The organism is uncultured Cohaesibacter sp. (assembly GCF_963556055.3).
Classification (GTDB): Bacteria; Pseudomonadota; Alphaproteobacteria; order Rhizobiales; family Cohaesibacteraceae; genus Cohaesibacter.
The window spans coordinates 1-57,671 of the sequence record NZ_CAUVYE020000029.1 but is presented as its reverse complement, the minus strand read 5'-3'; the positions used below and the strand labels follow the sequence as shown (position 1 = coordinate 57,671).

Annotated in this window: 51 protein-coding genes and 1 pseudogene (1 of these 52 running past the window's edge); 16 read left to right on the top strand and 36 right to left on the bottom strand. The window is 53.9% G+C overall.

The features are described from left to right. A protein-coding gene (locus ACHZB8_RS17835; RefSeq protein WP_316862301.1) for a TVP38/TMEM64 family protein crosses the window boundary here: on the bottom strand, positions 1-790 show its 5' portion. The gene continues 8 nt to the left of window position 1, outside the view; only the first 790 of its 798 coding nucleotides appear in the window; the start codon lies at positions 788-790; its stop codon lies off the left edge, out of view. Between the two features lie 373 nt (positions 791-1,163). Between ACHZB8_RS17835 and rpmH the strand changes: the two genes are divergently transcribed. From rpmH to argB, 6 genes are all read left to right on the top strand, one after another. Then, complete coding sequence (gene rpmH, locus ACHZB8_RS17830) at positions 1,164-1,298, top strand: 50S ribosomal protein L34 (protein WP_316862300.1); 135 nt, start codon at positions 1,164-1,166, stop codon at positions 1,296-1,298. 130 nt (positions 1,299-1,428) lie between these two features. Further along, on the top strand, positions 1,429-1,872 hold the full coding sequence (rnpA, locus tag ACHZB8_RS17825) for a ribonuclease P protein component (RefSeq protein WP_316862299.1): 444 nt from the start codon (positions 1,429-1,431) through the stop codon (positions 1,870-1,872). Between the two features lie 228 nt (positions 1,873-2,100). Beyond that, positions 2,101-3,915 carry a membrane protein insertase YidC gene (gene yidC / locus ACHZB8_RS17820; protein WP_316862298.1) on the top strand — a complete coding sequence of 605 codons (1,815 nt, stop codon included), beginning with the start codon at positions 2,101-2,103 and terminating at the stop codon, positions 3,913-3,915. A gap of 320 nt (positions 3,916-4,235) precedes the next feature. Further along, positions 4,236-4,913 carry a CatB-related O-acetyltransferase gene (locus ACHZB8_RS17815; RefSeq protein ID WP_316862297.1) on the top strand — a complete coding sequence of 226 codons (678 nt, stop codon included), beginning with the start codon at positions 4,236-4,238 and terminating at the stop codon, positions 4,911-4,913. A gap of 79 nt (positions 4,914-4,992) precedes the next feature. Continuing rightward, on the top strand, positions 4,993-5,712 hold the full coding sequence (yihA, locus tag ACHZB8_RS17810) for a ribosome biogenesis GTP-binding protein YihA/YsxC (RefSeq protein WP_316862296.1): 720 nt from the start codon (positions 4,993-4,995) through the stop codon (positions 5,710-5,712). 131 nt (positions 5,713-5,843) lie between these two features. Next, the gene (gene argB / locus ACHZB8_RS17805; protein WP_316862294.1) at positions 5,844-6,746 is read left to right on the top strand and encodes an acetylglutamate kinase; all 903 of its coding nucleotides are present in this window, start codon (positions 5,844-5,846) and stop codon (positions 6,744-6,746) included. Positions 6,747-7,043: 297 nt separating this feature from the next. On the opposite strand, the gene ACHZB8_RS17800 is transcribed toward argB, so the two are convergent. From ACHZB8_RS17800 to ACHZB8_RS17790, 3 genes are read right to left on the bottom strand one after another with little or no spacing between them, the layout of a single operon-like run. After that, complete coding sequence (locus ACHZB8_RS17800) at positions 7,044-7,556, bottom strand: GNAT family N-acetyltransferase (RefSeq protein WP_316862293.1); 513 nt, start codon at positions 7,554-7,556, stop codon at positions 7,044-7,046. 10 nt (positions 7,557-7,566) lie between these two features. Further along, positions 7,567-8,454, bottom strand: coding sequence for a bifunctional DNA-formamidopyrimidine glycosylase/DNA-(apurinic or apyrimidinic site) lyase (gene mutM / locus ACHZB8_RS17795; protein ID WP_316862292.1), 888 nt, complete (start codon positions 8,452-8,454; stop codon positions 7,567-7,569). Positions 8,455-8,462: 8 nt separating this feature from the next. Beyond that, a complete protein-coding gene (locus ACHZB8_RS17790) occupies positions 8,463-9,635 on the bottom strand; it encodes an aminotransferase class V-fold PLP-dependent enzyme (RefSeq protein WP_316862332.1) in 1,173 nt (390 codons plus the stop codon). A 165-nt stretch (positions 9,636-9,800) separates the two neighbouring features. Here ACHZB8_RS17790 and ubiE point away from each other — a divergent pair, with 165 nt between their 5' ends. The 7 genes from ubiE (at position 9,801) to moeB (ending at position 17,016) form a co-directional block, all read left to right on the top strand. Further along, a complete protein-coding gene (gene ubiE / locus ACHZB8_RS17785) occupies positions 9,801-10,592 on the top strand; it encodes a bifunctional demethylmenaquinone methyltransferase/2-methoxy-6-polyprenyl-1,4-benzoquinol methylase UbiE (protein WP_316862290.1) in 792 nt (263 codons plus the stop codon). 28 nt (positions 10,593-10,620) lie between these two features. After that, positions 10,621-12,210 carry a 2-polyprenylphenol 6-hydroxylase gene (gene ubiB, locus ACHZB8_RS17780; RefSeq protein WP_316862288.1) on the top strand — a complete coding sequence of 530 codons (1,590 nt, stop codon included), beginning with the start codon at positions 10,621-10,623 and terminating at the stop codon, positions 12,208-12,210. A 1-nt stretch (position 12,211) separates the two neighbouring features. Next, positions 12,212-13,429, top strand: coding sequence for a bifunctional phosphopantothenoylcysteine decarboxylase/phosphopantothenate--cysteine ligase CoaBC (gene coaBC / locus ACHZB8_RS17775; protein ID WP_316862287.1), 1,218 nt, complete (start codon positions 12,212-12,214; stop codon positions 13,427-13,429). 30 nt (positions 13,430-13,459) lie between these two features. Continuing rightward, positions 13,460-13,924, top strand: a complete 465-nt coding sequence (gene dut, locus ACHZB8_RS17770; RefSeq protein WP_316862286.1) for a dUTP diphosphatase — start codon at positions 13,460-13,462, stop codon at positions 13,922-13,924. 252 nt (positions 13,925-14,176) lie between these two features. Further along, entirely contained in the window at positions 14,177-15,145 is a 969-nt protein-coding gene (gene cysK / locus ACHZB8_RS17765; RefSeq protein ID WP_316862284.1) for a cysteine synthase A, read from the top strand. Between the two features lie 321 nt (positions 15,146-15,466). Continuing rightward, on the top strand, positions 15,467-16,240 hold the full coding sequence (locus ACHZB8_RS17760; RefSeq protein WP_316862282.1) for a DUF2259 domain-containing protein: 774 nt from the start codon (positions 15,467-15,469) through the stop codon (positions 16,238-16,240). 26 nt (positions 16,241-16,266) lie between these two features. Next, positions 16,267-17,016 (top strand): molybdopterin-synthase adenylyltransferase MoeB, encoded by a 750-nt coding sequence (gene moeB, locus ACHZB8_RS17755; protein ID WP_316862281.1) that lies wholly within the window; start codon positions 16,267-16,269, stop codon positions 17,014-17,016. A 19-nt stretch (positions 17,017-17,035) separates the two neighbouring features. Here moeB and ACHZB8_RS17750 read toward each other — a convergent pair whose 3' ends face one another. Next, positions 17,036-18,025: a D-glycerate dehydrogenase gene (locus ACHZB8_RS17750; RefSeq protein WP_316862280.1), complete on the bottom strand. Its 990-nt coding sequence runs from the start codon at positions 18,023-18,025 to the stop codon at positions 17,036-17,038. Between the two features lie 379 nt (positions 18,026-18,404). Here ACHZB8_RS17750 and ACHZB8_RS17745 point away from each other — a divergent pair, with 379 nt between their 5' ends. Next, complete coding sequence (locus ACHZB8_RS17745) at positions 18,405-18,911, top strand: SH3 domain-containing protein (RefSeq protein ID WP_316862279.1); 507 nt, start codon at positions 18,405-18,407, stop codon at positions 18,909-18,911. After that, on the top strand, positions 18,908-19,372 hold the full coding sequence (locus tag ACHZB8_RS17740; protein WP_316862278.1) for a GNAT family N-acetyltransferase: 465 nt from the start codon (positions 18,908-18,910) through the stop codon (positions 19,370-19,372). The genes ACHZB8_RS17745 and ACHZB8_RS17740 overlap by 4 nt, the downstream gene beginning before the upstream one ends. 98 nt (positions 19,373-19,470) lie before the next feature. On the opposite strand, the pseudogene pnp reads toward ACHZB8_RS17740, so the two are convergent. From pnp to fabA, 17 genes and pseudogenes are all read right to left on the bottom strand, one after another. Continuing rightward, a pseudogene (pnp, locus tag ACHZB8_RS17735) lies at positions 19,471-21,599 on the bottom strand (polyribonucleotide nucleotidyltransferase). Positions 21,600-21,983: 384 nt separating this feature from the next. Continuing rightward, positions 21,984-22,253: a 30S ribosomal protein S15 gene (rpsO, locus tag ACHZB8_RS17730; protein ID WP_316862277.1), complete on the bottom strand. Its 270-nt coding sequence runs from the start codon at positions 22,251-22,253 to the stop codon at positions 21,984-21,986. Between the two features lie 11 nt (positions 22,254-22,264). Further along, complete coding sequence (truB, locus tag ACHZB8_RS17725) at positions 22,265-23,302, bottom strand: tRNA pseudouridine(55) synthase TruB (RefSeq protein ID WP_316862276.1); 1,038 nt, start codon at positions 23,300-23,302, stop codon at positions 22,265-22,267. 12 nt (positions 23,303-23,314) lie between these two features. Further along, a complete protein-coding gene (gene rbfA, locus ACHZB8_RS17720; RefSeq protein ID WP_316862274.1) occupies positions 23,315-23,740 on the bottom strand; it encodes a 30S ribosome-binding factor RbfA in 426 nt (141 codons plus the stop codon). A gap of 158 nt (positions 23,741-23,898) precedes the next feature. Continuing rightward, positions 23,899-26,856 carry a translation initiation factor IF-2 gene (gene infB / locus ACHZB8_RS17715; RefSeq protein ID WP_316862273.1) on the bottom strand — a complete coding sequence of 986 codons (2,958 nt, stop codon included), beginning with the start codon at positions 26,854-26,856 and terminating at the stop codon, positions 23,899-23,901. A gap of 41 nt (positions 26,857-26,897) precedes the next feature. Then, entirely contained in the window at positions 26,898-27,542 is a 645-nt protein-coding gene (locus tag ACHZB8_RS17710; protein ID WP_316862272.1) for an RNA-binding protein, read from the bottom strand. Positions 27,543-27,615: 73 nt separating this feature from the next. Next, positions 27,616-29,286, bottom strand: coding sequence for a transcription termination factor NusA (gene nusA / locus ACHZB8_RS17705; protein ID WP_316862271.1), 1,671 nt, complete (start codon positions 29,284-29,286; stop codon positions 27,616-27,618). Positions 29,287-29,298: 12 nt separating this feature from the next. Then, positions 29,299-29,904 carry a ribosome maturation factor RimP gene (gene rimP, locus ACHZB8_RS17700; protein ID WP_316862270.1) on the bottom strand — a complete coding sequence of 202 codons (606 nt, stop codon included), beginning with the start codon at positions 29,902-29,904 and terminating at the stop codon, positions 29,299-29,301. Between the two features lie 338 nt (positions 29,905-30,242). Then, on the bottom strand, positions 30,243-30,839 hold the full coding sequence (gene trmB / locus ACHZB8_RS17695) for a tRNA (guanosine(46)-N7)-methyltransferase TrmB (protein ID WP_394706217.1): 597 nt from the start codon (positions 30,837-30,839) through the stop codon (positions 30,243-30,245). A gap of 328 nt (positions 30,840-31,167) precedes the next feature. After that, a complete protein-coding gene (gene metK, locus ACHZB8_RS17690; protein ID WP_316862268.1) occupies positions 31,168-32,340 on the bottom strand; it encodes a methionine adenosyltransferase in 1,173 nt (390 codons plus the stop codon). Positions 32,341-32,657: 317 nt separating this feature from the next. Further along, positions 32,658-33,071: a helix-turn-helix transcriptional regulator gene (locus ACHZB8_RS17685; protein ID WP_316862266.1), complete on the bottom strand. Its 414-nt coding sequence runs from the start codon at positions 33,069-33,071 to the stop codon at positions 32,658-32,660. Between the two features lie 173 nt (positions 33,072-33,244). After that, on the bottom strand, positions 33,245-34,840 hold the full coding sequence (gene lnt / locus ACHZB8_RS17680) for an apolipoprotein N-acyltransferase (protein WP_316862264.1): 1,596 nt from the start codon (positions 34,838-34,840) through the stop codon (positions 33,245-33,247). 193 nt (positions 34,841-35,033) lie between these two features. Then, entirely contained in the window at positions 35,034-36,608 is a 1,575-nt protein-coding gene (locus ACHZB8_RS17675) for a bifunctional diguanylate cyclase/phosphodiesterase (protein ID WP_316862262.1), read from the bottom strand. A 248-nt stretch (positions 36,609-36,856) separates the two neighbouring features. Further along, positions 36,857-38,395: a bifunctional diguanylate cyclase/phosphodiesterase gene (locus tag ACHZB8_RS17670; RefSeq protein WP_316862260.1), complete on the bottom strand. Its 1,539-nt coding sequence runs from the start codon at positions 38,393-38,395 to the stop codon at positions 36,857-36,859. 223 nt (positions 38,396-38,618) lie between these two features. Continuing rightward, positions 38,619-39,425, bottom strand: coding sequence for an enoyl-ACP reductase FabI (gene fabI, locus ACHZB8_RS17665; RefSeq protein WP_316862258.1), 807 nt, complete (start codon positions 39,423-39,425; stop codon positions 38,619-38,621). A 14-nt stretch (positions 39,426-39,439) separates the two neighbouring features. Next, on the bottom strand, positions 39,440-40,657 hold the full coding sequence (fabB, locus tag ACHZB8_RS17660; RefSeq protein WP_316862256.1) for a beta-ketoacyl-ACP synthase I: 1,218 nt from the start codon (positions 40,655-40,657) through the stop codon (positions 39,440-39,442). Between the two features lie 273 nt (positions 40,658-40,930). Further along, positions 40,931-41,440: a 3-hydroxyacyl-[acyl-carrier-protein] dehydratase FabA gene (gene fabA / locus ACHZB8_RS17655; RefSeq protein ID WP_316862255.1), complete on the bottom strand. Its 510-nt coding sequence runs from the start codon at positions 41,438-41,440 to the stop codon at positions 40,931-40,933. A gap of 564 nt (positions 41,441-42,004) precedes the next feature. On the opposite strand from fabA, the gene irrA reads away from it, so the two are divergent. Continuing rightward, positions 42,005-42,433, top strand: a complete 429-nt coding sequence (irrA, locus tag ACHZB8_RS17650) for an iron response transcriptional regulator IrrA (protein ID WP_316862254.1) — start codon at positions 42,005-42,007, stop codon at positions 42,431-42,433. A 201-nt stretch (positions 42,434-42,634) separates the two neighbouring features. Here the strand turns inward: irrA and ACHZB8_RS17645 are convergent, their stop codons facing one another. From ACHZB8_RS17645 to ACHZB8_RS17580, 14 genes are all read right to left on the bottom strand, one after another. Continuing rightward, complete coding sequence (locus tag ACHZB8_RS17645) at positions 42,635-43,798, bottom strand: hemolysin family protein (RefSeq protein ID WP_316862253.1); 1,164 nt, start codon at positions 43,796-43,798, stop codon at positions 42,635-42,637. 75 nt (positions 43,799-43,873) lie between these two features. Then, a complete protein-coding gene (gene ybeY, locus ACHZB8_RS17640) occupies positions 43,874-44,404 on the bottom strand; it encodes an rRNA maturation RNase YbeY (RefSeq protein WP_316862251.1) in 531 nt (176 codons plus the stop codon). Continuing rightward, positions 44,401-45,531, bottom strand: coding sequence for a PhoH family protein (locus tag ACHZB8_RS17635; protein ID WP_316862328.1), 1,131 nt, complete (start codon positions 45,529-45,531; stop codon positions 44,401-44,403). Before ACHZB8_RS17635 ends, ybeY begins: the two co-directional genes overlap by 4 nt. A gap of 172 nt (positions 45,532-45,703) precedes the next feature. Further along, positions 45,704-47,107 (bottom strand): tRNA (N6-isopentenyl adenosine(37)-C2)-methylthiotransferase MiaB, encoded by a 1,404-nt coding sequence (miaB, locus tag ACHZB8_RS17630; protein WP_394706216.1) that lies wholly within the window; start codon positions 47,105-47,107, stop codon positions 45,704-45,706. 128 nt (positions 47,108-47,235) lie between these two features. Beyond that, positions 47,236-48,111 carry a lysophospholipid acyltransferase family protein gene (locus tag ACHZB8_RS17625; RefSeq protein WP_316862249.1) on the bottom strand — a complete coding sequence of 292 codons (876 nt, stop codon included), beginning with the start codon at positions 48,109-48,111 and terminating at the stop codon, positions 47,236-47,238. 146 nt (positions 48,112-48,257) lie between these two features. Beyond that, positions 48,258-48,689: a Fur family transcriptional regulator gene (locus ACHZB8_RS17620; RefSeq protein ID WP_316862247.1), complete on the bottom strand. Its 432-nt coding sequence runs from the start codon at positions 48,687-48,689 to the stop codon at positions 48,258-48,260. Between the two features lie 14 nt (positions 48,690-48,703). Next, positions 48,704-49,225, bottom strand: coding sequence for a ribosomal protein S18-alanine N-acetyltransferase (gene rimI / locus ACHZB8_RS17615; RefSeq protein ID WP_316862246.1), 522 nt, complete (start codon positions 49,223-49,225; stop codon positions 48,704-48,706). A 130-nt stretch (positions 49,226-49,355) separates the two neighbouring features. Continuing rightward, positions 49,356-50,075: a tRNA (adenosine(37)-N6)-threonylcarbamoyltransferase complex dimerization subunit type 1 TsaB gene (gene tsaB / locus ACHZB8_RS17610; RefSeq protein ID WP_316862244.1), complete on the bottom strand. Its 720-nt coding sequence runs from the start codon at positions 50,073-50,075 to the stop codon at positions 49,356-49,358. Then, the gene (locus ACHZB8_RS17605; RefSeq protein WP_316862243.1) at positions 50,072-50,401 is read right to left on the bottom strand and encodes a MazG-like family protein; all 330 of its coding nucleotides are present in this window, start codon (positions 50,399-50,401) and stop codon (positions 50,072-50,074) included. Before ACHZB8_RS17605 ends, tsaB begins: the two co-directional genes overlap by 4 nt. Positions 50,402-50,431: 30 nt before the next feature. Continuing rightward, a complete protein-coding gene (locus ACHZB8_RS17600) occupies positions 50,432-50,986 on the bottom strand; it encodes a NifU family protein (RefSeq protein ID WP_316862242.1) in 555 nt (184 codons plus the stop codon). Positions 50,987-51,194: 208 nt separating this feature from the next. After that, complete coding sequence (locus ACHZB8_RS17595) at positions 51,195-51,692, bottom strand: universal stress protein (RefSeq protein ID WP_316862241.1); 498 nt, start codon at positions 51,690-51,692, stop codon at positions 51,195-51,197. A 176-nt stretch (positions 51,693-51,868) separates the two neighbouring features. Further along, complete coding sequence (gene trpS, locus ACHZB8_RS17590) at positions 51,869-52,948, bottom strand: tryptophan--tRNA ligase (RefSeq protein ID WP_316862239.1); 1,080 nt, start codon at positions 52,946-52,948, stop codon at positions 51,869-51,871. Between the two features lie 183 nt (positions 52,949-53,131). Next, a complete protein-coding gene (gene murJ / locus ACHZB8_RS17585) occupies positions 53,132-54,685 on the bottom strand; it encodes a murein biosynthesis integral membrane protein MurJ (RefSeq protein WP_316862238.1) in 1,554 nt (517 codons plus the stop codon). A 171-nt stretch (positions 54,686-54,856) separates the two neighbouring features. Further along, complete coding sequence (locus ACHZB8_RS17580) at positions 54,857-57,649, bottom strand: [protein-PII] uridylyltransferase (RefSeq protein ID WP_316862237.1); 2,793 nt, start codon at positions 57,647-57,649, stop codon at positions 54,857-54,859. Positions 57,650-57,671: the final 22 nt, after the last annotated feature.

Below are 57,671 nucleotides of genomic sequence, written 5' to 3'. Positions count from 1 at the left end.
ATTCTCGTTCTTTGCGAGAATTTCTGATGGCCTTCAGAATCGGTGGAATAAGTGCGAAAACACCCATCGCGACAAAGGCCAGGATCAACTCTCCGGTTATCAGGGATCCGGTATCGATCGCCAACTGGCAATCGGGTTGGGTCACGCAGCCCGGATTGTGCCTGATCTGTGCTTCAATGACACTGTCCAGACCCGAGCCGACGAGCGCAAAGGCAAAGGTTCCGGGCAGAATTCCGATAAGGGTTGCCAGCAGATAGACAGGGAGGCGAACCTTGAACAGGGCAGGGACTATATTGATCAGCCAAAAGGGAAAAACCGGCACCAGTCGCAAAAACAGCAAATAGTGGAAAGCATCTTGCCGGAAACCTTCGGTGAAACGGTCTGCAAAGCTGCCCGCGCTCGCGCGCAAGGCACCCCCCAAGGCAGACCGTGCCGCAAGAAAGACCAGACCCGCGCCCAATGTTGCCGCAAGGACAGTCAGAACACCACCGATCATCCAGCCGAAAAGCAGCCCGCCAGCGATGGTCAGAAAGGATGCGCCCGGAAAGGACAAGGCAACGGCAACGGCATAGACAAGGCCATAGGTCGACAAGGCCAGCCAAAAGTGTTCCGACACGTGAGACATCAATAGCTCGCGGTTTTTCACAAGTTCATCAAGGCTGAAATAATTGTGCCAGCCTTGCGAGAATCCTGTGGCCATGAGCAGGCCAAGCAGGAGCAGCCCGCCCCACCTCTTGAGCATCACAAGCAGCCGGTTTGGTTGGCCGCATGCACGTGTCTGGTCTGTCATCTGGCGTGATCCTGACGGAAAGATAGAGAAAAGTCTTGATCTCAGTATAATGGCAATTTCTCCATTTGTGAGGGCGCTCACCGTCATTTGATCGGCGGTTGAGCAAAGCTCACGCTCTGGTGAAACCTGTCTGGAAAGAGTTGAAAGTGCCGTGATCTGTCCCCCGAAAGGGGGTCTGAAATGGAATGAGGCTGGATCCGATCAAAATTTGGCGTTTTTTCACGCTCGGAGATTGACTCCTAGCCCGCATCTCCGTATAAGCCGATCCAAGTATATCAGGATTGCGAAAAAGCGTCTCGTTCGAGGCGCTTCTTTTTACCGCCCTGATAAGAAGTGAAAATTAAAAAGGAGCCGCGCAAGCGGTGTAAAGCCCATGAAACGGACTTATCAGCCAAGCCGACTGGTGCGCAAGCGCCGCCACGGCTTCCGGGCTCGCATGGCAACCAAGAATGGCCGTCTGGTCTTGGCACGTCGTCGGGCAAAAGGACGCAAGCGCCTGTCTGCTTAAGGTAATTTGCACAACCGCCAGAATTTAGGCCGATAGGGCTTCAAATCTGGCGGTTTTGCATGTCTGGGACCTCTTCACGGCAAGCGGACATCCGGACATGCGCAAACTACAGCGCTTTAAGGGGGGCGGCATGCTTCGATTGAAAAAGCGCAGCGAATTTTTGGCCGCGGCCAAGGGGGCTCGACTCTCCCGCCGCGGTTTTGTGCTTCAGGCCATCCGTCGCAAGCCTCAAGATGACGATTCTGCCCGGATCGGTTTTACGGTGACCAAGAAAGTCGGCAATGCCGTGGTTCGCAACAGGATCAAGCGCCGTTTACGCGAAGTGGCAAGACTTTTGGGACCCGATCATCTGCAAACCGGTTGGGATTATGTCATGATCGGACGCTCTGGAGCCTTGCATCTGGCCTTTGATTCTCTTTGTGATGATTTCAAAGGCTGTGTTTCGGACATTGCAGCCGGCAAAAGCGAAGGACCTTGGCGCAAGAAGGCCAATTTTCGCAAACCGGCGAAGAAGGGCGGGAAATCAGACAGGCCCGTGGATCGCAATGGTCGAGATTCGCAAAAGAGTAACTGATTTTGTGTATCCCTTGGATCACGATTCGCGGCCGGTTGAGTGGCCGAACAGGATTGCAGGCATCATTCGGATATCGAGGCTGATTGAATGCAGGCCATCATAATTTGAACAAGACACTTGACGCAGCCGTTCTGAGCCGCCAAGTGCAACACCAGAGAAGGGCTTGCCAGTCCGCGACCGAGTAAGAGCAAGGCAAGTTCGCTACATCAGATGGGATGAAGAAAGTCGATGGAAAATAATCGCAATCTCTTCCTTGCCATTGCCCTGTCTTTCATCGTGTTGTTGGGTTGGCAATATTTCGTCGCCGGGCCACGGATGGAAGCGGAACGGCTTCGGCAGGAACAACTTGCCGATCAACAGGCAACGCAGACAGACGCCGCAGGCCAGACCGGGCAACAGACGAGCACGGCCCCGACCGCACCTGGCGCCGCTCAGGCAACGGCTCAAGGCTCTGGTGCCGTACCACTTTCAAGCGAAGCGGTTCTGGCAAAGTCGGCTCGCATAGACATCGATACACCCAAGCTGACCGGATCGCTCAATCTGACCGGTGCCCGCATTGATGATCTCAAGCTCAAGGACTATCGCGAGACATTGGACGATGACAGCCCGATGATCACGCTTCTGTCCCCTTCCGGCACCGCCAAGCCCTACTACGCAGAATTCGGTTGGGTTTCCGGCTCCGGCGACATCGCCCTGCCGGGGACAAACACCGTTTGGACGGCTCCCGAAGGCTCCAAGCTGACCATGCAAACGCCTCTGGTTCTGAGCTGGGACAACGGAGCTGGTCTGAAATTCACGCGCACCATCTCCGTCGACGAGAATTATCTCTTCACCGTCGAGCAAAAGGTGGACAATACCGCAGATGCTGCCGTTGCTCTTTATCCCTACGGTCTGGTTTCGCGCCATGGCGATGTCAAGACCTCGGGTCTGTATATCCTGCATGAAGGCCTTCTTGGTGTTGCAGGTGATGAAGGGTTGCAGGAAGTCGATTACAAGGATCTGAAAGAAGATCCTCTGGTTCAGCCTGAAAAATCAAAACAGGGCTGGGTCGGCATTACGGATAAATATTGGGCAACCGCAATCATTCCGCCACAGAATACCAGCTTCCAGCCGTCTTTCCGCTATAGCGAGATTGCTGGCAAACCTGCCTACCAGACCGATTATCTGGGTGATGCCGTTGGTGTGGCTGCCGGGTCAAGTGCCAGCTACAAGGCATTCCTGTTTGCCGGTGCAAAGGAAGTTGCAACCCTCAAGGAAGTGCAGACCAAGACCGAAGCTCTTCATTTCGATCTGATGATCGACTGGGGTTGGTTCTACTTCATCACCAAACCGATGTTCTGGGCGATCGATGGCCTTTATGGTCTGATCGGCAACTTCGGTATTGCCATTCTGCTGATCACCGTCATTGTGAAACTGATCTTCTTCCCGCTGGCCAACAAGTCTTATGCTTCCATGTCGAAAATGAAGCTGCTCCAGCCGAAAATGGAAGAGATCAAGAAGAATTTCGGCGATGACAAACAGGCTCAGCAACAGGCGATCATGAAGCTCTATCAGGAAGAAAAGGTCAATCCGCTGGCCGGATGTCTTCCGATGGTCATTCAGATCCCGGTTTTCTTCTCGCTCTATAAGGTGCTCTATACCACCATCGAAATGCGCCATGCGCCATTCTTTGGCTGGATTCAGGATTTGTCTGCGCCGGATCCGACCAACTTTTTCACCCTGTTTGGTCTGGTTCCCTGGGATACACCGGCCTTTCTGGCAATCGGCATCTGGCCTTTGATCATGGGTATTACCATGTTCGTTCAGATGAAGCTGAACCCGACGCCTCCGGATCCGACCCAGAAAATGATCTTCACCTGGATGCCGATCATGTTCACCTTCATGCTGGCGCGCATGCCTGCCGGTCTGGTGATCTATTGGGCCTGGAACAACTCGCTCTCGATTCTGCAACAGGCTGCAATCATGAAGCGCCACGGCACCAAGATCGAGATCTGGCAGAATATCAAGGACACTTTCTCGCGAAAGCCAGCCAGCAGTGACTAGCAAAGTCCGAATATGATCACGACAAGGGCAGCCTTCGAGCTGCCCTTTTTGTTGCGCAGATGTCACGATGCCAGCAGAAGCGTGTCCGACCAGCCCGCTCATCTGGACCCCGAAACAGGATGTGATAGGCTCGCCAGATCTTGCCCATCAACGCGATCAAGAGTGAAACAGGACGATGAACAACTGACCACAGCAAATCCTGCAAACCAGTTTTTTATGGATTGATCCTTTGCCGGAAGGCCAGAAGGAGAGGAATCCCGCTGGTTGATTTGCTGCTCGCTTCCCTGTCATTTTTCCAACTCAGCGAATAGGTCAGACACATGCAAGATCCTATCCTTACGCATCCCGATCCGAACAATCCCTATCCAATCCCTGCATTTAAACGCACGGTTTTCCTCAAGCCGCTGGTAACCAACCCACTGATCGAAGTGGGCGACTTCACCTATTATGACGACCCGGATAGTCCGGAGTTGTTCGAGCAGAAAAATGTGCTCTATCAGTATGACTTTCTGGGTGATCGTCTGATTATCGGCAAATTCTGTGCTTTGGCCACGGGTGCCACCTTCATCATGAACGGAGCCAACCACGATATGCGCGGTATATCATGCTATCCATTTGGCATCATGGGTGGCGGCTGGGGCGAGGGCTTTGACATCGAGGCATTCAAGTCCCTGTCCCGTGGCGATACGATCATCGGCCATGACGTCTGGATCGGACGCAAGGCGACTGTCATGCCCGGCGTCAAGATCGGCTCCGGTGCAATCATCGGTTCTGGCGCGATGGTCGCGAGCGATGTTCCCGCCTATTCGATTTTTGCGGGCAATCCGGCTCGCCAGATTCGTATGCGGTTTGATGAAGCCACGATTGAGGAGCTTCTGACCCTTGCTTGGTGGGATTGGCCAATAGAATGCATCAACAAGCACCGGCTTGCAATTCAAGGAGCCGATATCGAAGCCTTGAGACGGGCCGCAAAAGAGTCAAATCACGACTTGGTTTGACAGCGCTGCGAAATCTGCTTGAATGAAATGAAAAGGCAGGCTACCAAGGCCTGCCCTTTCTTACCTCAGGACCATCATCATGACGACCGAGCAGAACCAGACCGACCTTTCCTCTCAAAACGAGACTGAAGACAGCCTCGCGGCTCTCGTCGGGGATGACGAGCTGGATCCGTCTCTGGTCGAAAAGGGTCGGCTTTTGTTCGCTCAGGCCTGGGATTTCATGTGGGGAACAAAATTCTTCCACCAGCTTCCCCCGATTGAGGGCGTGGAAATCGCCTTTGCCGGTCGCTCCAATGTGGGCAAGTCATCGCTTCTCAATGCCATCACCGGACGCAAGGCTCTGGCCCGTACGTCCAACACGCCGGGGCGCACCAAGGAGCTCAATTTCTTCAGGCCCGAAAGCAACCCGACACTGGTAATTTGCGATATGCCCGGATACGGCTATGCCAAGGCTTCCAAGGCCGAGGTTGCTGCCTGGAATGCACTCATTCTCGATTATTTGCGCGGGCGTCCCAATTTGCGTCGTGTCTATATTCTGATCGATAGCCGACACGGGCTCAAGTCTAATGACATCGAGGTCATGGGAACTCTCGACAAGGCGGCAGTGAATTATCAGGTGGTGTTGACCAAGGTTGACAAGACCAAGCTCAAGGACCTGAAAAAGGTCATCGAGACGGTGCAACTGGGTCTCAAAAAACGCCCTGCCGCTCATCCCGAAGTCTTGCTCACCTCCTCGGAAAAGAAAATCGGCATCAAGCGCCTTCGCGCCGAAATGTTGTTGCTTTCCGAGGGACAGTGAGGGCAATTTGCCGCACAATATTTCAAAACTCTTGACAATATCAGCATATCCCTTTGGCATTCTTGCGTTGCTGCGCAAGAGGCGTTATAGAGCTGAGCAGTTTGCAATTTGACAGAGTGATGAGTAGCTACATGTCTGATCAACCAGCCGTTTCGAGCAATCCCGCCAACCGCGCCAAGACTATTTCCGAAGCGCTTCCCTTCATGCAGCGATATGATGGCCAGTCTGTTGTGGTCAAATATGGTGGCCATGCCATGGGAGACGCTGAGCTGGGACAGGCTTTTGCGCGTGATATCGTTCTGCTCAAGCAGGCCGGCGTGAAGCCGGTGGTGGTGCATGGTGGCGGTCCTCAGATCAAGTCGATGCTCGACAAGCTTGGCATCAAGTCAGAATTCAAGGGTGGCCTGCGCGTCACCGATGCCCACACGGTTGAAGTGGTTGAAATGGTCCTTGCCGGATCAATCAACAAGTCCATTGTTCGCAATATCAACGCAGAGGGTGGACGGGCCATTGGCCTGTGTGGCAAGGATGGCAATCTTGTGCAGGCCGAAAAGCTGACCCGTTCCATTCGCGACCCTGACAGCAAGATCGAGGAAATCATTGATCTGGGATTTGTCGGTGAGCCAAAAACGGTTGATCGCTCGGTGCTTGATATCGTCGCCAAGGATGCTCTCATTCCGGTCATAGCGCCGGTTGCCCCTGGCGTCGATGGCCAGACCTACAACATCAATGCGGACACATTTGCCGGAGCGATTGCCGGTGCCGTCAATGCCAAACGCCTGCTGTTCCTGACCGATGTTCCCGGTGTTCTCGACAAGGATGGCAAGCTGATCAAGCAGCTGACTATCAAGCAGGCCCATGCCCTTATCGCCGACGGCACCATTTCCGGTGGCATGATCCCGAAAGTCGAAACCTGTATCGATGCGCTCAACAAAGGCGTGGAAGGCGTCGTCATTCTGGATGGCAAGGTCCCACATGCGGTGCTTCTCGAGCTTTTCACCGAAGGCGGTGCTGGCACCTTGCTTGTTCACTGAGCAAGAATTGGACCTGAGAGACAGAAAGAACGAAGGGGAGCCAGGCAGCTTCCCTTTTTCGTATTGGGCCAGATCAGATGCCCGCCGGTCAGCTCGATGACATAACGACCGCATTCTCCGACACCACTTCACGTTTCGCTGCCAATCCAGCCTCTTGCAACGGGTCAAGAAAGATGTGAGATGAAGTGCAAAAAGAGCAAATCAGCGATCTTCATCCCTCTTTCAGACCGGCAAACCGGTTTTTGACGAATGGTGATCAAATAGGCTTCAAAGGCTTTTGGGGCACGGAATTGTGAATCAGGTCCCTTTTCCGAGGCGTGTAGCCATCTGATTTGGTAAGGGCTTTTCCAAGTCGATCTTCTCGAGCATTCGATCAAGGATGGGATCATATCGTTCGCCGCGCCACACTTCAGAATATCCAAGATGGACATACAGATCATGAGCGCGGACATTGCCCACGGCAACCGAGAGCCTTGAAGCCTCGAAGCCCTTTGTGCGGATGCTGTCCTCCAAAGCATGGAGAAGCGCTGTTCCAACGCCTTTTCCCTCATGCTCAGGAGATACCCAAAGATCGCTGATAGAGTTGTCAGAAGTCTCTGACGCGCCAAGTCCGGCCACAATACCGTTCAATTCTCCGACGAGAATGCCTGCTCCTTGTTGCTCAAGAAATGGGAAGAACGGATTGCAGCGCTCAAATCTGTCAATAATGGCTTGTGAGACAAGAGGGCCGATCCCTTGGTGCCAGGCCCTTAGGCCAAGCTCGGCAAGGGCCGGAATGTCATCGCTGCGAGCCGGTCTTACAAGGATCATGTCCGGGCTCCTACTTCTGGCATGTCGGGCAATAGAAGGTCGAGCGTCCACCTTGAGTGATGCGCGCTATGATGCCAGAACAGCTTTCTTTCGGGCACGGGTCGCCCTCCCGGTCATAGACTTTGAAACGATGCTGAAAATAGCCAAGGCTGCCATCGGCGCGCGTGTGATCCCGCAAGGTCGAGCCACCCGCTTCAATGGCCTCGGCAATCGTCGCCCGGATCTGCTCGGTTAGCAGGGTGAGCTTTGCCGAGGGGAGCCCGCGTTTGGTAACGAGTGTCCCTGAGGCTCGTTTCGGATCCAAACCGGATCTGTGAAGGGCCTCGCAGACATAGATATTGCCAAGTCCGGCGATGATATGCTGATCCAGCAGGGCGGATTTGAGTGGCGTTTTCTTGCCGGCAAATTTAGCCGCCAGATATTCGGGGCTGAGAGCATTGCCAACAGGTTCAGCCCCCAGTTTGGCAAAATAGGGATGCTCGTTAATGTCCTTGCGTGCAATGAGATCAAAAAAGCCGAAACGGCGCGGGTCATTGTAAAGAATGGACGCGCCAGAGTTCAGATGCAGCACAACATGATCATGCTCGGGGCGTTTGCCGCGGGCCAGATGAAAGGCCTCGTCGGCAATCAGGTGCTGTTCGTCCTTGAGCACGACACGGAACGATCCCGACATGCCCAGATGCATGACCAGCACCCAGCCATCATCAAGATCGGCCAGCAGATATTTCGCACGTCTTCCAAGCGAGACGACCTGATGTCCCGCCAGCCGCTCCGCCATCTGATCGGGGAAATCGAAGCGCAGGTTTTTGCGTCTGATTTCTGCCCGCTCAATGCGCGCGCCTTCCAGCACCGGCTGTAGGCCGCGTCTTACGGTTTCCACCTCTGGCAATTCAGGCATGGCAATCCTCAGAGTTGCGACTTGAGTGCCACAATGAGCGCATCAAGATCCGCTTCATTGTTGAAATAATGCGGTGCCGCCCGGAACATCTCGCGCAGATTGCGATATTCGGCATCAAGTCTGGTGCTGTCGGGGCTTGACGCTCCGATGGTAATTCCCTTGTCTCGCAAAGCCGTGACCGTGGAATGAGGATCAAGACCGTCAATCGTGAAACTGACAATGGCGCATTGCTTTGCCCCGAGGTCCAGTACTTTGGCACCCTCAAGCTCACTAATCCGGGCGCGCAGCGTATCGGCGAGCATTGTGGCTCGTTCCTCGATGGCCTCGATCCCCAGCGCCATGGCATAATCGCAAGCCACCTTCAGCCCGGCCCGCAAGGCGTAGCTGTTTTCCCAATTCTCGAAACGGCGTGCGTCATCGCGCAAGGCATAGCTGTCTGTCGTGACCCAAGGGGCGGCAAAATGATCGATCATGATGGGCTCGAGCTTTTGCAGCCAGCTGTCCCTGATATAAAGAAAACCCGTGCCGCGCGGCCCGCGCAGGAATTTACGTCCCGTTGCCGACAGAAAATCGCAGTTGAGCGCTTCGACATCAACGGGCATTTGCCCCACCGCCTGACAGGCATCAAGCAGGAAAGGTACGCCCGCCTTTTTTGCAATGGCCCCCACCTCTGCCGCCGGATTGACGAGCCCGCCATTGGTGGGCACCCAGGTGATGGTGACGAGCGCCGTCCGGTCGGTGATCATGCGTTCAAGCGCCTGGACATCCAGCGCACCGCTTTCGTCATTGGGCACCACATCGATTTCGATGCCATCCCGTTTCTGTCTTTGCAGATAGGCGACATAATTGGCCGCATATTCGGCCTGACAGGTAATGACGCGATCTCCGGCTTTGAGGGGTAGGGCATAGAAGGCCTGACACCAGGCTGCCGTGGCATTTTCCAACAGAGCGATTTCGTGGCGTCTGGCTCCGATCAATCGTGCAACGCTGTCATAGGTGGCATCAAGCATGGCGTCCTCTGCCTTGTGCGCCTCATAGCCTCCGATCTGCGCTTCGAGATCCAGATGGTGCTTGACCGCATCGATCACCGGCTGGGGAGCCAGCGCCGAGCCGCAGGCCAAAAGGTGAATTCCATGTTTCAGACCGGGGGTTTCTGCTCTGATTCTCTCGATATCCATCAGTCGTTCCTTGGGCAAATCGGAAAGGGGAGGGCTAGCCTAGCAATGGATTGGACGCAACTCAAGAAATGCGCAACCCAAACATGGCAATTGCCAAAAATATGAGCTATTGTCCGGCGCAAAAGGTTGGAATGCCGCTCACGGGAAGCGGTCTACAGGAAAGATTTCATGGCGGCTCACAATACAGATCGCACGGAGAATGTGGTGGACATGGCGACGTCCTTCGGCTTCGAACAGGTCCGCGAAGGCGAAAAGCAGCCTTTGGTCAACAAGGTCTTTCATCAGGTGGCAGACCGCTATGATGTCATGAATGATCTGATGAGCGGCGGTATGCACAGGCTCTGGAAAGATGCCTTTGTGGCCTGGCTCAATCCGCCGCAACGCCCATCGACGCCCTTCAAACTGCTCGATGTGGCCGGGGGAACCGGCGATATCTCCTTCCGGGTGGTTGAACGGTCTCATCGCAATGCCCACTGCACTGTGTTTGATATCAATGGATCCATGCTTTCGGTTGGCAAGGATCGGGCACGAGAAAAGGGTCTGCTCGACAATCTTGAATTTGTCGAGGGCAATGCCGAAGAGCTGCCCTTTGAAGACAAGAGCTTTGACGCCTATACCATCGCTTACGGTATTCGCAATGTGCCGCGTATCGACAAGGCCTTGTCGGAAGCCTACCGGGTGCTCAAGCGTGGTGGCCGCTTCATGTGTCTTGAATTTTCCAATGTCGACATGCCGGGCCTCGACAAGGCCTATGATGCCTTTTCCTTCAATGCGATCCCGAAAATCGGCGACTTTGTCACCGGTGACGCAGAAAGCTATGAATATCTGGTGGAATCGATCCGCAAGTTCCCCAACAAGGCGCGTTTCAGGATGATGATCGAGGATGCCGGTTTCCAGCAGGTTTCCTATCGCAACATGACAGGTGGCATCACCGCCATGCATTCGGGCTGGAAATTGTAAGGAAGAAGGCAAGGGACAGGGCAATAACATGATCGGTGCGTCATCTGCATTTTTCCGCCTGATGAAAACGGGGCTGACCTTGGCGCGCGAGGGCGTCTTTTCCATTGTCGAGCCGCCTGCGGATCTGCCGCTTGCGCCAAGACTGGCGATTTCTCTTCTCAGGCTCCTTGAGCGGCGTGGTGTCTCCGCCCGCAACAAGGGCGAACGCCTGAGCGCGGCCCTTAACAAACTCGGACCGTCTTATGTCAAGATGGGGCAGTTTCTTGCCACAAGGCCGGATCTGATTGGCAAGGAACTGGCTGAGGCCCTCACGAGTTTGCAAGACCGAGTCCCCGCCTTTGACATGGCGGCGGCCAGAAAAGCCATCAGGGACGCATTGGGCAAAGATGTCGAAGAGCTGTTTGACAGCTTTTCCGAACCTGTCGCCGCCGCGTCGATTGCTCAGGTTCACAAGGCGTCTTTCATCGATAGCCAGGGGCAAGTCCGGCTTGTTGCGGTCAAGATTCTGCGTCCGAAAATTGCCCAGCGCTTTCATGATGATCTGGCCAGCTTCTATCTTGCCGCCCGTCTCATCGAGGCAATTCACGTCCCCTCTCGCCGCTTGAAGCCGGTGGGGGTGGTCGATACCCTTGCCCAATCCATTCGCCTTGAGATGGACTTCCGCCTTGAAGCTGCGGCTCTCAGCGAAATGGGTGAGAATTGCACGACTGATGAGGACTTCCGCGTTCCAACCGTCTATTGGGAAAAGTCGGCCAAGTCGGTCATGACCATGGAATGGATCGACGGCATCAAGCTCACCGACATCGAAGCCTTGCGAGCGTCCGGTCATGATCTCAGTGCGCTTGGGCGTTGTGTCATTCAGACCTTCCTCAATCACGCACTTCGCGACGGCTTTTTTCATGCCGACATGCATCCGGGCAACCTGTTTCTTGGCACGGATGGAAAGCTGATTGCGGTTGATTTCGGTATCATGGGTCGACTTGGCCTCAAGGAACAGCGCTTTCTTGCTGAAATTCTCTATGGCTTCATTGTGCGTGATTACCGTCGGGTCAGCCAGATTCATTTCGAAGCAGGCTATGTGCCTTCCACTCAGGATGTCGACACATTCGCTCAGGCCCTGCGGTCCATCGGGGAGCCCATTCATGGGCGGGCCTCTTCCGAGATTTCCATGGCGGGCATTCTCAGCCAGCTGTTCGAATTTACCGAAGTGTTTGGCATGGCAACCCGGACCGAGTTGATTCTGCTGCAAAAGACCATGGTAGTTGCCGAAGGCGTGGCCCGAATGCTAGACCCAGAGCTCAATCTTTGGAACACCTCCGAGCCTGTGGTAAAGGCCTGGATGGAGAAGAATCTCGGGCCCCTTGCCAAGGCAAAGGAAGTGGCGGGAGGCCTTACCTCTTTGGCTACCCTGTCTGCGCAACTGCCTGAAATGGCGCGGCGGGCGGAGCGGCTGTCCGAGAGTTTCGACACGATGGGACGTGACGGATTGCGGTTGGACGCGGAAACCGTTGAAGCGATTGGCAAGGTTGAAGCCAGAGGCAATCGATCAGGTCGCCTTGTCCTTTGGGTCATTGCCATTGCCCTCTGCGCCATAGCCATAAAGATCTGGAGTTACTGAAATGCTTGCCAACAAACGGGTTCTGCTGGTCATTTCCGGCGGCATCGCTGCTTTCAAGGCGATTGATCTCATTCGCTTGCTGCTAAAAAGCGGGGCCAGCGTCAAGGTGATCATGACCAAGGCGGCGACCGAATTTGTCTCGCCTCTGACCATTTCGACGCTGACCGGGGAGAGTGTTCTCACCGAACTGTTTGACCTGACGCGCGAAAGCGAGATCGGTCATATCGAATTGTCCCGCGATGCCGATCTGGTGGTGGTGGCTCCGGCCACGGCCAATCTGATCGCCAAAATGGCCAATGGCATCGCAGACGACCTTGCCAGCACTACATTGCTGGCAACTGACAAGCCCGTACTGGTCGCTCCGGCGATGAATGTTCGTATGTGGTATCACCCCGCAACCCAGCGCAATCTGGCAACACTCAAAGGTGACGGACACCATTTTGTCGGACCTGACAGCGGCATGATGGCCTGCAATGAAGAAGGGCCGGGTCGGTTGAGCGAACCGGAAGAGATTTTCAAGGCAATCGAAAACCTGCTTGAGCCCGTTCCCGGACCACTTGCAGGCAAACATATTCTTATCACTGCCGGACCAACCCATGAGCCGATCGATCCGGTGCGCTATATTGCCAATCGCTCTTCGGGCAAGCAGGGTTATGCTCTGGCAGCGGCAGCAAGAGCCGCAGGGGCAAAGGTTACGCTCGTCTCTGGCCCTGTTACGCTCGACCCGCCAGCAGGTGTTACACTTGTGCCTGTCGAGACCGCGAAAGACATGCTCGAAGCGGTCAGCAATCATCTGCCCTCCGATGTGGCAATCATGGCCGCGGCCGTTGCCGATTGGCGCGTGGCAAATCAGGGTGCCGAAAAGATCAAGAAACAGCCAGACGGTTCCTTGCCGCAACTGGATTTTGCCGAAAATCCCGATATCGCGCAATTTGTCGGCACGCACCCGGAGCTTCGCCCAAAACTCGTCATTGGATTCGCTGCCGAAACGCAGGATCTGGAGGCCAATGCCTCAAGAAAACTGACGAAAAAGGGAGCGGACTGGATCATCGCCAATGACGTGTCACCAGAAACCGGTATTATGGGTGGCGATCACAATATGATCCGGATTGTTCGCAAGGATGGTATTGAGGCTTGGCAGGACATGTCCAAGGACGACGTTGCCAGGCGCCTGATCTCCCGTATTGCTGAAACACTGGATGAGCCAATCAAGGTCTGATTGTAATCGGCCGGCTCCTGGAGAAACCCGATGGCCAAGCCAAGACTGTGTATCCAGACCTTGCCCCATTTCGACGGGCTTGATCTGCCAAGCTATCAGAGCAAGGAAGCCGCAGGCCTTGATATTCAGGCCGCCAATCCGGCCGATGAACCCGTTGTCTTGAAGCCCCATGGCGGAAGGGCTTTACTCCCAACCGGATTCTGCATGCGGCTTGATCGCGGCTTTGAAGCACAGATTCGGCCCCGTTCCGGTCTTGCCCTGAAATTCGGTGTTACCCTTCTCAACACACCGGGCACCATCGATTCCGATTATCGCGGCGAGGTCAAGATCCTGATGATCAACCACGGCGAGGAAGAGTTTGTAGTCGAACGGGGAATGCGCATTGCCCAGATGGTGGTTGCCTCGGTGTTGCATATGAAGGTCGTTCAGGTGGACAGCCTGGATGAAACAGACCGTGGCAAGGGCGGCTTCGGATCCACCGGACACAAAAAATAGCTTTGTCTCTGTTGAATTTGAAAATAATTTCTCATCAAAAGGATCGATAATCCGTCATAGGGAAATCCGTTTTCTCATTCTTGGTGTTATTAGCTGGATTTTTTCCAATCAGCCAAAATGTTGGTACCGGATTCCTCGCGATATCAGTCCGAATTACCTACATTGTCGTCAGGAAATGAATGTTAGTTTGAATTGACCCGCAGCTCTCCTGAAGAGGGGTAAGCGCGCCGTTAACCTTGCGAGGAAAGATAAATGGTTCACAAGCCCAGACAGACAGAAGGTCGTGGTCGCATCTATGACTCGATCATTGACACAATCGGCAACACGCCGCTCGTTCGCTTTGACAAGTTTGCAAAAAAACACGGTGTCAAAGCCAACCTGATTGGTAAACTTGAATTTTTCAATCCGCTGTCCAGCGTCAAGGACCGAATCGGTGTCAACATGATCGAGTCCATGGAATCATCTGGACAGATCAAACCGGGCAAAACCACGCTGATCGAGCCGACCTCGGGCAATACCGGAATTGGCCTTGCTTTCACAGCGGCTTCGAAAGGGTATCGCCTCATTCTCGTCATGCCTGAAACCATGTCTGTCGAGCGTCGCAAGATGTTTGCCTATCTCGGTGCCGAGCTGGAATTGACCGAAGGGCCAAAAGGCATGAAGGGTGCTATCGCCCGAGCCGAAGAGCTGCTTGGCGAGATCGAGAATTCCGTTATCCCGCAGCAGTTCGAAAATGCTGCCAACCCCGAAATTCATACCAGCACGACGGCAGTCGAGATCTGGAATGACACCCATGGCGAGGTTGATGTGCTGGTCTCGGGCATCGGAACGGGCGGAACCATCACTGGTGTGGGAACCACGCTCAAGGATCGCAACCCAAATCTGCATATTGTGGCAGTCGAGCCGGCCGATAGCCCGGTTCTCTCGGGTGGTCAGCCCGGTCCGCACAAGATTCAGGGTATCGGTGCAGGCTTTGTACCCGGCGTTCTGAATACCCAGATTTATGATGAAGTGATCACCATTGCCAACGAAGACGCTTTTGCCTACTCGCGTGAGCTTGCAAGGACCGAAGGCGTTCCGGCTGGTATTTCCTCCGGTGCTGCCCTGGCCGCAGCTGTACAAGTTGGCAAACGGGAAGAGTTTGCAGGCAAAAATATCATCATCATCATTCCAAGTTTTGCCGAGCGCTATCTCTCGACCGCTCTGTTTGATGGCGTCTGATAGCCGATGGCACAGGCACTGATTCGCCTGTGAAATGATTTTGCGAATGAAGACCATGCCGTGGACGGGACTAGACCCGTGCACGGCTTTTTTATGTGCTCCAGGCAAAGACTCTCAAAAAGCGCAATAGGCGAAACTTGATGAGAATCGTTGGTTTTCGAGCACCCGTTTCTTCACGCTAAAGCGAATTTGTTCACGAAAAACATGTGAAGACAGGTGAATCACCAACTCACTGTCATGATAGGCTGTTTGGCAATAAGAGACGAATCACGAGGATGGCCAAAAGGCAATGAACGAGCGGGCCAGACACTGGACAGTCCATTGGGTTGGCAATTGAACGGCATGGTGAAAGCGATGAAGAATGTGTCGAGAGGCTTGATAGGGGTGGCTTTTCTTATGGCAAGCTGGCTGGCGATCAACCCTTCATGGGCAGGAGACGCAGCTGAATTCAGGTCACATGGATTTTCGGACGACGAACGGGGGCGCTATTTTGCGTTCGAGGAATTTGGCGTGCAGGACGGAGATCACTATCCCTATTCCAGCATATATATTGTCGATCTGGCGCGAGACGAATGGGTCGATGGAACACCGGTAAAGATAGTCTTGCAGGATGACAGCCGCTCCCCGCTTGCCGCCCGCGTTGAAGCGTTCAAGCAAGCAACGCCCATCATGCAGCAATATCAGATTTCCAATTCCGGTGTACTGATGGCCGCCTCGCCCGTCAACGAACTCAGTGACAAGTCGGAGCTTGCTTTTCGCCAGACTGCAATCCCGCTGGACCAAGCTCAACCGGGACCCTATCGTTTGTCGCTCAGCAATATCGATGTTCAGGATGTCAACAAATGCGGGGCATCCAATGGCAGGATCATGGGATTCGTGCTGTCCATGACCAAACCCGATGGCAGTTTCGAGAGCCTGCATGATGAGGCGAGCGTACCCGCTTCTCGCGGCTGTCCCGAACGCTACGAACTGGCGGCCGTCTTTGCCCCGACCCGGCTTGTTGCAAACACCCATGCGGTGGCCTTGATCGGTGTCTACAAAAGGGAAGAAAGCGGTTTGAACCTGCGTTACATCGCAGTGCCTTTCAGCCTTTGATTCGCTCCCGTAATGAAAGGTCTTTGATGCTGTCAGATCAGGAAATCGAACGCTATGCTCGCCATATTGTCATGCATGATATCGGCGGCCCCGGACAACAGAAACTGAAACAGGCAAGGGTTCTTGTCGTTGGTGCAGGAGGTCTGGGCTCTCCTGTTCTGGCTTATCTCGCCGCCTGTGGTGTGGGCACGCTGGGCGTGGTGGATGATGACACGGTGTCCTTGTCCAATCTGCAACGTCAAATCCTGCATGCAAGCGAGGCAGTTGGCACTGCAAAGACCGAAAGCGCCCGTAGTAGTATCAAGCGGTCCAATCCACATGTGACGGTCATTGCGCATCCGGTCCGTCTGACGCGGGAAAATGGTGCTGCCCTTGTGGCAGATTTCGACATCGTGGTAGATGGCTCCGACAATATCGAGACCCGTTATCTGCTTGCCGATCTTTGCGAGGATCGACATATTCCGCTGGTCACAGCAGCCGTCGGGTTGTTTGACGGGTCGATTACCACTCTTAAGCCGTATGAATTTGATGAAAAGGGCAGACCCAACCCTCGCTACCGCGATCTGTTTCCTGTCGGGCCAGATAAGGGCACTCAGCGCTCTTGCGCCGAGGCTGGTGTCGTCGGAGCTCTGACAGGTATCATCGGTTCCATGCAGGCCCTTGAGGTCATCAAGGAAATCGTCGGTATTGGCGAAGGGCTTGTCGGGCGTCTGGTCCTTTATGATGGACGATCCGCCCGCTTCGAGACAATCGCCTACAGAAGACGGCCCGATTGAACCGGCTGCGATCAGACGGTCACATCGCCGACAGCAGAACCCGATCCGGCGGACGATGGCAATCGAAGAAGGCCTTGATATTGATAATGACCCTTTCTCCCATTTCCATGCGCCCCTCTACTGTTGCCGACCCCATGTGAGGGAGCAGCACAACATGGCTCGAGCGGGCCAGCTTTGGATTGATGCGGGGAGCATATTCGAAAACGTCAAGTCCCGCGCCCGCGATTTCCCGCTTCTCGATCATCTTGGCAAGAGCCGCCTCGTCAATAACCTCTCCGCGGGCGGTATTGACGATATAGGCAGAGGGACTGATCAGCTTGAGCCGACGTGCGGACAACAGGTGATACGTTGCCGGTGTGTAGGGGCAATGGATGGAAATCACATCCATGCGAGCCAGCATCTGGTCAAGGCTGTCCCAGTATGTCGCCTCAAGCTCCTCTTCAACCGTATCGGACAATCTGCGGCGATTGTGATAGTGAATTTGCATGCCGAAGGCCTTGGCGCGACGGGCGACCGCCTGACCGATTCGGCCCATGCCGATAATACCGAGTCTTTTCCCCCAGATCCTGCGGCCCAGCATCCAGGTTGGCGACCAGCCGGGCCAATTGTCCTTTTCCTTGAGGATCATCATGCCTTCGGCAATCCGCCTTGGTACCGCCAGAATGAGGGTCATGGCCATATCCGCGGTGTCTTCGGTCAAGACGTTGGGGGTGTTGGTCACCATGATATTGCGTGCGTTGGCAGCCAGCAGATCGATATTGTCCGTTCCGTTGCCGAAGTTGGCAATCAGTTTCAGCTTGTCTCCGGCCTGGGAAATGACGTGCGAATCGAGCTTGTCGGTTACCGTTGGCACCAACACATCGGCATGTTTGACCGCTTCAACCAGCTCCGCCTGACTCATTGCCCTGTCGTCCAGATTGAGCCTTGTATCGAACAGCTCGCGCATCCGTGTTTCCACAGCATCGGGAAGTTTACGGGTCACGATTACAATTGGCTTTGTTCTCGCCATAGGTTTGCCCTATTCCTATCTCATTCAAAACCGGTTTCCAAACCAAGCCAGAATGTGCTCGTTCAAGAAGAGCTTTCCAGCCTCTTCCATGTTCGGCCTTACTGTCATTTGGGAAACAGTCAGGGTGAGCGTTTCGACCAGCCAGACGAGCGCAATTGATGCCTCAGCCAGATGGTTCCTTGATGCTATAGGCAAATTGGGGGATCTGGCCAGTCATCCCATGGTTTGAGATTGCCTCCGAACGGAGATCGATACAGCTTATGATTAAAAAAAATCTTTATATTGCTGCTTTAGATATAGTAATCCGACCAATTAAAAAATCAGGGAAGCAACGAACACGACGATGATTTGCAGAACAGTGTTTCTCAGAAAATGGGTGATGACAGTTTGTCTTGTCATGTGGGCCATGATGCTGGCCTCCTTGCAAGCCCATGCGCAGGGAACAACAATCGGCCAATCAGGGCTGAAGGTCCCGCGTTTTGTTTCCTTGAAATCGGATCGGGTCAATGTTCGCGCAGGGCCATCCACTGATCACAAGGTCAAGTGGGTATTCCGCCGCGCAGGGTTACCAGTCGAGATCGTCAGCGAGTTTGACAATTGGCGTCAGATTCGGGATTCCGAAGGCGAAGAGGGATGGGTTTTCCACTCCTTGTTGTCCGGGCGACGCACGGCTCTGATCAGCCCCTGGCAGTCTGTGGGAACGCTTGTTCCATTGCTCAGGAGCCCGCGAGAAGATGCGCCCATTGCGCTTGAGGCACAGATCGGCGTTCAGGTCGATATCAAGGAGTGCAAAAAGGGCTGGTGCGAGGTGATCGCCAAGAAATATACGGGGTGGTTGAAATCCAACCTGTTGTGGGGCGTATATCCCAACGAAGAAGTGAAATGATCAAGGGGCTCGAGTTTTCCAGGGCCCGCAAGTCCGACTTGGCTGAACTGCTCGAGCTCTATAAGCATCTGATTTGCGAAGACCCGGATCTTGATTTGAGCAGAGCAGAAGCCATTCTCGATCAGCTCAATCAAATGGAGCCGAGCGCGATCTATCTTGCGCGAATCAAGGGGCGCCTTGTTGCGAGCGCCACTCTCGTCGTCATTCCAAATCTGACGCGCAATGGCGCTCCTTATGGCCTTGTTGAAAATGTCGTGACTCACAATGACTTTCGAGGACAGGGCATAGGTCGAGCCCTGCTTTCCCATGTCACGTCCGAAGCTTGGCAGCATGGCTGTTACAAGGTCATGCTGATGACCGGATCACAAAAACACGAGACGCTGAATTTCTATCGAAAATGCGGTTTCGAACCTTCCAAGACCGGTTTTCAGATCAGGAAAATCCCTGCGCGTTCGGAATAACCGTGTTCAATCCTCGAACCGCAAGGTGAGAAAAGAAAACGCTCCGCATTCAACAATGCGGAGCGCTGCATTTTTCTTGGAACGAAAAGGCAGAGACCTTAGTCTTCTTTCTTTTCTTCCTTGATTTCTTCACCAGATTCCTGATCCACCACTTTCATGGACAGGCGAACCTTGCCGCGATCATCAAAGCCGAGCAGCTTGACAAAGACGCTGTCGCCTTCCTTGACCACGTCGGTCACCTTGTTGGTACGGCCCTGAGTGAGCTGTGAAATATGCACCAGACCATCGCGGGAGCCGAAGAAATTGACGAATGCGCCAAAGTCGACGGTTTTAACCACGGTGCCTTTGTAGATCTCACCCACTTCCGGTTCGGCAGCGATGGATTTGATCCAGTTGACAGCAGCGGTAATGGCAGCACCATCAGATGAGGCAACCTTGATGGTGCCATCGTCATTGATGTCGACCTTTGCACCGGTTTTCTCAACGATTTCGCGGATAACCTTGCCACCGGAGCCAATGACTTCACGGATCTTGTCGACCGGAATTTTCATGGTTTCGATGCGCGGAGCAAATTCGCCGACTTCCGAACGGGCTTCGCCAAGTGCTTTGCCCATCTCGCCAAGAATGTGCAAACGCCCACCCTTCGCCTGTTCCAGAGCAACCTGCATGATTTCTTCGGTGATACCGTCGATCTTGATATCCATTTGCAGCGAGGTGATGCCTTCAGAGGTACCGGCAACCTTGAAGTCCATGTCGCCGAGGTGATCTTCGTCGCCAAGGATGTCGGACAGAACAGCGAATTCGTCGCCTTCCTTGATGAGGCCCATCGCGATACCGGCAACGGGAGCCTTGAGCGGAACGCCGGCATCCATCAGGGACAGGGATGTACCGCAGACCGTCGCCATGGAAGAGGAGCCGTTGGATTCAGTGATGTCTGAAACCACGCGCAAGGTATATGGGAATTCGTGATGGGGCGGCAGCATTGGATGCACCGCGCGCCATGCCAGCTTGCCATGACCGATTTCACGACGACCCGGAGACCCGATGCGGCCCGCTTCACCCACGGAAAACGGAGGGAAGTTGTAATGCAGCAGGAAGGTTTCCTTGTAGGTTCCAGAGAGCGAATCGACGAACTGTTCGTCATCACCGGTTCCAAGGGTTGCCACGACCAGAGCCTGGGTTTCACCACGGGTGAACAGGGCAGAGCCATGGGTCCGGGGCAGCTTGCCAACTTCGGCGGTGATCGGACGAACGGTTTTCAGATCGCGACCATCAATGCGGCTGCCGGTCTTGATAATCTGACCACGAACGATTTTCGCTTCCGCCTTTTTGAACAGATCGCCAACAATAACGGCGTCTGCTGCATTCTCGTCTTCCGGATTGCAAAGCGCAGCCATGACTTTTTCTTTGGCGGCATCAACCGCGGCATAGCGTTCGGTTTTGGCCGCAATCTTGAAGGCAGCCTGCAAATCTTCGCCGGCGATGTCTTCAACCTTGGCAGACAGGTCCGAATAATCCGGCATGGAGAATTCGCGCGGTTCTTTTGCTGCTTTTTCAGCAAGCCGGATGATCGCATCGATAACAGGCTGGAACCCTGCATGGCCGAACATGACGGCTTTCAGCATGGTTTCTTCTGACAGGTTCTGGGCTTCGGATTCAACCATCAGAACGGCGTCGTTGGTACCGGCAACAACCAGATCCAGTTTGGATTCTTCCATCATGTCGATGGCCGGGTTGAGAACGAATTCGTCATTGATGAGACCAACGCGCGCACCGCCGATCGGGCCCATGAAAGGCACGCCTGAAAGGGTCAGAGCAGCGGAAGCCGCAACCCATGGCAAGGATATCGGGATCGTTGACCATGTCATGACTGACGACAGTCACGATAACCTGAGTTTCGCATTTGTAGCCATCGACGAAAAGCGGACGGATCGGGCGATCGATCAGGCGGGAAACGAGGGTTTCCTTTTCACTCGGGCGACCTTCACGTTTGAAGTAGCCTCCGGGAATTTTACCGGCAGCGTAGGTTTTTTCCTGATAGTTGACGGTAAGCGGGAAGAAATCGAGGCCGGGTTTCGGCTGTTTTGCGGAAACGACGGTTTGCCAAAACGGTGGTATCACCAAGGGAAGCCAGCACGGCTCCATCAGCCTGGCGTGCAATCTGGCCGGTCTCGAGGGTCAGCTTCTGGCCGCCCCAATCAATTTCTTCACGTTGAATATCGAACATTCATATGTCCTTTCTGGAATGCTCCGGCATATCGGACAAATAATGGAGCATGACTTTATCAAAATATATTCACGGGCAAGACAACGAGCGGCTTGAAGCCTCAACGGCCAATCAAGAAAGCAGCTGGCAATCCTGCCTGTGAGTGTTTGGAATCAGATCGTCCGACGTTCCTGATTCTGCGTTTTATCGGCCCTGACAGTCTTGAGTCAGAGCATCACTGGGATTTTTTTTAAGGCATTTCCCGCGATTTGCGAAAAGTGGAAATCCTTCAGGACCCTTCCTAAATGCTATCCCTTAAAAAAATCATGAAAACCAAAGGGAACAAGGAAACGGGTGCAATAAAACGCGGCAACCTTAAAGGTTACCGCGTGAATTTCAGAAGACTTAACGACGCAGGCCAAGGCGTTCGATCAGGGACTGGTAACGTGCAACGTCTTTTGCTTTGACATAGTCAAGCAGTTTACGGCGCTGGGAAACCAGTTTGAGAAGACCACGACGGGAGTGGTTGTCTTTCTTGTGAGACTTGAAATGCTCGGTAAGATTGGCAATCCGCTCTGAAAGAACAGCGACCTGTACCTCTGGGGAACCGGTATCGCCTTCTTTGGTGGCATATTCCTTGATCAGCTCTTGCTTGCGTTCAGCTGTAATCGACATCGGTATCTCCTTTAAGTGTTTTGCTCGGCATTCCCGTTAAAAACGGGCGGATGGTCGGGCAGATTGAAAACGCGCCTTGGCCAGAGTTCTCCCTCGATGATCTCGCATATCGCCACAAGCATCCCTGCATTCATGGCAGATACGAAACCGTCGATCGGAGTCTCTTGTCCACGCAGCAATACCGATTGACCTCGGCGTAATCTTGCTGCGGCATTCCTGTTAATGGCCAGAGCCGGGATGTCGTCCAGCGCGGTCTCAACAGGAAGCAAGGCATTGGCAAGCCCGGGCTCGCCGGGCGCACTATGGCTCAAGCTTTCCAGATCGTCCAGTGAAATCAACATTTCCTCACTAAATGGTCCGGAAAAGAGCCTACGCAAGGCCACGACATGGCCTCGGGTTCCCAAATATCGCCCGATATCGCGCGCCAGCGACCGTACATAGGTCCCTTTTGAGCATTCGGCGACAAAAATGGCAGTGTCCTCGTCAGGGCATTCGACGAGTTCCAAATGGTGAACGGTCACCGGGCGGGCAGCAAGTTTGACCTCTTCGCCATCGCGTGCCAGGTCATAGGCGCGCTCGCCATTGATCTTGATTGCGGAAAAGGCGGGAGGGACCTGCATGATCTCGCCGCTGAAATGATCAAGCGCTGCCTCGATCTCTTCTTCGGTTGGACGATGGGCCGAGCTGTCTATGAGCTCGCCTTCCGTATCGTCCGTGGAGGTTTCCTCGCCCCAGCGAACCGTAAATTCATATTCTTTGGAGCCGTCCATGACAAAGGACACGGTCTTGGTCGCTTCGCCGACGGCAATGGGCAGGCATCCGGTCGCCAACGGGTCGAGAGTGCCCGCATGACCGGCCTTCTTCACGTTGAAAATGCGCTTGATTGCACCAACCGCTTGCGTTGATGTCATATTGAGCGGTTTGTCCAGCGCAATCCATCCATGCACATCGGTCCGTCGCTTGGCGCGAAACTGTTGCTTTTTCTTCTTCGGTTTGGCGGCCGGTGCAGCGTCATCGGTCGCTGCGTTATTCTCATCTGTCTCTGACATCAGGCAGCGTCCCTATTTGTCATCATCGTCATTGTCTGCGGGATGCAGATCCCGTTGCACAAGCGGTGAATTCAGCAGAGCGTCAATCCGGGACGCTTCGTCAAAGGTTTCGTCATAGCGAAAGCGCAGATCCGGCGTATGCTTGAGGGTAAGATCGCGGCCAAGCCGACCCCGCAGAAATTTCTTGTGGCCGTTGAGGGCATCAACGATCTCCTGCTCTTTTCCCGCGGCCCCGAGCGGCATGACAAAGGCTGTCGCCAGGGTCAGGTCTGGGCTCATGCGCACTTCCGGAATGGAAATGACAAAATGCTCCAGCATCGGATCGATGATTTCTCCGCGCGTCAGGCATTCTGATAAGGATTTACGAACCAGCTCACCCACGCGTAGCTGACGTTGGGACGGCATACCACCGCCGCCTTTGCGAGAACCATGTCCCATGGATATGTCCTAAGGTTATGAAGGCCAGAGCCGGGATTGGACCGCTCGAGCCGAAAATTCATCAGGTGCTCTCAGGCACTCCGAGAATAGATATAGCAAAAATGGTGCAGATCAAGGCCAAATCCCCGACCTGCACCAAACTGGTTAACACGCATGAACTAGAGCGTGCGGGCAATCTCTTCGACGCGGAAGCATTCGATCTGGTCTCCGGCCCGGAGATCCTGATAATTTTCGAATGCCATACCGCATTCCTGCCCCACATTGACTTCCTTGACTTCGTCCTTGAAGCGCTTGAGGGTGGAGAGCTTGCCGGTATGAATGACGACGTTGTCGCGCAACAGGCGAACACCGGTCCCGCGCTCCACGACACCCTCGGTGACGCGGCAGCCAGCGACCTTGCCGACCTTGGAAATGTTGAACACTTCCAGAATTTCGGCGTAGCCAATGAAGGTCTCGCGAACCTCTGGGCTGAGCATGCCTGACATCGCCGCTTTCACATCATCCGTGAGATCGTAGATGATGTTGTAATAGCGGATCTCGACGCCTTTCTGTTCGGCAGCCTGTTTGGCCTGCGCATTTGCACGGACGTTGAAGGCGATGATCGGCGCACCGGACGCTGAGGCAAGGGTGACGTCGGATTCCGACACACCACCAACACCCGAATGCAGCACCTGGGCCGACACTTCCTCGTTACCGATGCCGTCAAGAGCCCCGATAATTGCTTCGACCGAGCCTTTCACATCGCCCTTGATGACCAATGGGAAGGTCTGAACATCGCCGGCTTCCTTGAGGTTGCTGAGCATTTGCTCAAGCGAGCCTTTGCTTGCCTTGGCGGCGGCCAGTTCCTTGTTCTTGTGAATGCGGTAATCGGTGATTTCGCGTGCGCGGCCTTCTGTTTCGACCACAACAAACGGATCACCGGCATTCGGTGCAGCATCAAAGCCGAGAATTTCCACCGGTTTGGATGGTTCGGCAGTCTCGGTCTTGTCGCCCAGATCGTCGATCAGGGCGCGCACTTTACCCCACTGTTCACCGGCGACAACAATATCGCCGACCTTGAGTGTACCATTCTGCACCAGAACCGTTGCGACCGGGCCGCGACCCTTGTCGAGTTTGGCTTCAACCACGATGCCGTCGGCTTCGCGATCCGGATTGGATTTCAGCTCCAGCATTTCTGACTGCATCAGAATTGCTTCCAGAAGGCCATCAAGGTTGATTTTTTCCTTGGCAGATACCTCGACCTCAAGGACTTCACCACCCATGGTTTCGACAAACACTTCATGCTGAAGCAATTCGTTGCGTACACGGGTCGGGTCGGCGGCTGGCAAGTCGATCTTGTTCACGGCCACGATGATTGGCACTTCGGCGGCCCGCGCATGGTTGATCGCCTCGATCGTCTGCGGCATCACGCCATCATCGGCGGCAACCACGAGAACCACGATATCGGTTGATTTGGCACCACGAGCACGCATTTCCGTAAAGGCTGCGTGGCCCGGAGTATCGATGAAGGTGATCTTCTGACCACTCTGTTCAACCTGATAGGCACCAATATGCTGGGTGATGCCACCGGCTTCCCCTTTCACCACATTGGCATGACGGACCGCGTCAAGAAGCGAGGTCTTGCCATGGTCAACATGGCCCATGATGGTAACCACAGGTGGGCGTGGCAGCAGGCTGTCTTCGCTATCCTGTTTGTCGAACAGACCTTCCTCAACGTCAGATGCAGCAACACGCTTGACGGTGTGTCCCAGTTCTTCGGCCACCAGCTGCGCGGTATCGGCGTCAAGAACATCGACGGTCTTGACCATCATGCCCTGTTTCATCAGGATCTTGATCACGTCCACTGCACGTTCGGTCATGCGCTGTGCCAGTTCCTGAACCGTGATGGTTTCTGGAATGACGACTTCGCGGAAGACCTTTTCACGCTGCTCCTGCCGCACATTGCCTTTTTGCTTGGCTCGGCGACGGCGCATGGATGCCAAGGAGCGTTCGCGTTGTTCCTCTGCATTCAGGGCGTTGCTCAGGGTCAGCTTGCCACGGCGGCGTTCGTCTGTCCGCGGTTTGGCTGGCTGCGCCTTGGCCGGTTCATCCGGACGAACCCGTTTTGGCACCGGAATGATTTTCTTTGCACCTGGCTTGCCTTCGGCATTTGGATCCGGAGCTTCGGAGAAATTTGCACCGCCTGGGCGACCCGCGCCAGTTCCGGATCTTGGTGGGCGATCTCCACTTCTCGGTGGCCGATCCCCACTTCTCGGCGGACGATCTCCACCGCGTTGTGGTCGGTCGCCTCGGGCTTGACGTTCACCACCGCGCTGTTCGCGATCATCATTGCGCTGCGGGCGATCTCCGCCTCTTTGGGGCCTGTCGCCGCGCGCCTGCCTCTGCTCGCCGCCTCTGTCTCCGCCCCGTGCTTGTCTCTCGCCGTCACGGTCGTCCCGCTGTGGGCGTTCAGTGGTGCGTTGACCTTTCGGCTTGGCATCTTCCTTTTCTTTGGCCGCCGCCGCATCAGCTTCTTCCTGTGCCTTGCGCTCGGCTTCTTTCTTCTTGGCTTCAGCTTCTTCTGCCGCCTTTTGAGCTGCCAGCGCTTCGGCTTCCTTGCGCTTGGCTTCCTCTTCCAATTTGCGACGTGCTTCGGCTTCCTTGCGCTTCGCTTCTTCTTCTTTCTTGCGAACTTCCATTTCGCGAGCGCGCATTTTCGCTGCTTCAAGCGCCTGGAGACGTTTCGCATTTTCCGAAGAAGTCAGGTTGCGTTGGCTGTTGCCGTTACCACCGGCCTGACCACCGCCACCACGATTCCGCTGGCGTTGGCCCTTGCCGCCTGCACCCTTGCCCTGATTTTGGCCTTGACCACCAGATTTCTGGTCGTTGGTTCTAGCCTGAGCTGGTGCGGAAGGTTGGGATGGCTTGGCGTCCTCGCTGGCAGCAGGCTTACCTGCCGCTGCCGGTTTGGCATCGCCCGGTGCAGTGAACCGTCTTTTGCGTTTCTCGACAACAACCGCCTTCGAACGGCCATGCGAAAAGCTTTGGCGCACGGTGCCTTGCCCCACATTTTTACCCAAAGACAGAGTCTTCTTTTCTGATGGGCTATTGTTGTCGCTGCTGTTTTCGTTGCTCATTTCTGGTTCAATATCCTTAACTGCCTTACAAACGGCAAGGCCTATGCTGCGGTCCGGTCGTTCGGACCGCTGTCGGAATCCGGTTCAATTGGCTGCCCATAGTCTTCCAGAACGGCAACCTGGTTGATGAAAGCTTCACTCGCCGAACCGGCGAGCAAGGCTGCATGTACTACGTTGCCATACCCCAACGCATTGCTAAGCGCTTCGGCGCTGAACCGACGAATGATCGGAAGTTCGCGGTCGCTGCCATATCGGCGTCGCACGGCCTGGGCCAGCTTTTTTTGTCCATCTGTTGCAGCATCTGCTGCATGTATTAATCCAACAGCATCCCCTTGTGCAATGGATGCTTCGACCTTTCCAAAGCCGGTAACGATCTGACCGGCTTTTCGGGTCATCGACAAGGCCGACAGACTGGCCTTCTCGAGTTGAAGCGCGATGAGGTCTGCCAACCCGTCGCACGGTTCCACTTTTTCCTTGAAGCCTCTTGCAAACAATCCCTTGCTCGCAGCTTGCTTCACGAAATCATATTTGGCCGTTACCCAGACCCCGCGTCCGGGTAACCGCCGTTTCAAATCGGGCACGACATTCAGATCCGGTGCCAGAACAAATCGGATCATCTGGTCCTTGGGAAGACTCTCTCGTGAAACCAGACACTGTCTTGTTGTCTGTTCGCCTCTTTGCGCCACGGTTTATCCTCTCAAGCCCGATTTTGTCAATTGCTGTCACTTTTCCATGTCAAAAAGAACACGGTCAAACAGATCAGTCCTTGTTGGTTTCTTCTTCAGCGGAAGCCTCGAGGTCAGTGTCTTCTGCCTCAATTTCCTCACCGTCTTCCGCTTCAAGACTTTCATATTCGGCGGCTTCTTCGTCGCTGAGCAGTTCGGAAGGATCGATCCATCCCGCTGCAACACGGGTCAACATGACGATATCCTCTGCTTCCTGACGAGAAATCTCGAAGTCTGACAGAATGCCCTTGAAGCGCTTGACTTCGCCGTTATGGCGTTCTGTCCAGCCAACCAGATCGTCGGTTGCGCAACCGGCCAGATCTTCGATGGTCTTGATGTCGTCCTTGCCCAGGGCAACCAGCATTGGCATGGTCAAACCGGAAATTTCAAGAAGATCGTCGGAAACGCCAAGCGCGATCCGTTCTTCATTCTGTTTCTGGTTTTCCGCTTCCAGATATTCACTGGCCCGGCGCTGGATTTCCTGTGCCGTATCGCTGTCAAAGCCTTCAATATCAGCGACTTCATCCTCTTCCACATAGGCCACTTCCTCAATCGAGGTGAAACCTTCGGAGGCGAGCAGCTGGGCCACGATGTCATCCACATCAAGCGCTTCCATGAAGAGTTGGGCGCGTTCGTTGAATTCCTTCTGGCGACGCTCGGATTCTTCTTCTTCGGTCATGATGTCGATATCCCAGCCGGTCAGCTGGGACGCAAGGCGCACATTCTGACCACGGCGACCGATGGCAAGCGAAAGCTGATCATTGGGAACCACAACCTCGATACGCTCACTGTCTTCATCAAGCACCACCTTGGCAACCTCTGCCGGTTGCAATGCGTTGACGATGAATGTTGCGGGATCTTCCGACCATGGAATGATATCGATTTTCTCGCCCTGAAGCTCGTTGACCACGGCCTGGACGCGGGAGCCGCGCATACCGACGCAGGCACCAACCGGATCAATGGAGCTGTCCGAAGAGGTAACCGCGATTTTGGCGCGCGAGCCGGGATCACGGGCAACCGACTTGATGGTGATGATCCCGTCGTAGATTTCGGGCACTTCCTGAGCGAACAGTTTGGCCATGAATTGCGGATGGGTACGCGACAGGAAAATCTGTGGCCCGCGTTGCTCGCGTCTCACATCATAGATGATCGCACGGATACGGTCACCGGGACGGAACGCCTCGCGGGCAATCAATTCGTCACGACGGACAATGGCTTCGCTGCCGGACAGATCGACGGTCACATTGCCATATTCGACCCGTTTGACCTGGCCGTTGACAATATCGAACAAGCGGTCCTTGAATTCTTCATACTGATGATCGCGCTCAGCTTCGCGAACCTTCTGTACGATCACCTGCTTGGCGGACTGGGCCGAAATGCGGCCAAATTCCAGCGGTGGCAACTGATCGGAAATGATGTCGCCAATTTCAGCGTCGGGTTTCTTTTCCTTCGCATCAACCAGTGCAATCTGTGTTGCATAATCCTCGACAACTTCGACTACTTCCAACAGACGCTCGAGACGGGTTTCACCGGTGCGCGGATTGATCGTCGCCTTGACTTCTGTTTCCTGACCATACCGGGAGCGGGCCGCTTTCTGGATCGCGTCCTCCATGGCCCCGATCACAATCATGCGATCAATCGATTTTTCCCGCGCCACGGCATCCGCAATTTGCAGAAGTTCAAGACGGTTTGCACTGATTGCCATTCTCAGCGTCTCCTATTGGTGCGTATCGGCATCGGTGGCATCTACCACATCGGCCGGGTCAGAGGACTGCGCGTTCAGCGCCAGCTCCATCAGTTTATCAGTCATAACGAGTTTTGCATCGGATAGATCGCCAAGGGGCAGGCGAACGTTGGGATCGCTGTCCTTGGGGGCGTCAAGCAACAGAAGCTTGAGATCTTCCCCTTCAACGCCATCCAGCACGCCACGATAGCGGCGCCGCCCGTCGATCGGCACGGACAATTCGAGCTTGGCTTCGTGTCCACTCCAGGCCACAAGGTCCCGAACGCGAACAAGAGGGCGATCAACCCCGGGCGACGAAACCTCAAGAAAATACTCACTGTCAATCGGATCTTCAACATCGAGCACCGGCGAAAGCGCCCGGCTGACGGTCTCACATCCTTCAATGGACATCGTGCCATCCGGCGCTTCAGCCATGATCTGTACGGTACAACCATGTTGCCCTGTTATTCGGACGCGCACAAGATCAAAGCCCAGATCCACGATCACGGGTTCGACGATGCTTGCGATACGGGCTTCCAGGCCCTTCTCGTGCACCAGACGAGGCTCTGTACCTGCTTTTAACTGACTATTCTCGGGCATCGGGAAAGCCTGTCTCCATTTCCTCGCGCCAATTGGTCTGGCCATTTGGCGTCTGTAAGCGAGTTTTACTGTGTCATGGGCAAGTCTTGCGCACCAGGTTGGAGATCAAGCCATGAAACCGATTTTCTGATCCCAGCTGGCACCGCACCAGAACGTGAACGCAAAAGGTGCAGGAGCCCATTTTACCAGACTTTGCCATTGAAAGAGAGTGTACCTAACAAAAAAGAGCGGGTCTTAGGAGGCCCACTCTAAACAGCTTGTCTAGATTTTGAGGCTTCTATACACTAAAGAGACGGCAAAAAGCAAGCGAATTACATGAAAACCGGTCGTTTTCTTGCCTAGCGGCGAAGAAATGTCAGATAATTGGGCCGGCGCCCTTCGCGCAAGGCCTTGGCCTCATAGCGTGTCTGCTGCCAATCGGGCCAGGCCTCCAGCCGTCTGTCCGGATCGTCATTTTGCTCTTCAAGCCAGTTACAGCGGGCAACATGCTCAAGGGTCCATTGCACATAATCCTCGATGTCCGAGGCAAAGCGGAAAATCCCGCCCGGTTTGAGTACCCGTGATATGCGCTCAAGATTGCGGTCCGAAACAAACCGACGTTTCCAATGACGTTTTTTGTGCCAGGGGTCAGGATAAAGCAGGAAGATCCGATCGAGGGATGCTTCGGGCAACCAATCCAGAATATGGGCCGCATCCTCGTCATACATTCTGATATTGCCAATCGATTGACTGTCAATCTCGACCAGCGCCTTGACCACGCCATTGACAAATGGTTCGCAGCCGATCAACCCGACGGCGGGATTGTCGAGCGCCTGCCTGACCAGATGCTCTCCGCCGCCAAAGCCGATTTCCATCCAGATTTCATCCGGCTTGTGGACAAACTGTGTCTTAATGTCATTGATCGGCTGGGTCGGATTAAGACTGATGCGTGGCAAAAGCTCATCGAAAAGTCGCTGCTGACCGGAGCTTAGGGGTTTTCCCTTGCGCCGTCCGAAAAAGCTGGTCGCGATCTGCCGGTCTAGGAGACGCGATTGAGAGGGTCTGAATCGCTGTTGATCCGACCGGGGAGTTTCGAACTCGGGATTGTCTGGTTGGGACGGAGGCATGAGGTGTCGGTTCAAGTCTGTTCGGGCCTTTGTGGCAAAGTGTCGGGGATGCTGGGCAATTCTTAACAGAACGGTCCATCCCGGCCAAGATACATGGAGTGTATCTGTCTGGTCGGAATGGACCGTCCTGTTGGCATGCAAGTGTCGAAAAGACCGGTTATCCGATCTGTTTCCGAATACCGTCTACAAGATCGACACGCTCCCAAGAGAAACCGCCATCGGCTTCCGGCTCGCGACCAAAATGGCCGTAGGCAGCAGTACGCTCATAGATGGGCTTGTTAAGGCCCAAATGGGTGCGAATTCCGCGCGGTGTCAAAGGCATGGTTTCCCAAAGGGCCTTTTCGATCACGGAGTCACGGACGGTTCCCGTACCATAGGTATCGACATAAAGGGACAATGGCTCCGAGACACCAATTGCATAGGCAAGCTGAATGGTGCAGCGTTCTGCATAACCGGCTGCCACCACATTCTTGGCCAGATAACGTGCAGCATAGGCAGCCGAGCGGTCAACCTTGGTGGGATCCTTGCCAGAGAAGGCGCCGCCACCATGAGGCGCTGCGCCGCCATAGGTATCGACGATGATCTTGCGGCCGGTCAGACCGGCATCACCATCAGGGCCGCCGATGACAAATTTGCCGGTGGGGTTGACGTGCCAGACGGTCTTTTCGGTCAACCAACCTTCAGGCAGGGCAGCCTCGATATAAGGGGTGACGATAGCGCGAACATCGTTGGATGAAAGCGCTTCATCATAATGCTGGGTGGAGAGCACAAGAGATGTGACTTCAACCGGTTTGCCATCGACATAGCGCAAGGTGAGCTGGCTCTTTGCGTCCGGTCCAAGGCGGGTTTCCGTTCCAGCATGGCGTGCTTCGGCGATCAGACGAAGGATCTTGTGTGCATAAAGAATGGGAGCAGGCATGAGCTCTGGTGTCTCGTTGACTGCATAGCCGAACATGATGCCCTGGTCGCCCGCGCCTTCATCCTTGCCCTCGGCCTCATCGACGCCTCTGGCAATGTCGGCAGACTGCTCATGAACAAAAATGTCGATGTCGGCATTTTTCCAATGGAAACCATCCTGTTCGTAACCGATATCCCGGATAACGCGTCTTGCAGACTTTTCCATGATATGGGTGTCGATTTCTTTCGGTCCGCGGGTTTCACCTGCCAGCACCACCTTGTTGGTTGTGGCCAGGGTTTCCACCGCGCATCGAGAATAGGGATCGACTTTCAGAAATTCATCGACAATGGCGTCTGAGATGCGGTCACAGATCTTGTCCGGATGCCCTTCAGAGACGGACTCACTGGTGAAAAGAAATTCTTTGCGGGCCATGACCTAACCTTTTCTCACGATATAAAGAGTTCTTTATGTCATTATCAGCTTCTTAAAAAGGTTGCAAGCGCGACACGGCGAGAAATGAGGCTGCGTGAGCAGAAACAAAAATGATTCTTAAGCGGACGTTTATTTTGGGAAAACTTGGCTCGACAGGCCTGCAACTCAAATAAAAATTGCCCGGCAGAAATGGAAAATGGAGCCGTGTTTGCAAGATATGAAAAACAAAAACCGAGAGATGGTATACATCTCTCGGTTTGATCGCGTTGCTTTGAAACCCGATGTTTATCTGGAAAGCAGTTCAAAAGGCCTGACGTTCAAGCCTCTGCATTCTCTCCGGCAATCTCGCGAACCAGTTCAACGATCTTGCGACGAACTTTTTGATCCTTGATCTGAACGAATGCACGGTTGAGCTGCAAGCCTTCGGAGGAAGAAAGAAAGTCGATAACGTAGTTTTCAGACTTGGATTCTGCCAAACCTTGTGCTTCCTGAGGTGTTCCGGGAGCATCTTCAAAGAAAAAGGAAACAGGTACTTCCAGCACGGTAGCAATATGCTGTAGGCGACTTGCGCCAATACGGTTGGTTCCTTTTTCATACTTCTGAATTTGTTGGAAAGTAATACCCAGATGCTCACCCAGTTTTTCTTGGCTCATGGATAACATCATGCGACGAAGCCGGACACGACTTCCAACATAAACGTCGATGGGGTTCGGTGCTTTTTTGCTGGCCATTTGGCTCTCTTTTTTGTTTAGGTGTGCCATTCTTTGTAGAAGCTTTTATATACACACCGGTCTGGTTATTTTTGCGATTCCGCTTCTCGCGTTATTTCCCGTAAGCTTGATGCGCCTTTTGCTTTAGAGAACGGGATATTACAATAGTGCCGTGTATTATCGCCATATGTCAATTAATACAATGCATCGCGAGCAATTTTTCTTCGTGTGATTAACGTAATTAGGCATAACAGCAACCATAAGGCGACAAATATCCAGTTTCCGAGTTGAACGTAAAGTGTTGAACGTAGTTTTACAGGTAATGGACTCTGAATGATGCCGTCTTTTTCAAGTGATAAAGACTGAACTATACGCCCCTTTGCGTCGATGATTGCAGAGATCCCTGTATTGGCGGCGCGAAGCAGTGGCAGACCGGTCTCAACTGCCCGCATACGGGCAAGATGCAAGTGTTGCCAAGGGCCTATGCTGTTTCCGAACCAGGCATCATTGGTCACATTGACAATCATGTCAGCCCCTTTGGGGAAGGAAAGAACGTCTCCTGAAAAGGCAACCTCGTAGCAGATGAGCGGCAATATCTTGCCAAGGCCATCATTCCCCAGAAGCATCTGCTTGCTTCCGAAGGAAAAATCGGAGCTTTTTGATGTTAATTTCTCAAGGCCAATCGCGTTAAGCCAAATTTCCTTAGGCAAATATTCTCCGAAGGGGACAAGATGGATCTTGTCATAGGCGTTCATGATGGTCCCATCGCCAGCCAGTTGGTAAATGCTATTGTAAACCGCATGCTTGTCTTCAAGGTCGGTTTCCCGCCTCAAGGCGCCGGTCAACAAGGTTGCATCATCGGGCAAGGCCCGCGCTATGACGGCCAGACCGGTGGGTTGTTCGATCAGGTAGAAGGGAACCGCAGTCTCGGGCCAGACAAACAGATCGACAGCGGAAAGGGGGCTATCCTGATCATCGACGGTCGTCAAAGCCAGAAGCCTGTTGAAAATCCAGGAACGATTCTCCAGCTTCCATTTCTCTTTCTGCGCAATGTTCGGCTGTATCAGGCGCACAACGATGGGGTGATCCTGAACGGGGGCAGGTTGATTGAGACGGAACAGACCGAACCCGAGTTGCGCCAGGAAAACCAGTCCGATCACAATGGCCATTCCGACATGTCTTGATTGCCTGTTTTGAGCGAATACCAGAACAGGGATGGAAAAGATCAGCGGGGCAAGCAAATTCAGGCTGTCAGGTCCCGTAATGGACAGGATTTGCATGGTGACGCCGTTGGACGCAAGGGCAGGGCCGAGCCCTCCCCATGGCAGGCCCGTAAAAATGACGCCACGCAGCCATTCGAACAGGGACCAGCTCAAGGCAAGCAGCAGCACACGCACAGGGCCTGGCCGCCAAACCGGGGCGACAAGCGCAGTCGCGGCACCCCAGAACAGGGCGAGACCTGCGGGAAACAGGAGAACCGCTACCGGCGAAAGCCAGGCGAATTTGTCCGCTTCAACAAAAAAGGCCGAGCCAAGCCAATAGAAGGTGAAGGCAAAAAAGCCGAAACCGAAAACCCATCCGACCCGTGCCATCGAATAAAGTGCTTGTTTGCGTGATTTCCCCAGAGCGGCCGAATCGAGCAGCCACACGAGAACCGGAAAGGTAACCCACAATATGGGGAACCAGCCTACCGGCGCCTGTGCCAGACTGGATATCGCGCCGCATGCAAACCCGAGTGCATATCGTCGCCAACCATCCAGTAGGATCAGGTTTGAAATAAAAAGCGCCATAACGGTGTCGGACAAGTTTGAGATGTGGGAAGAACCAGCCAGACCATAGATAAAATAGTCAGACGGCAATCGCAAAGCACAATTATGATTTGTCGGATTTATTTGTGGCTATTGCAGGGCGATCATGTCTCTTGAGGAGCAGGAAGCGCCTGATGAAAGACACGATCTTGACGATGCAACGGTTTCAGAAGGCTCAGGCGCACATGGACGGATTTCTGATCAGCTTGAGCTTTTTACGAGCTTCCGGGTCGCTATCGTGCTCCGGTTCGCTCATTTCAAATCCGGGTTCGGATTGCAAATCCCGCGGCCGCCCCAGATAATAGCCCTGTGCTTCATGGCACCCTGCCACGCGCAGCATTTCAAGGGTTTCCTTGTCTTCGATTCCTTCGGCAAGAATTTCTATGTCAAGGCTGCGACCAATTCCGATCATCGCCGAGATAATGGCCATATTGCCATTGTTATGGGCCAGGTCGCGAACAAAGGAACGGTCGATTTTGATCTTGTCGATGGGGAATGAAGACAGATAGCTGAGGGAAGAATAACCGGTTCCGAAATCATCCAGCGCGACAGTTATTCCCATGCTGCGCAATTGTTTGAGTGTTTCGATGGTGCGTTGGCTTGTTTGGATAAACAGACTCTCGGTTACCTCCAGCTCCAGTCTTTGGGCCGGGAGACCGGTTTCCTTCAAGATCCTTTCAACGGTTTGCACCAGATCGGTCTTTTTGAACTGGATTGGTGACAGGTTGACCGCAACGCGCAAGGGCTGTTTCCAGTTGGCGGCCGTCTGGCAGGCTTCCCGCAAGGCAAACTCGGAAAGCGGCAGGATCAAACCGTTTCTCTCCGCAATTTGTATGAAAGTGCCTGGCGAGACCCAGCCGCGCGTCGGGTGATCCCAGCGCATAAGCGCCTCAAAGCCGGTTTGTTTTCCGGTCTTGATGGAGCATTGCGGCTGGAAATGCAGCTTGAACTCGCCAAGGGCAATGGATTTGCCCATTTCCTGTGAGAGTTCATGGTCGATATGAGCACGCACATCCTGACGTTGTTCAAAGCAGCAGATCTGATCGCGGCCATCCTGTTTGGCGCGAAGCAAAGCCAGTTTCGCCTGTTGTAGCAAGTTACTGATCCGATAACCGTGGCTTGGAAACTTGATGTAGCCACCCGATACGGTGATATCGATCGGTCGACCGTGGAAACGATAGGGCTGTTTCAAATAGGAATGCAGGATCTGAATGCGCTGCTCGAAGGTTTTGCTTGTCCCGAGTTCTTCTATGACAATCGCAAATTCATTGCCTGAGAGCCTTGCGACAAATTCCTTGCGTTTCTGAAAATGTTGAAGTCGGTTGGCAAATTCCTGCAACAGCAGATCGCCATTCTCTGTGCCCAGAATCGTATCAAGTTCCTTGAAACGATCAATATCAACCAACAGTAACGCGAAGGGTTTGTTCTGGAACTGGGCTGACTTGAGGCGTCCATGAATGGAGGAGAGAAACAATTGCCGGTTTGAAAGCCCTGTCAGATTGTCCCGTGATTTCAGCTCATCAATGAGCATACGGTAGGATTTGCGCCGAATAGTCTGGTGCCAGGTCATGAAAATGAAATAGTAGGAGACGATCACGAAAAGGGCGAGAATAGGCAATTGCCTCACAAACAGGTCATCATGCTCGGCAAGCCAATAAGCTACACCAAGAAGAGCCAGCAAAAGGATAAATTTGCGGGATGTGCCCCTATCAGGATCAATTGGCTTTTTTATCGTCGGCGATTCTTGCATTAGGTCGCTCGTTTTTGACAAACCTGACGATAACCTATTTGACTTTTCTGAATAAAATGAAAATTATGATAGTTAAAAAAATATTTACTTGGATTTACTCCAGCCGTTCTATAGCTTTGATAAATGAAAAACAGAATTATAAGTATAATATGATGTCATAAATAGTATAAATGAGCAGTAATGACATTATTCATACAGTGAGCAAGAAAAGAATGCAAGATGAGAGGCGGCCAAAATGGTTCGGCCTCTCAAGCGACGGCAGAGATTCGTCTTTCGATCTTTTCCGAGGCTTCGACAGGCTCGACATCAAGATCCCTTGGTTTGCCCAGAAGATAGCCCTGCGCTTCATCACAGCCTGCCAGGCGAAGAATGTCGTAGCATTGCTGATCTTCTATTCCCTCCGCCGTAATCCGCATGTTCAGGCTTTTGCCCATCCCGATGACGGCCGAAATAATTGCCATTGAGCTGTCGTCGGTTGCCAGATGCTCGACAAAGGAACGATCAATCTTGATCTTGTCGAAAGGAAAACTGGTCAAATAGGCAAGAGAGGAATAACCGGTGCCGAAGTCATCAAGAGCAATGGAAATGCCCTGTCTTTGCAGGTGCGCCAGATCGGATGAAATGGAGTCATTGATATCGATGAACAGGCTTTCAGTCACTTCAAGCTCAAGCCGTCGCGGCTCCAGATTTGTTTCAAGCAGGATCTCGGCCACCTGATCCGCGATCTGACACTGGCGCATCTGGATCGGAGACAGATTGACCGCCACTTTCAACCGGCTGTTGCCCCATTTGCTCGCAGTTTCGCACGCGGAACGCAAGACGAATTCGGAAAGTGGCAGAATGAGCCCGTTTTGCTCTGCAATGGGAATGAAGACCGAGGGAGGAATGATACCCCGGTCACGATGGTTCCAGCGAATGAGCGCTTCGAAACCGGTTTGCTCCCCGGTTTCAAAACTGAATTGAGGCTGATAGTAGAGTAGAAACTCCCCATCTTGCAAAGCGCGGTCCATATCTTGAGACAGGAAGTGGTAGTCCATCATTTTCGGATCGGCCACCTCGTCATAGCAGCAGAGCCTGTTGTGGCCTTCCTTCTTTGCCCGCTGCAAGGCAAAATAGGCATTTTGGCTCAGTCCTTCCGGGTCCCTGCCATCATCAGGAAAAAGAGTGACTCCGGTCGACACGGTCAGCTCGACAGACTGCTTGTTGCACATATATGTCTTGTAGATTGTTTCAAACAGATCCCGGATGCGCGCCTGAAGGCTGGCCTTGGTGCCGTCATAAGGTATGATGAGCGCGAACTCATCTCCCCCGATCCGCGCCGCAAATTCTTCCGTTTCCGCAAGCTGGCTCAAACGTTCCGCAAACTGCTGGAGTATGAGGTCGGCGGCATTATAGCCAAGAAAAGCATTGAGCTCCTTGAAGCGGTCCAGATCCACCATCAGCAGGATAAAGGGATCATTCTCATCGCATTTGGACAGATGCTTGGCCAGATTTTTCTGGAAGACTTCCCGACTTGCGAGATTGGTCAATTTGTCCCTTTGCACCAGCGTGCCCATGGCCTGAACCGCAGCGACACGGGAATTGTTCATTTGCAGTAGCACGATGCATGACAGCATGGAAATGATGGCGATGCTCGCCAGCTGGATCATGGACTTTGTTTCGGCATCCTGATCCTTGAACAACAGCGACACAATGACTGCGCAAATGAAATTGGCGAGTAACAGGACGGCTAAAGCAATAATTTCTTTGCTAAAAAGGCGATCATATTTGGCTAGAAAACCAATCATCGGAAAACTCCGCAACACAACTTGCGGCAGAGATTACGAAAAACTAGCTAATTTCGTGCTAAGAGGTATGGTAAATATTGGTTTATTGTATAGTTTTATTTGGTATATATATAGTCGGCAAATCATATGCAAAATTAAAAAAGGGAGGATCTGGCCCTCCCTTTGTCCGTCGGCATCAAGAAATGCCGCATTCAGTTTGCACAATGTCCGGTTTTAAATGTGATCAGGACTTGTCCAGAAGTTGAAGTGTTTCAAGGGTCGGCATCGAAACGCAATTATAGCCGGAATCGACAAAATGCACTTCCCCGGTCACTTTCCGGGACAGATCCGACAACAGATACAGGGCCGTACCGCCAACATCTTCGATCGTGCAGACATCACGCATCGGGCTGTTGTCTCGTTGGAAATTATACATCATGCGCGCATCGGCAATGCCGTTGCCCGCAAGCGTACGGACAGGTCCGGCCGAGATGGCATTGACCCGGATCCCCGATGGCCCGAAATCATTGGCAAGATACCGAACGGATGCTTCAAGTCCGGCCTTGGCAACGCCCATGACATTATAGTTCGGCATCACGCGAATGGAGCCAGCATAGGTGAGGGTGATCATCGAGCCGCCATTTGGCATCAGATCCGCTGCGCGTTTGGCGATTTCCGTGAAGGAAAAGCAGGAAATGACCATTGTGCGGGAGAAATTCTCGCGGCTGGTATCCGCATAGCGTCCCCGAAGCTCGCCCTTGTCGGAAAAGCCGATTGCGTGGACGATAAAGTCGATGCTGCCCCATTTTTCCTTGAGCGCATCAAATACCGCATCGACAGAGGCGATATCTTCCACATCACACGGCAATACGAAATCTGATCCAACCGATTCCGCCAGCGGTTTGACCCGTTTACCCAAGGCATCCCCCTGAAAGGTGAAGGCCAGCTCGGCACCCTGGTCATACAATGCCTTGGAGATGCCCCAGGCAATCGAATTCGCATTCGCGACCCCCATGATGAGGCCGCGCTTTCCTTTCATTAATTCGCTCATCGCCTTGGAGGTCCTTATCCGTTATAGCGCTGGAAAATCAGCGACGCATTGGTACCACCAAATCCAAAGCTGTTGGACAGGGCGACATCAAAAGGCTTGTCGATACGTTGACGAACGATATTCATGTCGGTGCATTCGGGATCCAGTTCGGTGATATGGGCGGATTCACCAATGAAGCCAGCCTGCATCATCAAAAGAGAATAGATGGATTCCTGCGCCCCGGCGGCTCCGAGAGAATGGCCGGTAAGGGATTTGGTGGACGCGATATGGGGCTGATTATCGCCAAAGACTTCGCGAATGGCACCAATTTCAGCAGTGTCACCAACCGGCGTGGAAGTGCCATGACAGTTGATATAATCAATTTTGCCGTCAACCGTGGCCATGGCCTGACGCATGCAGCGCTTTGCCCCTTCGCCGCTCGGAGCAACCATGTCATAGCCGTCGGAGGTGGCCCCATAGCCAACCAGTTCGGCGTAAATCTTTGCCCCACGTGCCTTGGCATGCTCCAGCTCTTCCAGAACCAGCACACCGGCACCACCGGCAATCACAAACCCGTCGCGGGTTGCATCAAACGCGCGCGATGCGGTTTCCGGCGTGTCGTTATATTTGGAGGAAATCGCCCCCATGGCATCGAACAGGTTGGACATCGACCAGTCCAGATCTTCATGGCCACCGGCAAAGATAATGTCCTGTTTGCCCATCTGGATCAGTTCGTAGGCATTGCCGATGCAGTGTGCAGACGTTGAACAGGCCGATGAAATCGAATAGTTCACGCCATGGATCTTGAACCAGGTGGCAAGGGTTGCAGAGGCGGTCGAGGACATCGCCTTTGGAACGGCAAAAGGACCGATGCGCTTCGGAGAGCCATTTTGGCGTGTGATGTCGGCAGCGGTGACCACGGTCTGGGTTGATGGACCACCGGACCCCATGATGATGCCGGTCCGCTCGTTGGTGATATCGCTTTCTTCAAGGCCGGAATCATCAATCGCCTGTTTCATGGCGACATGGTTCCATTCGCCACCGCGGGAAAGGAACCGTCTCGCGCGGCGATCAACCAGGTCGGTCGTATCGATATCGGGAGAGCCCCATACCTGGCTGCGGAATCCGTGATCGGCAAAATCCTGAGAGAAGGAAATGCCGGACTTTGCATCGCGCAAGGATGCGGTAACGGCTGCTGCATCATTTCCGATAGAGGAAACAATACCCAAGCCTGAAATGACAACACGTCTCATATTTTGGCCTCGCTATTCATGTCGGGGGCACCTGTCCACCGGGTTGATCAAGTCTGAATTTCATCGAAGCGTAACCCGGTTTCACGATTTATGGTTTTACTTGCTATAGCTGTGCGCCTGAAACCCCTTTGTCGGGATAAGCAATTTCGCAAATCATACTTGGTATAATTGGTTTGTGAATATGGCCCAAGCAAGAAGGAAGCGGTTTTTTCCTTGAAAAGGGGCCTTCACATTGCAAAAAGCAGTCATCGCGCTCAAGCTGTGTCGATTTGCCTAGCTGTCCTTGAACAGTCCAACGCGCAGATCCTTGGCCGTAAACACGGTTTCACCGTCGGCCTTCACCCAGCCATCCCCAATCCCAAGGATCAGACGGCCCTTCATGATGCGCTTGAAGTCCACACCATATTCGACCTTCTTGATGGCAGGCGTGATCTGTCCGGCAAATCGGATTTCTCCCACCGAGATGGCGCGCCCCTTTCCTTCAAGGCCAAGCCAGCCCAGATAGAAACCTGTAATCTGCCACAAGGCGTCAAGACCTAGGCAGCCGGGCATGACAGGGTCGCCAGCAAAATGGCAATCAAAGAACCAGCGTTCCGGAGTGATGTCATATTCGGCGCGAATATGGCCTTTGCAATTTTCGCCACCATCTTCGGAAATCTCGGTAATCCGATCCAGCATCAGCATGGGAGGCAGTGGCAATTGCGGATTGCCTGGTCCGAACATTTCACCGCGACTGCAGGTCAAAATCTCTTCGTAAGTGTAGCTGGATGGGCGTTGTTCCATACGGTTTCACTCTTATCTTTCTCGGATTCAGCCCAAAAAATCGGACTGTCACAGTTTGTACGCTTCGCATTTGGGGCTTCAGGCTCACCCATCGATAAAGCATGACTTGGGATATCGACGGAGAACGGCCCCTTGTGTTCCAGTAAAAAGGCTTAACCCTCTTATAGCCTGTTGCGTCTGCAAGCACTAGGCGTGCAAAGGATGAAGTTCACACTTGATCAGGCGAATTTTGATCTGTCGCTTTCTTCCAGCCAGACTAGTTGGTTCTGCGTTTCTTTTAGAAGGAAGCAAAACAGCTTTCAAGCATATTACTTGGTCCAAGTTCTGTTATCTGGATTGGTAAAATTGACAGGTGCGACAAAATGATAATGGTATACTAAATACCGATATGGGCCTAATCTCAGCATTTATCCTTACTTGGCTTGTTGTTTCAGCCAAAAGACAATATATCTGCTAGGAAAATCATTGTGATTGAAAATGGCTCTAAATTGCAATAAGTTTGAAACTAGAATACTTTTAAAATGAAGAGCTATCGCAGAAACGCCTGAGTTAGGGGAAGTTATAATGACCTCACATCTTCACAAATTTGATAAGCGTTCTGCTCGGGATTTGTTGGTTGGCGCAGGTTTGCGCCCGACTCGACAGAGGCTGTCATTGGCAGAATTGCTATTTGCCAAAGGCGACCGGCATGTATCGGCAGAAGTTTTGCATGAAGAGGCTGAGCGGGTGAATGTGTCCGTCTCTCTCGCGACCGTTTACAATACCCTGCATCAATTCACCGAGGCAGGTCTGCTGCGAGAAGTCGCAGTTGAAGGAACCAAGACATATTTCGACACCAATGTGACCGATCACTATCACTTCTTCTATGAAGAAGAAGGAAGGGTTGTCGACATTCCCGGTGGTATGCGCGTTTCCCCCCTTCCAGAAGTTCCCGAAGGAATGGAAATCGCCCGCGTTGACGTAGTGGTTCGGCTGCGCAAGAAACTGGACTAGTCTTCTTCAACATCCTTTATCTGTCATCGTGCATTGTTCCGGCCATTCTCCTGATGATCGGTTCAATGCAGTCTTGTACGCAAGGTCGATGACCGGCTCTTCCGGGATCGATGTCGTCCCGGAAAAAGGTCTGAGCAATTACCACGCCAGGGCTGTTGGTCTTTCCTCAGACATATTTCATTCCCAGTCATGCCAAGATGATCAAACCGGAGTCTCTTTCGAGGGACCCTCGGCACCGGTCTTGTCATCGTTTGAATTACGTTGGATCGGGAAGGTGCGTTTGAGTGGCTTCTTGATCGGCTTGATGCGCACTTTGACACGACGGATGCGGCGGCGATCAGCATCCATGATCTCAAATTCCAGCCCTTCCTTGACATTGATCAGCTCGCCCCGAACCGGAATGCGGCCGATAAGCGTGAAAATGAAGCCACCAAGCGTGTCGACATCCTCCATCGACTCATCGTCAAGAGGCAGGTCCGTGCCTATGGCCTCGACCACATCCTCAAGTTCCGCTTTGGCATCTGAGATGAAAAGATTGGGGCCCGCTTCCGCAATGAAAACTTCATCCTCGTCATCATGTTCATCTTCAATGTCGCCAACAACGGTTTCGACGACATCTTCCAGTGAGACAAGACCATCGGTGCCGCCATATTCATCGATCACCAGAGCCATCTGGGTCCGGGCGGCGCGCATTGATGCCATCAGGTCGGTGGCAGGCATGGAGGGGGGAACAAACAGTATCTCACGAATGACATTGAGCTCTTTGAGCGGCCGTTCGAGATCGACATTTCCCAGCGTGCGAAAGTGATTGATCGCAGCTTCCGCATCGCCATGACCATAGCTCTGCTCACTCGGAGCCCCTTCCATGGAATCAAGCGCGGTGTTTTCAGTGTGAGCCGTGACCTGTCCCTCATCGGTCATCAGGCTGAGCACATCCTTGATATGGACCATGCCAACCGGATCATCGAGCGTTTCGCGATAAACGGGAAGACGGGAATGGCCAACTTCCTTATAGACGGCCAGAAGCGTACCAAGCGTGATATCGTCTTCAACCGCATCGATATCTGCCCGCGGGATCATGACGTCGCTGACACGCATTTCGCGCAGCGCAAGAATATTGCGCAGCATGGCCTTTTCTTCGGCGGAAAAGGTCTGGTCATCGCTGTTTTCGTCCGCGAGCGCCCCCTCCATCTGGGAGCGCAATGACGTGTTGGTCAGGCGAGACATCCAATTGTGGGTGAGGCGACTGAACCAATGGATTTGCGGGGATTGCGATTCATCCTTGCTGGAATCGGTAATTGCCTGATTACTGGCCCCGTTTGTTGTCGTGGGCTGGTAGGATAAAGAAGGGTCCGGATCGTTCATACTCGTTTTGGCGCCAAATCTAGGCTTGCGCCCTCAATAGTGTTGCAAACTTTTTCAGACAATGAAGGGCTCCCATCAATCTAGCGAAGAGATGGGAACAGTGTCTGCATAAGGGTTGGGTAATCCCAACCGAGCCAGAATGGCGATCTCGACGCTTTCCATCTTGTCCGCTTCATCTGCCTCTATGTGATCATAACCCAGTAAATGTAAGAAACCGTGTACACTCAGATGGGTCATGTGGGCTGAAATTTCAACCCCCAATTCTTCCGCTTCGCGTTTGACGGTCTGATAGGCAAACACAATGTCACCCAACATGGGGCCGAACAGGTCGGCATCTTCGTCAATGGGAAAGGAAAGAACATTGGTGGCTTTGTCCTTGCCCCGATGCTCCGCGTTGAGAGTGCGGACGGTTTCATCGTCGGAAAAGACAAGGGATATCTCGCAGTCAGGCGTAAAGGACAGGCCTTCGATAGATTTGACATAGTCCTGTGCCGTGTCAAGGGCGACTTCGATCCGGGCAATCAGACCGGACTCGCTTTTCCAGTCATCCACTTCGATCAGGCAATCCTTGAGCAGAGCGCCTTCAGCCGCAGGGGAGGTGTTCATTCGTCATCCTCGTTATAAAGAGGGGCAAGGCCTTCATCTGCGGCAAAATCAAGCTCGGCGAGATGCTCCTTGGTCACCAGCTGACGGGTTTTCTCCCGGCTGAGCACCCGACGGGCTTTTGCCCGCCGTCTGGCATCCTCGTCATAGGCATTGACGATGCGGGCCACAAGCTCATGCCGCACCACATCCTGCGCCGTAAACTGCACCCGCACGATCGAAGGGATGTCATGCAGCAACTCCATGGCCTGAACGAGACCGGATTGTTCGCCGCTTGGCAAATCGATCTGGCTGGGGTCGCCCGTGATGATCATCTTGGAATTTTCGCCAAGGCGGGTGAGGAACATCTTCATCTGCATCGAGGTCGTGTTCTGCGCCTCATCAAGAATGACCACCGCATTGGAGAGGGTGCGTCCTCGCATGAAGGCCAGAGGGGCAATCTCGATGATCTTGGCATCGATCTCCCGTTCCACCTTGTCCGCTGGCATCATGTCGTAAAGAGCGTCATAAAGCGGGCGCAGATAGGGGTCGACCTTTTCCTTCATGTCGCCGGGCAGAAACCCGAGACGTTCGCCCGCTTCAACCGCGGGACGCGACAATATGATGCGCTCGACAACACCACGCTCCAGAAGCGCGGCCGCATAGGCCACCGCCAGATAGGTCTTGCCGGTACCCGCCGGGCCAGTTCCGAAAATGAGATCCGCCCGATCCATGGCGCGGATATAGGCATCTTGAGTCGCGGTGCGTGCGGTGAGTTTTTTCTTGCGCGTGGCGATCTGGGCAAAATTCATTTTGCCCGCGCCTCCGTCCGTGCTCTCGGGCATAAGGGATGGCAACATCAGTTGTTCATCCGTTGCCTGCGCCATGCGAACCGCTCCGTCAACATCGGCCTGCTCTATGGTGTCGCCTTCCTGAAGACGGTAATAGAGCGAATCGAGCACCATCTTGGCCTGATCGCAAAGGTCAGCAGGCCCCTTGATCGTTACCCGATTGCCACGCGCGACCGCTTCGACATTGAGCTTCTGTTCTATGCGAGCGAGATTCTGATCATATTCACCGAAGAGATCCGCGGCCAGTCGGTTATCGTCATAGGAAAGAACGATATGTCCGATGTCCGATGCGGCGGACAAGGCCTGACTGGTGGTGGGGTCCCAGCTCTTTTTATGGTCCTTGGGCTTGTGCGGGCGGTCACGATGGTCTTTGCGGTTCTTGCCCTTGTCGCGGCGTTGGTCGCTCAAACGCTTATCCCTTCAAACAACATGAAATTCCACGAATACCAGTTGGCATGATCTCTTTCGACTATCATCGGGCAGGATCGATCATTGTGCCAAACAGGCTATTGCTACCGACAGTATCGATCCTAACTGTGACAATTTCACCAATCAAGTTGTCCGGTGCATCAACTTGCACAGCTTGCAGCCATGGCGATTTGCCAACGAGCTGTCCGGGCTCGCGTCCCTTGCGTTCGAGAAGAACGGTCATTTCCTCTCCAAGCTTGGACGCATTGAAGGCTTTCTGCTGAGCATTCAGCAGGTCTTGCAAACGGTAAAGCCGCTCCGACTTGATTGCATCTTCGATCTGGTTCTCGTCATCGGCAGCAGGTGTTCCCGGACGGGGAGAATATTTGAAACTGTAGGCTGAGGCATAGGTCACCTCGCGCACGATCTGCATTGTCTGTTCGAAATCCTCATCGCTTTCGCCCGGAAAACCAACAATGAAATCGCCCGAAAGCGCGATGTCGGGTCGCGCACTGCGGATACGATCAATGAGACGGACATAGTCCTCATAACTGTGCTGGCGGTTCATCGCCTTGAGAATCCTGTCTGATCCTGACTGAACAGGCAAATGCAGATAGGGCATCAAACAATCCAGATCCCGATGCGCGGCCATCAGGGTGTCGTCCATGTCGCGCGGGTGGCTGGTGGTATAGCGCAACCGGTCAAGTCCTTCGATTTTGGTCAGCTCGAACAACAGCTCACCAAGCCCCCAGTCCCGGCCATCGGATCCCTCGCCGTGATAGGCATTGACATTCTGTCCCAGAAGGGTGACTTCGCGCACGCCCGCGTCTGCCAGCCCTTTCGCCTCAGAAACGATCTGCGCAACAGGGCGCGAGACTTCCGCTCCGCGCGTATAGGGAACCACGCAGAAGGTGCAGAATTTGTCACACCCTTCCTGAACCGTGAGAAAGGCGCTGACGCCCCGTTTGCGCGTAACCTCTTTTTTTGCCGCAGGCAGGGCCTTGAACTTGTCTTCGATGGGAAAGTCGGTTTCAACGACACGGGCACCGCCATTGGTGCGTTCCAGCAGATCCGGCAGCATGTGATAGGCTTGTGGGCCAACGACCAGATCAACCACAGGCGCACGACGGATGATTTCCTGTCCCTCCGCCTGGGCGACACAGCCGGCAATGCCGATTTTCATTTCGCCCTTGCCGTCCTTTTCGCGCTTTTCCTTGATCTGACGGATACGGCCAAGCTCGGAATAGACCTTTTCTGCCGCTTTCTCGCGGATATGGCAGGTATTCAGGATCACCAGATCCGCCTCATTCATATCCTCGGTCGGGCTGTATCCCCTGGTTGCCAGCGAGTCCATCATGCGATTGGAATCATAGACATTCATCTGGCATCCGTAGGTTTTCACAAAGACTTTCTTGTCTTCAAAGGCAGTCATGTCGGCTTGTCCGCTTGCAGCTTGGGGAACGCGCATTGGTACCAAATTGGTCCATCGCTTTTCAAAACCCAGCCTGTAGCGCGTTTTATTCTCATTTGCAAAGGAAAATCGGTGAAGAACTGAAGGGAGAAGGGCGAGTGTGCCAACTTGGCAACCTGTTGGTCTCAGCGACGATGCGGGTCTGTCTGGTGGTGCAGGTCGCGCAGCATCGTCTGACGGACCGCTTCGTGCGCTTTGAGTGCTGCCTCCTTGCGGTTCTCTCCGGGGCCAAACGGGATCGGCTCACCATAGGTCAGGGTCACATCGAGCGCACCTTCCTTGAGCAGAACCCAGAGATGGGGGAGAAGATCCATGTCGCCATACCAGGCCGCCAAATGACGATGCTGGCGGCCCATCGGCAGGCCATGAAGAGCCGTATAGGCAATCGATAGGGGTTGAATCCAGACCTGATCCGCTTCCTCTTTCTCGGGCTCCTTTTCCTCCTCGCTCCGGGGCTCGTTTGCGTTCATGGTCATGGCCACCTTGGCCGCGCCAATGAGCGATGTTCTGAAGGGTAACACCTGATTGCCATCAGATGAGGTTCCCTCTGCGAACAGCACCATCGCATCCCCTTCCTTGAGACGCCGGGCGATTTCCCTGGCCACTTGCGCGGTTTCGCTCCTGCGTGAGCGATTGACAAAGATGGAGCGTTGCAGTTTGGCAAACAGGCCGAAGATCGGCCAGTTGGCGACCTCGGACTTGGCGATGAAGGAGAGCGGTTGCAGGCTGCCCAGCACGACAATGTCGATCCAGGAGCAATGATTGGAGGTGATCAGCACCGAGCCCTTTTTGACACAACTGCCATTGACTGTCTTGCGAACGCCAAGGGCCAGACAATTGATCCGATGAAACAGCACCGGAATCCAGCGCTTTGTCGGCAGATTAAGCGTCACGGAAAGATATTGCAGGGGGATGAGGACGATGGCAAACAGCGCAATCAAGAGCGTCGCGAGCGTTGCACGAACCGCTGACATGGAAAATCGGGACTTGCTGCTCATCATGCTCTACAAACTCAATCATGGACCTGTTCTGGCCGGTCCGCTTTCAAGGTGGGCTCGATCACTGCCAGAGATCAAGGTCCGCGATGGCAACCAGACAAGGTCGCAAGATCTGACCTTGGCATTTGTTCCAAGGTATGCCTCAAGAACTACTTATCTGATTCTTCGATTGGAATGCCATAAAGTTCGAGGCGATGGTCGACAAGCTTGAAGCCAAGACGACGTGCGACTTCCTCTTGCAGGCGTTCGATTTCCTCATCGCGAAATTCTATGACATTGCCAGTGCGCAAATCGATCAGATGATCATGATGCTTCTCGGTAATGGTTTCATAGCGCGAGCGCCCGTCGCGGAAATCATGCCGCTCGATGATGCCGCAATCTTCGAACAGTTTGACCGCCCGATAGACGGTGGAGATGGAAATATTGTTGTCGATCTTTGCCGCACGCGCGTAGAGCTCCTCGACATCGGGGTGATCGATTGAGTCATCCAGAACGCGAGCAATGACGCGTCTCTGCTCGGTCATGCGCATACCGGCCCTTACGCACAACTCTTCAATGGCCGTCTTGGTATCACGTGTCATGTCGCTCTCGCCCCTTACTGTCGCGTCTGGCTATGGTGCGGATGGTGGTCGCCAAATGGTTCCACCTGCATGATCCAGGCGAGAGAAGGGTCGCCGTCGTCATTGTGATAATAGCCCTTGCGCTCCCCTACTTTTGAGAATCCTAAGCTCGAATAAAGAGATAGCGCAGCTTTATTGCTCTCGTCCACTTCCAGAAACAGTTTTGCAACTCGATTTCCGTAAAGATGTCGGATCATTTCATTCATCAGTTGCCTGCCACCACCGGAATTCTGGTGGTCCGGGTCGACTGCAATCGTCAGGATCTCCGATTCATCAAGCACAGAACGTGCAAGCACAAACCCAACCACCTGATCCTTGATGCGCAGACTCGTACGCCTCAGCACGAAGCTTTCGACAAACTTGTCCTGCAAAAGCGCCTGCAATTCGCTTGCAGACCATCCACGTGCAAAACAACGACGATGGATCGCAGCCATGTCGGCAATGTCCGCAAAGGCGGCAGGCATGACCAAAGAGGTTGTTTTCAGCGCAAAAAACACGCTTCATCTCCCAACAGGTTTTGAATTACTCCAAAGGGGGGCGGAATGCGAATCCACTTGTTATGTGATATCAACAATAACGCATGATTTGCTGGGGACCAGATCGCCAAATGTCGAATCGTGGCCGAAATCAAAGGCGTGCTATGGCTTTGGAAGCCTGAGGCTTGGCGTCAGGGTCTCTGAGATAGAGCGGGCTTGGCGGTCGCAAGGGAGCTGTTTGGTCAAGGGCCCAAACAGCCAGCTGCTCCATATCCGGATAGCGCGTCATGATGATCTGCTGTTGCGCAAGCGGGCCCGCCTTCTCGCTTCCAAGCACCAATTCACTGCCGCTGCCGATCAAACGCAGCTGGGTTGCATCAAGACAGTCCTGCGCAAAGGCATCAGCACTCTTGGCGCAGGCCTCAGACAGCGACTCGATGCCGGATCTTTCATCGGCAAGCGAAAAGAATTGCCCATAGATCTGACCCCTGCGAGCATCAATGAAGCTGGCCACAGTGCCGCGATGGCCTTCTTTCCAGGCGCTAAGGGCCAGGGCCAGAAGGCTTGAGGCACCGATCACCGGGATATCGAGCGCCAATCCCAAGGCGCGTGCCGTGGCAAGACCAACCCTCAGGCCGGTGAAGCTGCCCGGTCCGATGGTCACCGCAATCCGGTCGAGTTGATCATAGCCAATCTCTGCCTCATCCAGCAGTGTTTCCAGTTCATTCATCAGATGTTCGGCATGGCCACGCCCGAGAGCCAGTGATCGGCCAAAGGTGAGAAGCTCGTCCTTGTCCCTTATGGCGAGGGCGACCGAGCAGGCCTCGAGTGCTGTGTCAAGCGCCAGACAGATTTCCGAATTCTTTTTCACGGTTCCATTGGGTCCAATTCAGCAGCATCGGTGGCAAGTGTTGTTTTCCACTTGTTGCATTTTTCCGCGACCAGCCTGTCAAGTTCGACAAGATAGGCTTCTTCGCTCTCCGATGCCTGGGCGAGGATGGCAAGGGCAACGATTGCCGCGTCAACAGCTTCCTCGCGCACATCTTCAAGGGTCATTGCCTTGTAGGAGGACCCCGGAGCGCCGGTCGCCGACAAAACGGCCTGGGCAACTTCTCCGGCTTCCTCACTCAGTTTCAGGGCCCGTTGCTGTAAGCTCTTGGGGTCTTTTCCCGTCAGTTCAAAAATTGTCTCGAGCATTTCGGCTCCTGATCGGAAAAGGAAACGGGGCTAGACCGGACGAACTTCCTGAACGTCGGGAATGAAATGGCGCAAGAGATTCTCAATGCCATGTTTCAGGGTTGCCGTTGCGGATGGGCAGCCTGCACAGGCTCCGCGCATGGAAAGATAGACAACGCCATCCCGGAAACCGTGGAAGGTGATGTCGCCGCCATCCTGTGCGACCGCAGGGCGCACGCGCGTTTCCAGCAATTCCTTGATGGTCGCGACAATCTCCGCGTCGGCTTCGTCAAAATCTTCATTGGCAGACTGGCTGGCTTCATCGCGTTTCAGGAGCGGCTCACCAGAGAGGAAATGCTCCATGATCGCGCCCAATATGGCTGGCTTGATATGCTGCCAATCGGTATTGCCTTTTGTGATGGAGACAAAATCGAAGCCGAAAAACACCCCTTCGACGCCGTCGATCGTAAAGAGTTTCTCGGCAAGTGGAGAGACGCCAGCCTCGCTGGCTGATCGGAAATCCATCGTTCCCTCTTCCAGAACAACCTTGCCAGGCAGGAATTTCAAGGTGGCGGGATTGGGCGTCGCTTCGGTTTGAATGAACATATTCGATTCCTCTGGGACCTATCCAAGCAGATCAAGCTATTCATCTGCATCATTGGCGTCATTATGCAGGTGGCTCTGCGGAAAAGTCGAGTGCCTTTTTCAACAATTACAGTTCAAAGAAGACATAACGCGCCCGGCGCAAAGGTCAAGCTGCCGGGCTTCGTTTCTGCGAAAAATATGCTGAAAGCAGTCCCCTTTTTGTTCACGCCTAGCAGATTGCTCTGATATCTTCATCCGAGAGGTCGCCCGGCACAATGGTGACCGGCAGGGGAAAGGGTTTTCCGGACTGGCTTGAAATGGAGGAGACGAGCGGACCCGGACCCTCTTTCGCACCGACTGCGGCGGCAAGCACCAGAATACCGATATCTTCATCCTCTTCGATGAGAGCGGTGATCTGTTCTGCGACAGGTCCCTCGCGGACAACGCATTCGGTGGGAACCACGACGATTTCCTCGACGCGTTCCTTGAATTGAGCCAGCCGCTCCTGTGCTGCTTCGTGGGCTTCGGCAAGCATGATTTCCTTGACGCCAAGCCAGTGGTTGAAATGCTCGGGCTCAACGGAAACCATCATGACCACAGCGCCGCCGGTTGCCGAAGCACGCAACGCCGCATACGTGACCGCGCGATCGCATTCCTCGGTCTCGTCCACGACAACGAGAAATTTGCGAATATGGCCAGCTTCATGAATAGTACGTTTGATAATCATGAAAGAAAGCCTGCCATGTCCGGCGGCGCTGCGCAAGAGTTGCTTTGGCAGATTTCCCAGTCTTTAAGGTGAGCGATGCACACAGAGTCACAAAAACAAAAACCGGACAGACACAGTGTGTCCATCCGGTTTCTGCTATTGTTTCGAATCAGAAACGATTTCTGTCTTTTCGCCTGTCAGGATGCGCGAATGAAACCGACGATATCCTTGACCTGATCCAATACAGGATTGGCGATGGCCGCAGCCTTCTCGGCTCCTCTGGCCAGCACGCTGTCGATATGGCCCGGATCATCCATCAAGCGACGCATCTCCCCGGTGATCGGTGAGAGCCGGTCAACAGCCAGATCAACGAGAGCCGGTTTGAAGGTCGAGAATTCGGCACCGCCGAATTCGCTCAGAACATCCTCTTTGGATTTTGCCGAAAGTGCCGCGTAGATGCCCACAAGGTTGGATGCTTCAGGGCGACCGGTAAGGCCGTCCACTTCGCTTGGCAAGGCTTCGGGATCGGTTTTGGCCTTGCGGATTTTGAGTGAAATCGCATCCACATCATCGGTCAGGTTGATGCGTGCCTTGTCGGAAGCATCCGAGGACGACATTTTCTTGGATCCGTCTCGCAAGGACATGACACGAGGCGCCGGCCCACCGATCAGCGGTTCTGCCATCGGGAAGAAGATCTGTTCCGGATCCGTGGTTTCGTCCCGGCCGATATTCTCGACACCATAGCCAAGAGCAGCGATGCGCTCTGCATAATCGACATTGAATTTCTGTGCCGTATCACGACACAGCTCGACATGCTGCTTCTGGTCTTCGCCAACCGGTACGTGGGTTGCCTTGTAGATCAGGATATCGGCGGACATCAGATTGGGATAGACAAACAGGCCGGTCGAGACATTGTCGCGGTTCTTTCCGGCCTTGTCCTTGAACTGAGTCATCCGGGAAAGCCAGCCCATCCGTGCCACGCAGTTGAAGATCCAGCCAAGTTCGGCATGGGCGGAAACGCGGCTCTGGTTGAAAACGATATGCTTTTCAGGATCGATACCTGACGCAAGGAAGCCTGCGGTGACTTCACGGGTGCGTTTGATCAAGCCTTCCGGATCTTGCCAGACGGTGATTGCATGCATGTCAACAACAGAGAAAACACAATTATAGGACGACTGAAGATCGACGAACTTGGTGATCGCACCCAGATAGTTACCCAGATGCAGATTGCCAGACGGTTGAATACCGGAGAAAACGCGTGGTTCAAAACCAGCCATGATAAACCTCATGATGTTGCCCAGGCGGGTGGAAGCGCGAGGGGGGAGGGGGAAAAAGAAAACCGCAGCGGCAAGGAAGACAAAAGAAAATGCTGCTGCGGTTGAAAGCCTTATCGGACAAAGTGGTGCTTGATGCAAGGGAAAACCCTTGGTTTCGCCCCGATTTTGCCTCTTATGCTTTCGCTAGCCTTTCATGCGCCCCTTGAACTCTCTGAACGAAAAGGCACCGGTTCCGAGCGCGGATACGAGAAAAAGCAATATCCCTGCCGCAACAAGAGCTCCGAGTGCCAGAACCCGAACCAGCAAGCGCGGAGCCTCCAACCAGGGATTCAGGAAATCACAGAGGAAAAAGATCCCGATTCCCATGATCACGGAAGAGAGCAGGAACATGACAAGCCGCCTTATCAGCAGGGTGTCCGCCCGAAAATGGCCGCGCTTCCACAGGGTGATGCCCAGAAGCAGGGCATTGACCCAGCCCGCAAGCGTTGTTGCGATGGCAATGCCGATATGATGCAGAAACGGAAACAGCAGGAGTGCTGCACCCACATTGACGATCATTCCGATGGTCGCAAACTTCATCGGGGTCTTGGTGTCCTCTCGGGCGAAATAGCCCGGTGAAAGCACCTTATTCAAGACGAAAGCTGGCAGGCCCAGTGCGTAGGCTCCGAGGGCGAGGGCGGTCATATGCGTGTCGCTGCCTGAAAACTGCCCCCTTTGGAAAAGGACCTGAACAACTGTTTCAGGTATCACAACCAGAGCGACGGCGGCTGGCAGGGTTAGGAACATGGCAAATTCCATGGCCCTGTTCTGGGCATAGTCGGCGGCGACCACATTCCCTGCCCGCACTTTCCGGGTAAGGTCGGGCAGCAACACCACACCAATGGCAATCCCGACAACGCCGAGCGGCAACTGGTAGATCCTGTCCGCATAATAGAGGAAGGAAACGGCCCCCGCCTGAAAGGAGGCAATGATTGTTCCGATCGTGATATTGAGCTGGGTCACGCCACCGGCAATGATGCCGGGCACGCCGAGCCGCAACAGCTTTTTGACATTGCCCGTATAGGTCGGCCATTTGAGGCGAACGGGGAATCCTGCCCTCATGACAGCCAACACCAGGGCCAGAAGCTGAACGAACCCGGCCACGAACACGCCCCAGGCAAGGAAATAACCAGCATCGAGGCTGTTATCGGCATGCAGCAGAAGCACCAGCACCAGCGTCGCGATCAGCACCACATTGAGCAGCACCGGCGCAAAGGCAGCGGCTGCGAACTTGCCCAATGAGTTCAGAATGCCGGACAAAAAGGCAATGACCGACATGCAAAGCAGATAAGGAAAGGTTATCCGCGTCATCACGACCGCAAGATCGAATTTGCTCGGGTCTTCATTGAAGCCCGGTGCCAGAACATGGATCATGAGCGGCATGGCAAGCTCGGCCAGAGCTGTGACCAGCAATAGCACAAACAGGAGTCCCGCCAGAATTTCTTCAGCCACTTGCCGAGCGCCCTTTTTGCCATCCGCTTGCAGGGATCCGGCAAAGATCGGAATGAAGGCGGAATTGAAAGCCCCTTCGGCGAACAGGCGACGGAAAAGATTGGGCAGCCTGAACGCTACGAAAAAGGCATCGGCAACCGGACCGGAGCCGAGGCTGGCCGCGATCAGGATATCGCGAAAAAAGCCAAGAAACCGGCTGGCAAGGGTCGCCACGCCAACAGTAGCGAAATTTCTGAGCATCGACATGGCCAAGAATCCTTCTGCTCGGCACCAAAGCAAACCAAGATATGAAAGCAAGCTGCAACCGAAAGCGGCACCAAGCGCTTCTATATAGAGTGCTTGATTGCGCGAGCAAATGGCACAAATACTGCTGGGACCGTAGTTATACCCAGAGAATGGCAAGCCACTCCCTGTTGCCTAGCTTTCCTTTTGCTCGTCCTTCGGTTTGCCGGTCAAGGCCTCCATCATACGCTCTTCGATGGCTTTTTTACGATCAGCATTGGTGATTTTCGCACCCGTCAGATCGGTGACATAAAAGGCGTCGACGACACGCTCGCCATAGGTCGAGATATGAGCCGAGGCGATGTCCAGATTGAGCGCCGACAAGGTCCGGGTAAGCGCGGAGAGAAGGCCGGATCGATCCATCCCTTCGACCTCGACAACGGTTGCCTGGTTCGACAACTCGTTATTGACGATGACCTTCGGTTTGGTGCGGAAGGTTTTGAATCGCTTCTTGTGGCTTTCTTTCTGTTTGACCAGCGGCGGCAGACGGGTCTCGCCCTTGAGCACCTGCACCAGCAGATCGACCACACGGTTGGCGCGTCTGCGTTCGTCACGGTCTTCATCAAACTCGCGATTGATGAGGATGGTATCAAGTGCCCGGCCGTCCGTGGTCGTGAAAATCATGGCGTCGACAATATTGGCCCCCGCCGCCGAACAGGCCCCCGCGATCATCGACAAGAGGCGCGGATGGTCCGGTGCCAGAATGGTGATTTCCGTGATGCCCTCAAATTCGAAAGGCTTGATCGCGGTCGCCACTTTCTGGTTGTTGGCATCCGCCTCGCGTATGAGAGCGGCATGTTCCACCGCGCTGTCAACATCGGTGCGCAGCCAATAGGCAGGATAATGCAGATTGAGATAGTCTTCGGTTTCGCTTTCGCTCCAGCCCGAAAGCCGATCTGCAACCCGTTTTTTCATGGCCGCCACGCGGCTGTCGCGGCTTTCCTGAATATGGCCGCCGGTGAGAATTGTTTCGGCTTCGGAATAAAGAGAGCGAAGCAATTGTCCCTTCCAGCCGTTCCATACACCGGGTCCCACCGCCTTGATGTCGGCAATCGTCAGAATGAGCAGCATGCGCATCTGTTCCATGGTCTGGACCACGGAGCAGAAGTCGAGAATGGTTTTGCGATCAGACAGATCGCGCGACTGGGAAACCTGGCTCATGGTCAGATGCTCCAGCACCAGCCAGGATACCTGTTCGGTCTGCTCTTCACTCAGGCCAAGACGCGGGCAAAGCTCACGGGCAACGCGAGCACCAGCTGTGGAATGACTTTCCGGACGCCCTTTGGCAATGTCATGCAGGAACACCGCGACATAGAGCACCACCCGATCCTTGATATTGAGAACCAGACCATGGGCCAACGGGTGTTCGTCTCCCAGTTCCTGCTTTTCGATCTCCGAGAGAATGCCCACCGCCCGCAACAGATGCTCATCCACCGTATAGTGGTGATACATGTTGAACTGCATCATGGCGACGATGCGTCCGAATTCAGGGATGAATCGTCCTAGAACCCCCGCTTCGGTCATGCGGCGCAGGATGCTTTCCGGATCGCGGCGTGACGTGAGGATACGCAGGAATGTGGCGTTGGCTTCCGGGTCATTGCGCAAGTCACTGTCAATAAAATGCAAATTGCGATGAATCGCCTGCATGGCATCCGGATGAAAGGAAAGGTTTTCGCGATCCGCAAGCTCGAAAATTCGAAGCAGGTTTGCCGGGGCCTGCTTGAAAGTCTCTTCACTGTCCACGGTCAACCGACCATGATCAATGTGAAAGCCGTCTGCGTCCCGGATCTTGCGGCGCTGGAAGGCGGAAGGCAGGGGAATGGCTGAAAAGAATCGGTTGATCCCCGGTGCGGCGCGTCCGAAATCCTCTTCAAGGGCAACACAAAAAACGCGGGTGATTTCGCCCACTTCCTTGGCAACCAGAAAATAATGCTTCATGAAGCGCTCGACGGCGCTCTGTCCGGGACGGCTGCGATAGCCCATTCGGCTGGAAAGCTCGCGCTGAACATCGAAATTGAGCCGCTCTTCGGGGCGGTCGGTCAGAAAATGCAGATGGCAACGCACGGTCCAGAGGTGATTATTTGCCTTCTTGAATCGGTTATATTCCTCCTCGGAGAAGACGCCAGCTTTGATCAATGCACGGGCACGCCTCACCCGATAGGCATATTGTCCGATCCAGAACAGGGTTTGGATGTCGCGCAAACCGCCCTTGCCCTCCTTGATGTTGGGCTCGACCATATAGCGCGAATTGCCCTGTTGGGCGTGACGGGTATCGCGTTCGGCCAGCTTGGCGGCAATGAACTCCGCGCTGGTGTTGCGCAAGACATCCTTGTCGAAGCGGACAAGCAGCTCGTCGAACAGCTTTTTCTCGCCATCAACAAAGCGTGCTTCAAGCAGCGCTGTCCGAATGGTCATGTCCGAGCGGGACAGGCGGATGCACTCGGTTACCGTGCGGGTTGCGTGGCCTACCTTTTGGCCCAGATCCCAGAGCATATAGAGGATATATTCAACAACGCTTTCCCCCCAGGGTGTCTGCTTGTAGGGCAACAGAAACAGCAGATCGATATCGGAATGGGGAGCCAGTGTTGCCCGCCCATATCCGCCAACCGCGATCACGGCCAGATGTTCCGAGCTGGACGGATTGTCGAGCCGATAGACATGCTCTATGGCAAAGCGATGAATAAGCGTGATGATCTGGTCTTCAAGATAGGAAAGGCGAATGGCACACAAGATTCCGATGCCGTCCTGACCAAGCAGCTCTTCTGCGCGGTTTCTGCCCTGCTGCAACACGTCTTTCAGCAATTGCAGAATTGCTGCGCGGGCCTTGAAATCCTTGGCATCTCCGCCATGATCCTCGACAATCTTCACCATTTTGGCCTGTGTTTGCTCGAAATCGATAAGATTGTCACTTTGCGGGGAAATTATCATTGTCTATGCCCTGTAATTCAAA

Coding starts and splice junctions, on each gene's coding strand:
- rpmH (WP_316862300.1), top strand. CDS start 1,164: ATGAAACGGACTTATCAGCCAAGCCGACTGGTGCGCAAGCGCCGCCAC.
- rnpA (WP_316862299.1), top strand. CDS start 1,429: ATGCTTCGATTGAAAAAGCGCAGCGAATTTTTGGCCGCGGCCAAGGGG.
- yidC (WP_316862298.1), top strand. CDS start 2,101: ATGGAAAATAATCGCAATCTCTTCCTTGCCATTGCCCTGTCTTTCATC.
- ACHZB8_RS17815 (WP_316862297.1), top strand. CDS start 4,236: ATGCAAGATCCTATCCTTACGCATCCCGATCCGAACAATCCCTATCCA.
- yihA (WP_316862296.1), top strand. CDS start 4,993: ATGACGACCGAGCAGAACCAGACCGACCTTTCCTCTCAAAACGAGACT.
- argB (WP_316862294.1), top strand. CDS start 5,844: ATGTCTGATCAACCAGCCGTTTCGAGCAATCCCGCCAACCGCGCCAAG.
- ACHZB8_RS17800 (WP_316862293.1), bottom strand. CDS start 7,556: ATGATCCTTGTAAGACCGGCTCGCAGCGATGACATTCCGGCCCTTGCC.
- mutM (WP_316862292.1), bottom strand. CDS start 8,454: ATGCCTGAATTGCCAGAGGTGGAAACCGTAAGACGCGGCCTACAGCCG.
- ubiE (WP_316862290.1), top strand. CDS start 9,801: ATGGCGGCTCACAATACAGATCGCACGGAGAATGTGGTGGACATGGCG.
- ubiB (WP_316862288.1), top strand. CDS start 10,621: ATGATCGGTGCGTCATCTGCATTTTTCCGCCTGATGAAAACGGGGCTG.
- coaBC (WP_316862287.1), top strand. CDS start 12,212: ATGCTTGCCAACAAACGGGTTCTGCTGGTCATTTCCGGCGGCATCGCT.
- dut (WP_316862286.1), top strand. CDS start 13,460: ATGGCCAAGCCAAGACTGTGTATCCAGACCTTGCCCCATTTCGACGGG.
- cysK (WP_316862284.1), top strand. CDS start 14,177: ATGGTTCACAAGCCCAGACAGACAGAAGGTCGTGGTCGCATCTATGAC.
- moeB (WP_316862281.1), top strand. CDS start 16,267: ATGCTGTCAGATCAGGAAATCGAACGCTATGCTCGCCATATTGTCATG.
- ACHZB8_RS17750 (WP_316862280.1), bottom strand. CDS start 18,025: ATGGCGAGAACAAAGCCAATTGTAATCGTGACCCGTAAACTTCCCGAT.
- ACHZB8_RS17745 (WP_316862279.1), top strand. CDS start 18,405: ATGACAGTTTGTCTTGTCATGTGGGCCATGATGCTGGCCTCCTTGCAA.
- ACHZB8_RS17740 (WP_316862278.1), top strand. CDS start 18,908: ATGATCAAGGGGCTCGAGTTTTCCAGGGCCCGCAAGTCCGACTTGGCT.
- rpsO (WP_316862277.1), bottom strand. CDS start 22,253: ATGTCGATTACAGCTGAACGCAAGCAAGAGCTGATCAAGGAATATGCC.
- truB (WP_316862276.1), bottom strand. CDS start 23,302: ATGTCAGAGACAGATGAGAATAACGCAGCGACCGATGACGCTGCACCG.
- rbfA (WP_316862274.1), bottom strand. CDS start 23,740: ATGGGACATGGTTCTCGCAAAGGCGGCGGTGGTATGCCGTCCCAACGT.
- infB (WP_316862273.1), bottom strand. CDS start 26,856: ATGAGCAACGAAAACAGCAGCGACAACAATAGCCCATCAGAAAAGAAG.
- nusA (WP_316862271.1), bottom strand. CDS start 29,286: ATGGCAATCAGTGCAAACCGTCTTGAACTTCTGCAAATTGCGGATGCC.
- rimP (WP_316862270.1), bottom strand. CDS start 29,904: ATGCCCGAGAATAGTCAGTTAAAAGCAGGTACAGAGCCTCGTCTGGTG.
- metK (WP_316862268.1), bottom strand. CDS start 32,340: ATGGCCCGCAAAGAATTTCTTTTCACCAGTGAGTCCGTCTCTGAAGGG.
- ACHZB8_RS17685 (WP_316862266.1), bottom strand. CDS start 33,071: ATGGCCAGCAAAAAAGCACCGAACCCCATCGACGTTTATGTTGGAAGT.
- lnt (WP_316862264.1), bottom strand. CDS start 34,840: ATGGCGCTTTTTATTTCAAACCTGATCCTACTGGATGGTTGGCGACGA.
- ACHZB8_RS17675 (WP_316862262.1), bottom strand. CDS start 36,608: ATGCAAGAATCGCCGACGATAAAAAAGCCAATTGATCCTGATAGGGGC.
- ACHZB8_RS17670 (WP_316862260.1), bottom strand. CDS start 38,395: ATGATTGGTTTTCTAGCCAAATATGATCGCCTTTTTAGCAAAGAAATT.
- fabI (WP_316862258.1), bottom strand. CDS start 39,425: ATGAGCGAATTAATGAAAGGAAAGCGCGGCCTCATCATGGGGGTCGCG.
- fabB (WP_316862256.1), bottom strand. CDS start 40,657: ATGAGACGTGTTGTCATTTCAGGCTTGGGTATTGTTTCCTCTATCGGA.
- fabA (WP_316862255.1), bottom strand. CDS start 41,440: ATGGAACAACGCCCATCCAGCTACACTTACGAAGAGATTTTGACCTGC.
- irrA (WP_316862254.1), top strand. CDS start 42,005: ATGACCTCACATCTTCACAAATTTGATAAGCGTTCTGCTCGGGATTTG.
- ACHZB8_RS17645 (WP_316862253.1), bottom strand. CDS start 43,798: ATGAACGATCCGGACCCTTCTTTATCCTACCAGCCCACGACAACAAAC.
- ybeY (WP_316862251.1), bottom strand. CDS start 44,404: ATGAACACCTCCCCTGCGGCTGAAGGCGCTCTGCTCAAGGATTGCCTG.
- miaB (WP_394706216.1), bottom strand. CDS start 47,107: ATGCGCGTTCCCCAAGCTGCAAGCGGACAAGCCGACATGACTGCCTTT.
- ACHZB8_RS17625 (WP_316862249.1), bottom strand. CDS start 48,111: ATGATGAGCAGCAAGTCCCGATTTTCCATGTCAGCGGTTCGTGCAACG.
- ACHZB8_RS17620 (WP_316862247.1), bottom strand. CDS start 48,689: ATGACACGTGATACCAAGACGGCCATTGAAGAGTTGTGCGTAAGGGCC.
- ACHZB8_RS17605 (WP_316862243.1), bottom strand. CDS start 50,401: ATGCTCGAGACAATTTTTGAACTGACGGGAAAAGACCCCAAGAGCTTA.
- ACHZB8_RS17600 (WP_316862242.1), bottom strand. CDS start 50,986: ATGTTCATTCAAACCGAAGCGACGCCCAATCCCGCCACCTTGAAATTC.
- ACHZB8_RS17595 (WP_316862241.1), bottom strand. CDS start 51,692: ATGATTATCAAACGTACTATTCATGAAGCTGGCCATATTCGCAAATTT.
- trpS (WP_316862239.1), bottom strand. CDS start 52,948: ATGGCTGGTTTTGAACCACGCGTTTTCTCCGGTATTCAACCGTCTGGC.
- murJ (WP_316862238.1), bottom strand. CDS start 54,685: ATGTCGATGCTCAGAAATTTCGCTACTGTTGGCGTGGCGACCCTTGCC.
- ACHZB8_RS17580 (WP_316862237.1), bottom strand. CDS start 57,649: ATGATAATTTCCCCGCAAAGTGACAATCTTATCGATTTCGAGCAAACA.